Source organism: uncultured Aquimarina sp. (assembly GCF_947496855.1).
Classification (GTDB): domain Bacteria; phylum Bacteroidota; class Bacteroidia; order Flavobacteriales; family Flavobacteriaceae; genus Aquimarina.
In genome coordinates this window covers 346029-403699 of the sequence record NZ_CANMED010000007.1, presented here as the reverse complement: position 1 = coordinate 403699, position 57671 = coordinate 346029, and the positions used below count along the sequence as shown (strand labels likewise).

Sequence of the window (57671 nt, the reverse complement as noted above, 5' to 3'; positions counted from 1 at the left end):
ATATATGTTGAATATCTAAACCTGTTTTTTGTAGTTTCTGGATATGAGTTATAGTGGTTTGCACAGATTCATCTGTAGAATCATCTAATACTTGTATTTCTAATTTGTCTTTAGGATACTCTAATAGGGCAATATTATCCAGTAAACGCTCCATAACATAGAGTTCATTATAAACTGGTAACTGAATCGTAACGTAAGGAGTTTCTTCTTCTTTAGAAAGATCAAAAGTAGGAGAGTTATCGTTTATTTTGCGAGACTTAAGGTAGTTGAAAAGTAAATTCAACTGTGCCAAACTGTACAAGAAAATTATTAGTAAAGCTACTGTATAAATAACAATGATAGCAATATCCATTACGCAAAGCTATATTTAAAAATCCAACTTAAAATCTTAACGCCTGCAAAGATAGCACCTTTTATGGTTCCTGAAACTTTTGAGACACCTATTCTCTTTTTATAGCGAACAGGAACTTCTATATATGTAAAACGTTTTTTTATGGCCTTTAGTTGCATCTCTACAGTCCATCCATAAGTTTTGTCTTGCATTTCTAGCTCCATAAGCTTATCATATTTAATTGCTCTAAAAGGTCCAAGATCTGTGAATTTTGCACCAAAAAATAAATTCATTAAACTGGTAGCAAGCCAATTTCCAAAAATTTGAGGAACAGTCATAGAACCTGATTCTCTTAATTTTTTATCTCTTGCTCCAATGACCATATCTATATCTTGGTTTATAATGGGAGCAACAATCTTTGTCAATTCTTCGGGATAATCACTGTAATCACCATCTAGAAATACAATAATTTCTGGAATAGTTTTTTGCGAAGCAACATACTCTAATCCCTTGAGACAGGCATACCCATACCCCATTCTTTCTTCTCTTAATACAACAGCACCAGCTTGTTTTGCAACAGTTTCTGTATTGTCGGTAGAATTATTACTCACTACAATTATCTCAGAAACACTCTTAGGTATTTCTTTAATTACGTGACCTATAGAGCCTTCTTCATTGTAGGCAGGTATGATAACTTTGATCAAGGGATTCATTTACAGGGAAGCATTGGGATTGTCTTTTTTGAAACTGAAAATATCTGTCCATTCTCCGGTTTTTTGATCATCAACGTATTTCTCTGCTTTAAAAAGTTTGTTATTTTTATATAATAGACAGTACCCGTTTTTTTTATTATTTCGATATTGATACTTTCTAGTAATTCGATCTTTCTGATTACTAGCGGCAATATCGTAAATAATCCACCATTTCTCTGCTTTATCGTTTGTAAAATGCCCTTCTTTAATGAGTTTATTTTCTAAGGAATAAAAATACCAATATCCTTTTTTCTTATTATTTCTATAATGTCCTTGCTCCATTACATTTCCATTGGGATGATAGGTGTACCAATAATCTATCTTTTGATTATCCATCTTCCAACCTTCAGCTTTTATAGAACCATCACTGTAATATTCTTTTTGGTATTTTTTTTGGACCACTATTTGGTTACCAAAAAAAGAATATGCCACTAATAATATGAAAAATTTGTGTATCATCTATGTATTACTATACGCACTTAGACGATACCCTTATGAAATACCAACAAAAATTAATAAAAAAACACAACTTTAATGATCGTCTAATTGTAAATTGGTGTATCTATGTTCTTACTTTTTTAATAAAAAAATAATAATAAAGTGCTTTTTATCGATTTTTTTGTTAACTTTAACGATGTTATTGGAATTTAATTTTTATTTCTACATAAAGTTTAACGGGGCTAAATAAATTGATATTTATATGAATATTAGTAACACATCCCGAAAATTACCGAAATTCTTTCAATTTGACAAAGTGTTGTTTACCGTAATGTTTATTGCATTACCAGGAATAATATTAGATGGTATTGTAGAGTACAATGAAGGAGGGCTAAGTATTTATTTTAAAAGAGCAGTTATCACTTTTGCAATAGTTGCTATTAGTTTACTACTACAGAAAGGCGGTTTGATCAGAAAGTCTAGATTACTTACGCTGGCCGTATATACCATTGTCTTAGGAATGATGTCCTCTCTTTTTTATGGAGTATTAGATCCTAATTTCAAATTTGAATCATTCTTTTTAAAAGTAGAAGTAATCGTATCTCTATTATTTTTTGCTGTGGGAATGCTGGTACATTTTAGGCATATCATCTTTTTACTTACGATTAATTTTATTTTCATCACATTATGCACGTTTTATTACCCTAAATTTCCGATAGAGAAATTGGCATTTTACTTTGTGATTGTGAGTGGAGGCGGTCTAATGGCATATTTTTGTCAGCGTTTATTAGTACAGCTATCTAGAAAGGTCAAAGAGGCAAATAGATTGATAAGTATCAAAAATGAAGAGCTTAAAGAAATGAATCAATCAAAAGATGATCTCTTTAGAATTATTGGACATGATCTTAGAACGCCTTTCTATCAACTTAGATCTCTTATCGATATGGTAGATGAAGTAGATAATGTTGAGGAACGAGATCAGATAAGGAATATGATAAAAGAGGCTGCTGACAAAGGCAATAATTTGTTAGAAGATTTATTAGAATGGGGTAATATCTATAAAAAGCAATCACAGGTTTTGCTGGAAACCAAGAAGATTTCTGTTATTGTTGATAAGGTTTTTGCATTTTCTAATTTGAAAACGAAAAATAAAGAAATTAGTTTAATAAATGAATTACCAAAAGATCTTAAAGTTACTATAAATCCTGCAATGATGGAGACCGTTATGAGAAATTTAATAGCAAATGCCATAAAGTTTTCTCATCGTGGATCTGATATCATTGTAAAATCCGAAAAAATTGGAGGACAAGTAAGAATTGCAATAGAGGATAAAGGAATAGGAATACGTAACGAAAGTCTTTATGATCTTTTTACTACAGAAAAGAATAATTCTACAACAGGAACAGAAAATGAAAGAGGTACTGGTTTTGGTTTAAGTATCGCTAAGAAACTAGTGGAAAAGCAAAACGGAGTTTTGGAAATAGAAAGCGAGTATAATAAAGGAACGACAATTAACCTGTATTTTCCACACACGATGAGTGCGTAATTATTTTACAACCTCACCTTAATGTATAAAAAAACAGCCTATTTATAGGCTGTTTTTTTATATATTGAAGCTATTGAGTTTATTTGTTATTTACAAAATCCATTAGATCTACATCATTCCCTAATAAAATTTCATTAGAATTGATTCTTCCATCTAAACCATCGTTTTCTAGTTTTAATACACCTCTAGGGCATACAGCAGAACAAATTCCGCAACCTACACAACTGGATCTTACAATGTTTTCACCTTTTTGAGCATAAGCACGCACATCGATACCTTGTTCACAATATGTAGAACAATTACCACAAGAAATACATTGACCTCCATTAGTAGTAATTCTAAATTTAGAAAATAATTTTTGTTGTATTCCCATAATTCCTGCCATTGGGCAACCCATACGACACCATATACGGTTCCCAAGAATAGGATAGAATCCAGTTCCGATAACACCAGAGAAAATGGAACCAACACCAAAACCATAGAAAGTTCTTAGTGCACTATCAAATGCATATTCTTTAGTATTTAGACCAAAAGAAAAATATGAGGCATTAATTTTAATCTGATTAAGATCTACAAAAGCAATAAGCACAAGAAAACCAATAGTTAGTATAAATGCACCTATAGCTCCTTTAAAAGCACTATTGTTTAGTTGATCCCTTTTGAAGTAGGAAATCCCAGCAAAAACAATTGTTAAAAATGATCCAACACTAATTAGAAATGTGTTTTTGGTAAACCAGTATTTAGTAGCATCATATCCTAGATAAGTAGAAATAGTTGCTACTGTCATCACTACAGAAAAAACTAATACGCCATTAATCATCCAACGTTCGAATTTCCACGCTTTCAGACTCTTGTCAGACAACTGGCGGAAAGAATCTCCTGCAGTCTCAGCTAATCCTCCGCAACCACAAACCCAAGAGCAATACCATCTTTTTCCGTACTTATAAGTTAACCACGGAGAAATTACAAATACCATTAATACTGCAAGGATTAAAAAGAATAGTCCAATATTTTGCGCATTAATGAATTGATCTACCCGCCATTGTTCAAATGCATAATAGTTAAGAGGCCACATATTCTTTAGATCATTATAAGGCAAAGAAAAAGTGTCCGAATTTAAACGAGCCATTAATTCTGGTATTACAAAAGCAAAAGCAGTCTGAAAAAACATAACGCTCATAGTACGTAATTGCTCGTAGCGATTGTGTTTGTATTTCATCAAAAACTTTATCCCAAAACCAACGATGGCTACAGTATATAGTGTTCCATATACAAACCATTGGCTAGCAGGATTACCACTTAGTAAACGACTTAAAGGATCAAATAATCCAACTAATCCAGTATTGGTTCCGTCTACTCCTTGTCCTAATCCTAATAATTCAGCAAAAAAGTATAAAACGATATAAAAGCCTGTGAGAGCAACTCCTGCCATCCAGGCAAGCACTCCTCTTGATGACATAGATTTAAACCAGACTCCATCATTTTTTATTCCTTCTAATTTTTTGTCATAAGATCCTTTTGAAAAAATGATAATACCTATTATTAAGGCTGATAAAGACATTGTAAGCCATAACCCTTTGTTAGGTAAGTTTAAATTAAAGGCTGCTAATAATAAAACAAGGAGTCCTGACATTCCAATAAGGACACCAATTTTTTGAATTGTGTTGAGGCTTTTAGGAGGTTGTCCTGTTAATGCCATATTTCTTTCTACTGCCATGATTTATGCGTTTATTGTTTGTTGCTTTTGAAAAGCATTTAAAATATCTTTTTCGAAATGTTTAAAAAACTCTGGATCAAAATTGGCTTCTAATAGATGTTCTATAACATAATCCACATCTTTTTTCTCTGTTAGCCATTTATCAAATACTTCATGACGCATTCGTATACCAAACGTATTTATACCAAGAAATTCTCGGGTTTCTTTATGATAAGAAATGGTAACACACTTTGTGTCATCTTTATGTATCCAATGAAATTGTTCCTCATATTCTTTGGGTTTACCAAACACCCATCCATAGGTCTGATACTCAATATCCAAAAATTTCGCACTGTTAAACCAATGCCCAGGTTTATATTCTAGTTTATTTCCGCAAATCGTTTGTGCAACCGTTTCACCCATCATTCTACCGGTATACCAAACGGCTTCAATAGGTCTTCTATTTCCTATAGCTTCATGTTGCTCCGCACAATCGCCAATCGCATAAATATTAGGAATATTTGTTTCTAGAAAACGATTTACTTTAATACCTCTTCCTAGTTCTATTCCAGATTCTTTTAAGAAATCTACATTAGGTGATACTCCCGCCGTAAGACCAACAACATCACACTCAATAACCTCACCTGTTTCAGGAATTACTACTGCTTTTACTTTTCCATTTTCATCAGCTATAATTTCTTTGAGATTCATTCCTAAACGAAGGTCAATATGATGATTCTTGATATGTCTATTAATCATTGCTGATTCACCAGCTGGCAAAACCCCATTCCAGAAACTATCTTCTCTAACTAAAAAAGTAACAGGAATATCTCTAGAACGTAACATTTCTGCCAATTCTATACCTATTAATCCTCCTCCAACAATTACGGCTCTTTTACAAACCTTATTCGTAGGAGCGTATTTTTCAAGATTTTCAAGATCTTGTTTGTGATACATTCCCATTACACCATCCAGATCCTGGCCTGGCCATCCGAACTTGTTTGGTTTGGAGCCTGTGGCGATAATAAGTTTGTCATATTGTAGGTTTTCTCCACTATCGAAAATTAATTGACTTTTTTGGTGGTCTACTTTAGAAACAAATCCCTTTTTTAATTCAATTCGGTTTTTTTCCCAAAACCAATTTTCATAAGGTTGTGTGTGTTCAAATTTCATATGCCCCATATAGACATACATTAAAGCAGTACGAGAAAAGAAATAATCCGTCTCAGCAGAGACAACAGTGATTTTTTTATCGGACATTTTCCTGATATGCCTTGCAGCAGTAACACCAGAAATTCCATTGCCGATAATTACAATATGTTCCATAAAGATTTGTGTTAGTTGAATTCGATTTTTAGCTAAAAAAAATAAAGCTTCCATCTGTCAGTCGTTCATAAATATAAGAACTTAAAGAGTATTAATAATTTAGAATTAATCTAAAAAGCCGAGTTTATGTAAGTTTTTATAAGCAATTCGAACGTGACTTTCTGCTTTAAGATTGAATATGTATGTCTTTAAATAAATTAAAGAAAAAATGTAAGTAGCATATGAACCCTTCGACTCAATGCCAGTTGCCAAGGTAAACTTAAATGACATTAACTCATATAAAAAACAGCTTCATTGAATGAAGTTTATAAAAACATTAACTCATGAAAAAAATAATTTTCTTATTGACTTTTCTTACGGTCACTATTGGTTCTGCACAAAACACAGCCGATTTTTTCACCAAGTCAGATGCTTTTTTCAAAAAGCATGTAACTAAAGGAAAAGTTGATTATAAGGCCATCAAAAATGACCCAACTACATTAAATGAATTATTAGATATAGCTGCTGGTGCGAGTGTTTCTAAAAGTGATGCCGAAACGTTTCAAGCATTTTTTATCAATGGATACAATTTAGCTGTTATTAAAGGTATTGTAAGTAATTACCCGACAAAATCACCGCTAAATATTAAAGGTTTTTTTGATAAAATTAAATATACTTTAGGCGGTAAGACAACGACCTTGAATGATCTAGAAAATAAAATATTACGTAAAAACTTTCCAACTGAAGCTCGTTTTCATTTCGCGTTAGTGTGTGCTGGATTAGGATGTCCTCCGATAATTTCTGAAGCTTACACTCCTTCATTATTAGAAAAACAACTACAACGTCAGACAACGATTGCATTAAATAACCCTAATTTCATAAAAGTTAAAGGAAAAAAAGTGCAGCTTTCTAAGATATTCGAATGGTACAAAGGCGATTTTACCCAAAATGGTTCAGAAATAGACTATGTAAATCAGTTTAGAAAGGAAAAAATTCCGACGAATGCAAAAGTATCCTATTACCCATATAATTGGAGTTTAAACGTAGCAAAATAATAATAAACCTATAAATAAGGATAACAAGTAATCCAATAAACACTTAATCTAATAATAAACATATTTAAATCATGAGATCGACTAAGAATATAATAACCGCACTTTTTTTATTACTAACCGTAAGCTTTGGATTTGCGCAAGATGATGATGCAGAGGATAATGGTTCTGTAATACAAAATCTTACTCCTTCAAAATTGATTGGAAAAGGACAAGTAGATGTTAAATGGTTTAATAATCTTTATACACAAACTCGTATTGCAAACGCCAACGGAGATGTATCTTCTGCAGATAGAGAAAACTTCTTTACTTCGACATTAGATGTTTTCTATGGAATTTCAGAAAATAGAAGAATAACTGTAGGTGCGATTATTGAATTTAGATCAAATACAATAGGAGACCGTGGTGCTTTTGATGTCTTCAGTTTTGATGGAGAAAGTGGATCAGCAAGAAGTGGTATTACCAGTATCGCTCCAAGTGTAAAATTTGTCCCTTTTAAAAGTCTGAGTAATTTTTCTGTACAAAGTAGCTTGGTGATTCCAACAATAAAAAGTGAGTTTGATGATGGTGTTTTCTTTGATCAAGATGGGTTTGTTTTTCAAAACAGATTCTTTTATGACCTTGCTTTAGGGAATAGTAATAAGTGGCAGCTTTTCTTTGATCTAAATACTGAATATAATTTTGGTAAGGACCTTGAGTTTAATAGCGATGGCAGATCGGAAGGTAGTTTTGCCAATGACAGCTTCCGTCTTACTCCTGGAGTTTTCTTAAGTTATTTTCCGAGCTCTAAGTTTACAGCGCAAGTATTTGTTCAACATTTTCAACTTATTGATTTAAATAATGATTTTGAGCAAGATCTAACTGCAGTAGGAGCAGGAGCAAAATATCAGCTTACAAAATCGCTTAATATTGAAGCATTATGGAGTTATTTTGCAAGAGGAAATGATTCTGGTCTTGGAGAGTCATACAATATAGGTTTAAGGTATGTATTATAGAAAACAAACATTCTCTGGATTGAGGTTAACTATATATAACATTTTAACTAACCAGAGGAGATAATTTCCAAGGATTAGGACAAACATTTAGCTTAGGTTTAAGAGCGATATTTTAAGCACTATAAAATATAAATTGTATTTTCAGCGGTATAAAAAATAATCATGAAACGTTTTTTTATACTGCTGATTAGCTTATTTTGTTGTGGTTGTTCTGGTCAAGAATCTAAAATTAATGGAATTAGTTTTGTTGCCTCTCCAAAAGAAATTAATGAGACTAATATCGATCCTGTAGTTCGAGTTAATGCAAATTGGGCGGCGGTAATGCCTTTTGGTTTTGTTAAAAACCTAAAAGAACCCTCTGTTATTTTTAATACAGAAAGACAATGGTGGGGTGAAAAAGCAGATGGCGCAAAACGTACCATTGAATTGTTGAACCGAAAAGGAATTAAGGTAATGCTAAAACCTCAGATTTGGGTTTGGCGAGGAGAGTTTACTGGTAATATATCTATGGACTCGGAAGAAGATTGGAATACTTTTGAAAAATCGTATGAGGATTTTATTATGTTGTATGCTAAGTTAGCTCAGGAGATGGAAGTTCCGATTTTATGTATAGGAACAGAATTACACACTTTTGTTCAGAAAAGATCAGAATATTGGGATCAGTTAATACAAAATATAAGATCTGTATATAAAGGAAAATTAACCTATGCAGAGAATTGGGATCAGTTTGCAAAAGCTCCTTTTTGGGATCAATTAGATTACATAGGAGTCGATGCTTATTTTCCGGTTTCTAATAGTAAAACGCCAACTGTCGATGAGATGAAAAAAAGTTGGCAGAATCATAAAAATAAGGTAGTTGCATTACAAGGAACGGTTGGAAAACCAGTATTGTTTACAGAATATGGATATAGAAGTATTCATTATACAGGAAAAGAGCCTTGGGATTCTAATAGAACGAATGGTAATGTTAATCTAGAGGCTCAGAGTAATGCATTGTCAGCCTTACACGAAGAGTTTTGGAATGAACCTTGGTTTGCTGGAGGATTTCTTTGGAAATGGTATCATAATCATGATGAGGTAGGAGGTGAAGATAATAATAGATTTACTATACAAAATAAGCCGGCAGAAAAGTTAATACAATCATTATATAGAGATGACTAAAACTAATTATATAGTACTTATGTTATGTTGCACTTTATATGCGTGTAATAATGATGAAAATACTATAGAATTAGATAAATCTTTAGCTTCACTGGTAGTTACTAATGAAATAGAAATTGATAATGTAATAGCTTGTGCATCAGGATCTAAATCTAACCAAAATACAGTTATTGCCTACTTATACCCAAGACCAGGTGTCACAGATATACGATATTATGAGACTTCTGGAATTGATGTAGATAAGGATAACTACCAAAACTATTTTCGTGTAAACATAGAACCGTCGAATATTTTTAATGGATACCTTAAAAAATTTACACGAATTATTTCAGAGGAAAAATGGGTAATCATTACTTTTTTTGAAGAAAGCAAACTACACTTATCTAATCCAATTAGATTAAAGCATATGACTAAGCCTACCGAGTTTAGTAATGAAGTAAGTATTACTAAAGATATGGAAGCTATGCCATCCTTTAGTTGGAATGATGGTTTTTTTGATGATAACAAGATATACTTTCAAGTAGTTTCTGATGATAAAAATGAATTACTGTCAGGAACATATACTTTTCAAAAACAATTTCAGTATTATAAAACAGATAATGTAATTTTAAATATCACACAAGGAACTCCACCACAATTAAATCCAATCAATTCATACGACTTCACACTAATGGGAGTTAGCGAAGACAATTGGGTGAATCTATTTATTGAAAAGAACTTTACACCTTAGATGTATGAAAAGGCTTATTTTATTAACCACGCTATTTTTTTGTTTTATCAACTATGGACAAGAATTAAAAATTGTTGATCTCAAAGTACAAGGAAATAAAAAAACTAAGGCATCATTCATCAAAAAAATTGCAAAAGTAAAAGCAGGAGCAACTCTGGATTCAATTGCGATTGAAGAGGATATCAAAAGAATTAAAAGATTGCCATCAGTGGCTCATGCGTATTATCAGGTTTTCGAAGCACAAAAAGAAGGAGAGTATAATGTTTTTTATACAATAGAAGAAAATTTTACTATCATTCCTAGTGCGAATGTGTATACGACCAATGATGATGAGTTTGCCTTTAGAGTTGGTTTATATGAATTTAATCTCTTTGGTCAGAATATTACGTTCGGAGGCTTTTATCAGGATGATATATATAGTTCTTTTGGGGTTAACCTGCGAGCTCCATATTTATTCAGTAGTAAAATTGGATTAGCTTTTAATTATCAAAATCTCACCACTCAGGAACCTGTTTTTTTAGATACGGGTACTGCGGATTATAAATACAATAACACATCTTATGAATTATTGGGATTGTATGAGTTTAATTTTCAGCATCGAGTAGAGTTAGGAGTAAATTATTTTAATGAAGATTATAGCTATAAACGAGGAGCGACTGGTCCTGACGTACCGTTGGACTTTGATGTTAATAAATTATTGTACAAGTTAATCTACGAGTATACCAATCTTGATTATGAGTTTCAATATGTCTCTGGATTTAGGAGCGTAGCTAATTTTCAATATGTAATCAGTACCGAAAATGTTTTGCCTGATTTTTTAATTGGCTGGAATGATTTTTTATATTATCACAGAATAGGAAAAAAAGGTAATTGGGCATCTCGATTGCGTCTTGGATTAGCGACCAATGATGATTCACCCTTCGCACCTTTTGCAGTAGACAATAATCTGAATATTAGGGGAGTTGGAAACACGATCGATAGAGGGACAGGAGTAATCGTGCTAAACACAGAGTACAGACATACATTGTACGATAAAGATTGGTTTGTGTTACAGAGTAATGTTTTTGTGGATGGTGGTAGCTGGCGGAATCCAGGGGGTGATTTTGGTGATTTTGGCGATACACAGAACTTTAGAATATATCCAGGTGTAGGATTACGTTTTATGCATAAGCGTATTTTTAATGCAATATTCAGAATAGATTATGGGTATGGAATTACGGAAGACTCAACAAATGGATTTGTATTTGGGATTGGACAATATTTTTAAGTACTTATTGTGCATTTTGAAGGAAATGTTAAAAAAAAAGCGTCAATTCGAGTAATTTTCCAAAATAAGATGGAGGAAAATTGTATCGAGAATAGCTTTTTTTATCTAAAATCCTATTCTCGATACACTTCTTCTTTTAGTCGAAGCACTCGAATCGACGAATTTTGAATAAAAAAATCAAAATGAACAACGGGTTTTTAAGTATAAATAGAGATTATAAAAACAACCTTTATTTATACTGTTTATTAAATAATTATTCAATACCTCCTCCGGTAAGACAAAGATGAGTTGCTTGTGTACCTAAACAACATCCATTAGGTAATGAATACCCGCCGCACGATTGACATTCTCTCGGAGTGTAGATAGGACAACTAGCTTTGTTACTACCACCATTTACAGATCTTTGTTCTTATTTACTAAGAGTCTGAGCGTCTTTTAGATTTAAAATGCTTTTTAACATAATTAAAGTTTTAAGAATCATATTTCCTCCAAAAATTTACAGGCACTTAAGGTGTATGTCTATGAAATTTCTAACGTAAAAACGGGAATTTACTGCTTTTTTGTGTTAGTTATGATCTCTCTAAATATTCTTCTATTTGGTTCAAGAATTTGTTTAACGGATAGTTTCCTTTAGTTTTCCCATAAGACGGAGAGGTATCACTAGCAGTAATAATAACAGATTATTAAAAAAACTTTGAAATCTAAGGTAACAATTCCATACTTCCGTACACATTATTATAGTGGCTCTCCAGAGAGTCAAACACATATAAGAATAGTAATCATAAAAAATTAGAAGTATGGCATTAGAGAATCTAATAAGTATAAGCTTTACAGAAGAAGAATTAACACAACTAGACCAACACCTAGATGGCATCAAACAAATCTTAAACGGCAAGACCGTAAACCTCACCGCAGAGCAACGTACTCAATACGGGCGTATTGCTAACCAAAACAAACTGATAGTAGATAAATCCAAAAATTATATGGAACAACATCCAGATTGGGTACCTAAATTTTTAGATAAAGAAGAGTTTGATAAAGATTACCTGGCACGTACACAGGTAGAAAGCCGAGTACAAAAACTAGAAAATCTGGGGCAACAATTGATAGACACCAAAACGCTACTGGATCATGATAATTATTCTAATGCCTTAAGCTTTTATCGTATGATGCGTTACTTAGCCGGAGAAAATGAACCTGGGGCAAAAACAGTGTATAATGATATGAAAGTTTTGTTTCAAAGATCCACTACTATCAATAAAGATGTAGACACAGAATAGTAATTTTCTATGGGTGCATAGGAGTAAAGAAGATTTTCTAAGGCCTCTCGAATACTATAGAACCCTTATATTACACCTTCTAGCTATTTCATAGGTTCTTCGAAGCGTTACTGAGGTCTTCCGAAGAATTAAAAAGGTGCTTCGAACTATCATTTTTTGGATCAGAACCCCCGAAATTGGGGCAAACAGCCCTGAAAACAGGACCAATAGCCTTTATGATAGTCCTTACAAGCTTTGCCGATATCAAAATATTCGTTGATATACTTCTTCGAAGCAGTATTTTAATTCTTCGAATTATCTTTTTGAGGGCTAAAAGGGGATGCAGAATGGGAGTGAGCCCCACAAATAGAAGAAATGATAAAATAAGAATATTGGAGTTAAAAAAATAAGTGGTTTTACAGATTTCTGTAAATAATGTTAAGGGAGTTCACTTATTTTTGACCCCGATAAAAAAAATGAGTTATTTCCTTAGTAAGGGATGGAATTTTTAATTAAAAATAAACAGATGAAAAAAAGTATTGTAAACTTTTGTTTAATAGTCATTGGAATACTACTATTAAACAGTTGTGAAAATGAGGAATTAGCAGAAACTGTCTCAACATCGCAACAACTACCCACGAATACATCGATCGATGTAGATAAAAGTGAAATCCCGAATGTTGTAGGGTTTCTACAAAATAAAACCAAAAACGGACTAGAAATTAAACTTGCTGGCAAAAGTAATACCAGCTATACCGGAGAATTAGACTTAGAAAGTATAAAAGCTATTATACACGAGCAGGGTTCTGAGACGTATACGTTTAATATAAAAGATAAGAACAGGTATCAGTCATTTAGTAATCTACACGCTTCTATACGAGACGGAAAACTATATACTTATATCCTTACGTATGAATTTGATAAGAGTTTTTATGATCATTTTGATTTTGCCAAATACTCTGGTATCATCACATTATCTAATCTAGAAGGAGAAATACTTAATGTTACTACGCTCGAAGAAGGAGCTCAAGTTAACGAATTAGCTAAAACACATCATGATTGTTCTACAGTAACTTTTAGGCCAAGTAATTCTGATGATTGCCATAGACCATACGAAGCAATGTGTCCTGATGTAGCGTATGATTATACCCACTGCGAATCTATATTAGACAGTACAGGAGGTCTTCCTTGGAATAATTGTATGAGTTGTAATAATTCAAATAATGGTCCTGGTTCTAATTATAACAATAATAACGGATTAGGGGGTAGTGGTAATGGAGGCGATGGTAGTCTTGGTGACAACCAGCTCTCCAATTCAATTATCTATGACGGTCGTTTTATAGATAATCTTGCTAACGTATTAGGCAGACCTATTGGTCTTGCAGAATCTGCTTGGATTTTTTCCTCAGAGGAGAATTATGAACTAACTCAGGATATCCGTAGTTTGATAAGTAGTAATAAGGACTTTCTAACAGGAATAGTTGACCCAGCAGTTTTAGCACTGGGGAATTCAATATTAGATGCTAGTGTAGCTAATGATTTAACTAATGCGCAGACAGTTTCTATATTTAGGTTGTTAATAGAAAATGGTAACGCTGCATTATCTTTTACTTTTTTTACAGAATTAATAAAAGCTAAAACCTCAGAGAATGTTCTAGAAAGAGAGATTGCCAATGGTATAATTCAATCATTAGAAAACAATACCGTCTTTGATTTTTCTCCTTACATAAGTTCTAATGCTCAAACCATATCTACAGGGCCTACTGGGACTTGTCCAAGTCCTCCTTGTGATCCGACAGATGATTTTGAAGTCATTTTTTCTTATGGAGGCGAATTAATTCAAGGACTTAGCGATGCTTTTTATAGCAGTATACTTAGAAGTTATGAGTGGTGGGTAAGTAATGAGAGAGAAGGCAGATTTGTAAGACAGGTCCTTGAATACAAAGAAATTGACTTTCATCGTGATATTGATGATGAAACCTTAGGAGAAATGTTTATTGTACGATATGATGGAAATCAATTAGTAATTGAATGGGATGCAGGTTTAGGAGTTGATTTAGTAGGCTTAGGTTTCGATATTTTGGATGTTGCTACTATTATATCGCCATCTCGTGGTGGCGGTGCATTTTTAGCTGTTAATGGAGGGACAAGAATAACAGCTGCCGCTATGAAAACATATTTGGCTAAATTAAAAGAAATTGCGGAGACGACTTTAGCCGGAGGGAGGGGATATAAATCATTTAATAAGTTTAAGGCTATAGAAGGCAATGCATCTTCTGGTAACGCTTTGCATCATATCGTAGAACAAAATGGGTATAAAAGATTAAATCAACAAAAGTTTGGTAAAACAAATATTCATAATACGAAGAATATTATTGATATTCCTAATGGTGCAGGAGAACTTCATAGAAGAGTTACAGGGTATTATAATAGTATAACACCATTTACTAACGGAAAAACAGTAAGAGAATGGCTAAGTACACAAAGTTTTCAAGAGCAATATGATTTTGGGATAAGAATTTTAAGAGAATTAGGATGGGATGGGATAACAGGTATTATTGATTAAATTTAGTTAGATTTACCACTATGGATTTTAAAAATGTTAAAGAAGCAAAAGAAACAATTATTGAGTATATCGAGCTATATTCAAAAGCTTCAAGTGATAAAGATTATAAAATCGTCAACAAGTATGCTAAGAAAATCTTGTTAACAAAAGATTTTATAGAAAAAAACTATGGTCTTGAAACATTAAAAGATTTATTGGATTCCGATAATGATAAAATTTTAGTTTGGATTGCGAAGTTTTTATTACCTATATACGAAGATAGGTCCGTAACAGTTTTAGAAAAAATAGTTACTTCTAATATCCCTGATTCTTCTTTTAGCGCGGAGATGATTCTAAAGGAATGGAGAAAAAACCAATAATTTTTTATAATAAATATATAGATCGTAATTTCAGTACGGTCTATATATTCTTCAAAAACAAAATTAGTTATCAAAAATTGATATATGAATTACGAATTATCAGAAGAGACCAAGCAAATTTTTTTACTACAAATACACGAGATAATACATAAAACTGTTTCTTCTGTTTTAAAAAATTTTAAAGATTCTGATGTAGGTGACTTAGTGTATTCCAGTATATCAAAAGAAGAAAAAGAGTTTCTGGATAAAATTAAAAACTCTTCATTAGCTTGCTCTATTATTGAGAAACTTTTAAATGACGGATTAGATTCTGCTTTTTTTGATCTTACTAATGTTATTGATGGCTTGAGCGTTCCAAATCCTGAGTTCGGAAAATGGAATGAAGTCTTACTAATAGATAGGCCAAAAGACTATTTAGAAGACCCCAATTTTATGAAGGAATCTTTTCATGAGACTTATGATATATGGGAAAAAATGAATAGTTTGAATAAGTAATTAGTTATGAAATCCAACAAAGAAATACTGGATAAGTTTGGCAAAACTCTTATTGATGATGTTTTTGAATTCAATTACAGATTATTACAAAAAAACATCAATAAAAACCTAGAATCAGGACAATTAAAAGATAAGACTAATTCAATAGTAAAAAATTCTATTGAAAGTTTACTGTTTGATTTTCTGAAAATCTTTGAAGAACATGAAGAATTTAAACTAATTTATGAAGAGGATGATAAACAGGTTAATCTAGCAGAGATTAGTGAAATGCTTAAAGCAGAGCCAATAATAGAAAATGGATGGATTGCTCGTTTTAGTCAGTTTGCTGAGGATGGTGAAATTGAATAACAAATTCTAGAATAAAGCCACACTTATATTGAAAAAAGGTGTGGCTTTTATTAATAATTTAAAAATGAAAAAAATAGTACTTATAACTTTATTAATGCAAACACTTTGCGTATCAGCACAATACAGAAGTCCAAAAAGAATGGTGTTTCAGCATAATTCGACTACTAGTGAATCCACAATTAATAAGGTAAGTGATTCATTAAAAAAATTTAGAAAAAAGGACACTACTATGGTTTTTTCAAAGGAACAGGAAGATCTTTTTAGAGAACTGTTATCAATTACGAAAACCGCATTAAGGAAGCCTAACTCATATAAAACATTTATCGAGATAAAGAATGACACCATATGGAAATATAAGACTGTAAAAGGAAAACAAATAGGGGACTATCATGTTAAATTCAAAAAAGATAGTACGAAACATATGGTTGGTAAAGACAGAAAAACGTTCTATATAACTCGAAACCTTAAATTTTCAAACGCAAAACACACTATAACTGAATATCCAAATGACACAAAATTAATAAAAGGGATTAGTTGTTATAAAATGATAATAGAAATAGAAGCTCTAGATAATAAAGAAGATTTTTCTCCTTTTGGGAAAACAATTCATGAATTATATGTAACAAAAGAATTAGATCTTCCTATGCATACGTTTTTTAATTATGATAGAATGATGCTAGATGTATTTCCCTTAGAAATTTCAATTAAACATGAAAATTTCACTGGTAATAAAGATTCAAATATTATTACTTTATCAGAAATAGTATTTTAAAAAACCATTTTAATTCAATATTTAATGAGTGATTTTTATAAAACTATTGTCCCATTGAATGTAAAAAGCCATCAATCAAAGGAGTTAGCCAACAAGTTAATCTCCTATTTACAACAACATAAGATCATAGAAAAAGAGGTGTCTGGTACTATATTTGGTAGATCTGGATACAAAGTTGGGATGAATTATAGAGATATAGTACAAGACAATAGTAATTGTGATATAAAGTCTATTGATGGGCTCGAAGTCATAGTGGGCAGAAGAACAGTTTTTGATAATGGAGGTAATGGCCTTGAACAGGTGAATTGCCCAAAATGTAATTTTAATACGATTGCAACCAACTGGACTGATGCTCTTCAGGATTGGTTTAATGGAGGTGACGGAACAATCCAATGTGAAAATTGCAAGGAACACACCTCAATTATTGAATATGATTTTCAACCCAAATGGGGATTTGGCGAACTTGGTTTTATTTTTTATAACTGGCCTAAATTCAAAGACGTCTTTATAAAACAGATAGAAGAAGTGCTCGATAAAGAAGTTTTGGTTATTCGGGGTTTGATATAGTGATCAAAGATAGCACTAAGTACATACAACCAAGCTCACGCTATCTTGAGCTTGGTTGGTGTATAAGAGAACTGCCATAAACAAAATAAAAACCAAATTTTTTAAAAAGTTTTGAAACATAATGAAAAACATAAAGCAATTAAAGTATAGTGTCTTATTCGTAATGCTATTACACACCACAACGACAATAGCCAAGGTACAATGGATTCATGACTTTGAGCTGGGTCGTGCGATTGCCATAGAGCAAAAAAAGTGGATGGTAGTTGATTTTTGGGCCAGTTGGTGTGGTCCCTGCAAAAGAATGGATGACAAGCTTTGGCAAACAACAGCCATTAATTCTGTAAAAGATAATTTCGTATTTGTAAAAGTAGATTTTGATAGAAAAAGAGAGCTCGCTAAATACTTTTCGGTAAAATCGCTTCCTACGGTTTTAATAATGGATCCTAATAAAGCGGTCATCGATAGAAAAACAGGATACAGACATACAGATGAGTATATAAACTGGTTTAAAAAAATCCCTAATGCTGATCTAAAAAACGTATACACTGCGATGATTCCCATGATTCGAAATCGAAAAAGTAGTGTGGCGCATCTTAAGCTCGGGGTGGCTTATCAAAACCTTGCTATGAGTCTGTCCAATGCTTCGATTAGAAGTGTATTCATAAAACAAAGTAATCAACAATTCAAGGTGATTCTGAAAAAAAGCAAAAATGAGGATCTTTTACACAAGGTTCAATTATATAAGTTACTCAATAAAGCTATCGCTGGCAAAAGTAAAAGCGTTCTTAAAAAACTAAATCAGAAAACTCCTATAGATTACACAACAGAACTAGTAGAGTTAGTGCATTTTATCAAATGCTATTGCTACCTTAAAGAAGGTAACGATAAAGCTTTATCTATCGAAAAAAAGCAGCTTAAAAATCTTGATATGTTGGCACTATTAGAACAGTAACCTTAATAAGAATGTTATAACCCGATAGCCTATGTTTTGTTTTAAAATCTATCATTACATATTCATTGACTTATACAAAAGTTTATTTTACTATTGAGTATGCTTAGAGCTTTGGTATAACTATTAAAATGAAGAATTAGCTTAATTTTTTGAGTATCTGTAATTTTCCTTAATTTTGTAAGTGAATTTAAAAAAACATAATATTTAAATTTTAAAGTTATATGTTAGGATTAGAAGAGAAAAGCCCGCTGGAGATGTTACAACAGTTTGCTGTTTATTTTGATGCTAATTTAGAAGAGAGTCTCGGGGCGGCCACTCTTATTTTGAATAATAAACATGGAGAAGGTAGTATATCCTTATATGAGCTTTTTCCTGGTCTTACTGCCTGGGTTTATAATATTACATTTAATTCTGAACTAGTTATCGATTTAAAGTTTTCGTCAGATAGACCTTATTATTTTGGGTATCATGTTTCGGGATTTCAGATGCAGAAATTCGCTCACGAGACAGAGTATCATAAAATAAGACAAGGGCAAAATTTCATACTTATTAGCGAACCTGGTACTAGTTCTGAATTTAAGATGAGTAGTGGTGTCAAATTTGAAAGCTGTTATTTAATTCTAACACCGTCATTATTGAAGGGCTCTAGCCACAACACGAGGAAGAGACTGGAACAAAACCTAAAAGAAATATTTTCACAAATTTCAGGTGAACGGCCATATCGCTATTTTGGGGATATTGATGCACATACCGGTACATTTGCAGAAATTATTGTAAAGAATACAAGAATTGATTTAGTAGGCCGACTTTTAACAGAGGGCGCCATAACAAATTTACTTGCTGCACAAATTGAAGCACACGATTTAGATCATCAAACTGATAATTTTCAGCCCAAGCTCACAAAATCAGAATTATCAAAAATTACAGAACTAGGTGATTACATAAGAGATAATATCGACGATAAATTGACAATTTCAGTTCTTAGTAAATATTTAGGTTTTTCTCCAAGAAAACTCCAAGCCGGCGTTCGATTTTTATATAGTTATTCTGTTAATGAATATGTAGGCAATGTTAGAATGGAAGTTGCAAAAGAACTTATCTATAAAACGAACAAGAGTGTTTCTGAAATATGCTATATGGTTGGTTATTCTAGTAGAAGTCATTTTTCAAATTTGTTTTATAAAAGGTTCGGAATTCTTCCTAGTAAATATAAAGATTCGTTCTACAAGAATACTTTAATGTATGAAGTAAGTTATCGATCGATAGCAAGTGAGAAATTAAATGAATCGGATGTACAACAAATACTAGATGCTTCAAGAATAAACAATAAAAAAAATAATATTACAGGAAGTCTGATTTATTATAAAAATGTGTTTTTTCAATTAATTGAAGGACCTAAAAAGGAAGTTTTACCGTTATACGATAAAATAAAAGAAGATGAAAGACATACGGATGTGATCACTATGTGGAGTGGATCGAAACCTTATCGCACTTTCAAAAAATGGGATATGTCAATATTATCAGATGATGGCATGCTAAGCATACAACATCAAGATAGAGTCAAAAAATTAAATTTGGAGCATCTTCTAGGAGAGATTGACGAAAACGCAATAGTGTCTCGGAATCTCTGGAGAAAAGTGAGAACAATTATTAATGTTTCAGGAAAAGTAAGTAAGAGCGAGTTGTAAAATAGGAATCACTTTTTTCTAGAAATCTACCTATCGAATACTTTTTAAGAATCACAGAAGAGAGAACATCCATTAATACCTTGTTTATGTTTAGGAATATTTATAAAATGCTTCATGTACTACTTTCGTGATACACGAAACCAAAAAAGTAAGCGATAGTAAATAACGGATTTGTTAAAAACAATGATTTTTTAGTCAACTATGTTTTACTTTACAAATATCAATGTGCCTTCCAATATAAATTCATCCGCAATTGCATTTTCTTTCATACGTTTAAAAATACTAGGTGAATTATGGTTAACTCCATATTTGGTTCTGTCGATAGTATAATTGAATTTAAGAATGACTCTGGATTCAGTTTGTTCTATTTTTACAGGAATATCTTCTGTATTGGTTTTTTCTTTTATAGTTAATTTTCCTCTTAAAATTGCTTTACCATCTTCAATGTTTGTGATATTATCTAGAAAGAAAGTAGCTTCTGGGTATTTTTTTACTTCAAAAAAGTCTTCATTTTTTAGATGATTTTTGAGGTCACTGTTTTCGTGATCTAAACTTTTCATATCGATTATAATATTTAAAGTCGCAATTGCCTTATCGATTATAAAGAGAGTACCTTTTTTAGGTGCTACAGTTCCTTTTAATGAATAAGAACTAAATGCGGCTTTGCCTGTCCAAAAGAGTGTCGATTTTTGTGAGTCTAATTTGAAATTCTGAGCATATGTTTTTTGAACTCCTAGTTGTAGACAAAGTATAATTAGAATTATTTGCAATGATTTCATTTCGGGTATTTTTTAGTTTAAAAGTTTATCAGTGGTTTCTATTTTTTCATATCCACAGATAGTTTCTCCATCTTCTGTAACACCAATAAAGTACCACATAGCCCATCCTCCAATAAGCGAACTATCGGTACGCCAATTTTGTGACCAAGTATATGGTTCAGATTGTTTTACAACTTCTTTTTTAGTCCCGAAGTTTTTATTTAATTCTTTTAGTGGATATGATTTTCTATGGTTCCAGATATCATTATAAAAAAGATAAGCTCCGTACTCAATAATTTTGATCTCACTTTCTTTGCACAGAATTGCAGTATTGTGTTTCCAATAATATCGTTTATCAATTTTAATAGGATCAATGGTTTTGGGAAAGTTTTTTACTTCAATTGCTCTGCGTACGCTTTTTAATTTTTCGGGTAATTGATCGTTTATAGGAGTTCCATATTGTATTTGTGCAGTCAATGAGTTTAAGGAGAATGCTATTAATAGTAAAATTACTGTTCTCACGGCTTATTATTTAGTTTTTTTCTGCAATCCAAACTGCTAAAAAACCTCTGTCTATAGCATGAGTAGAACCGTATAATTTTCCGTTCTTGTAATAAAAGCTTGTGTTATAACTTCCGCTATTATCACCAGAGATTAGAGCAACATAAATAACGTCTAATTGTGTATTGACTTTTCCTTTTTTTATTTGAACTCCTTCTCGATAAAATGTTCCTTGTATCGAATTGACATCTATCTTATCTATGCGCATCATAGCAAAATTGTTATCTGTTTTATCTTGGGGGCTCATATCCAATTTCCATTCACCAATTAATAGCTGCAAATCTTTATTGTTTTCTTGAGAAAAGCTTGAAAAAGAAGTAATAAAAAGAATAAGTAGAATTACTTTTTTTAAGATTGTAAAGTGTTTCATTTTTTCTGATTTTAGAATTTATTTGAAACAAATATTGACAAAATGCAGAAAAGAATCGTTGCAATTTGCTAAATGAGACAAATTTCAGATAAAATCAAGGACTCAATTTTTTAATTGAAACCCTTATGACCCTGATTTTAGAGCGCTAGGAGGGTATCCTGTAATTTTTTTTACAGTTCTATTAAAAGAAGCTTTAGAATTAAAACCGGCATCATATGCCAATGCGACAAGCGTAAGATTATCATTTTTAGGATTACTGAGCAATTTTTTTACTTCTTCAAAACGAAGTTCGTTTATATAATCAGTAAATTTTTTCTGATAGATAGTGTTTAAGCATTTAGTAACCAAATAGGGTTTTACAGAAAGTTGTTTCGATAACGAAGCTAAAGTAAGCTCAGGGTTTTTGAAGAGCTGTTCTTCTTTCATTTTAATTTCTAAAGCCTTACTAATGTTTAACAATTGCTTTTTTTCCTTATCAGAGATTATTGCTATTTCTTTAAAAGCAGATTCTTTTCTTCGAGCAAAACCTTCTAAACCTAGCCAATAGGTAATAATTGCCATTCCGATAAATACAGGATGTCCATAGAAAAAATTACTAGCAAAATTGAAAAAGAAAAAATCGATCAATATTCCTAGAATATATATAATAGAGAATATCTTCATTACTAATACAACTCGTTTAATCCATTCAATTTTTTCTGTAAGAATTTTATACCCTTCTACCTGAATGGTATTGCTAAGTATTTTTTCGGCTTTGATGCTATAAAAAATAATTAATGCTCCAGAAATGATAAACATTGTAGGGTAATGCATCCATACGACATATCCCCAATATCCTAACCAAGAGAGACTCTCTCTAGTGCCATCCCAATAAAAATTTTGTGCTTTTATGAAAAAACTCCAAGAAAATTCTAGTAATACAGGTAAGAAATGGATCCAATCTTTCGGTACTAACCTGAATTTTGGATTGACATAACTTTTTATAAAAAAATAGATGAGCGTTCCGTAGATCCAATTGTATTCTAATAATATATGATACCAGAAGTCGTATCTCCCGAGTCCAAAAATGTTTAAAGTTTCTACAATAAGACGATAGGAGAAAAAGAATAGTATGGTAGCTAGAAATCGATTAGCGATGTAGTGTAACCCTTTTTTTTGCCATAAAATGATTCCGAAAATGATTCCTTGTATGGCACCAATACATAGTAATATTATTAAAAGTATTTCTAACGTTTCCACTGCATTAAAGATATAGAAGAAGATTTAAGAAACAACTTTTTCTTTATAATATCGATACAAATCTTCTGATGAAGCCCCCAGCCATCTTCTCATATGGATGTTTAGAAAATGATATTGTAATCGCCAAACACCAACTTCTCTATACCGTCTGGCAGAGGTAACAACATATTTAGGGATGATGATAAATTTGTTTATTGCAAAAAGTCGGTCAACTAAATCATTGTCTTCGTATACCACATATGCTTCATCATAACCATCTATTTCTTTGAATAATGAAGCAGTAATAAATTGACTTTGGTCACCGCCACGACATCTTTTACTTTCGAACTGTGTTAGCCATCCGAGAAAACGAAGCCACCAATGATTGGAATCAAATTTCATTCGGAAACATCCTGCTTCATTTTCTTTATGAATTTCTTCTAGAATATACCGGTCATAGTTCTTTGGAGGAAAAGAATCAGCATGTAAGAAATAAAGTATGTCTCCAGAAGCTTTTGCAGCTCCAGCATTCATTTGCTTAGCACGCCCTTTTTCTGAAGAAACTACTTTAATCGTAGTGCTTTGTGTGTTCGAAAAGTTTTGTACTGTTTTTATGGATTCATCCACGCTTCCACCATCTACAATGATAATTTCTTCGATAGCCTCTTCCGTATTTGCGGCTTTTATCAAATGGGAAAGCAGCTTACAAATTGTAGCTGCTTCATTTAGAATAGGGATGATAATTGATATTTTCAAAGGTTTGGGTATTATGCGAATATAAAATTACTCATTTAAACTCCAATCGTATTTTTTATATCCTTTCTTTTTCTGTTTATCAATTTTAACTTCTGAATATTTATTAATAAAAGCCTTAGCGTCTTCTCCATCTACTTTAAAATCTTTTTTAAACCAACTGAAGATTTTAGACACCTCTACTACTTCTTCAGTTATCGTATTTCTTTTAGAGTCATTTATAAAATTCCTGGTTAGAGTTTCTAACGCATCATTTACATTTCTGGCAGTAAATGCTCTATTCCATACAATTGGACAAGAGAATGAAGCGCAGTTAATAGCAAAATGAATTCTAGGGTCTCCAAGTTTTCTAAGAATTTTGTGCTCTAACTCATTTAAACTATGCAAAACACCATTGATTTTGAAAAACTTTCTATCCCAAGGGTCTTTGATATCTTTGATACTTTTTAAGGGATAATTATCTATGATTAATTTTATAGTATATGCATTGTAAGCATTGATCCAGTATGCTAGTGTTTCTTCTTTATTCCAAGTTTCAGTAGGTGGATTATCAGAAAGGTAAGTGAAATATTCATATAGTTGAGAACTGTCTCTCATGAATCCTTTGTAATCTACTTTTCCGTCTTCAGAAACATTGATTAACAAAATTTGATCCCAGACAGCGTGATCAAGTTTTTGTTGCGCTTTTGTCTGAAAAGAGATAAATGTTAATACTACTAATATAATTATTTTTGGGGTCTTCATTTTTTTACAATCTTTAAAATATATCCAAATGTATCTGTTTTTTACAAATGGCTAAGTGCGTTCAACTTTTAATTTTTTTGTTTTCAGATAACGAACACTTTATTAAATATTCGTTAAACACTGGTTGTTAGTCCAAAGTTTGTACCACTCCTTACAAATATAGTTCTAGCTACTATTTTTGACTTTGCAGATTAGTTTCTGATTCCGTATCATTGTAATCGAACTATTTTAATATGATTAGTACATTTTTGACACTTCCTTGTGGTGCGATATTAGATAATAGATTAGTTAAATCTGCTATGACAGAGCGGATTAGTAATAATAAGTTTGAACCAACTAAAGGGCATGAACGATTATATAGAGATTGGTCCAAAACAGGAGCAGGTTTATTAATCACTGGTAATGTTGTGCTGGATCGAAAACATCTTGAATCGGCAGGTAATGTATGTTTTGATGATAAAAAGATGTTACCAAAACTAAAGTCCTGGGCTGAAGCTGGTAAAAAACATGGAAATCATATATGGGTTCAGATTTCTCATTCCGGAAGACAAACGAATAGATTTGGAACGAATAGACCCTTAGCACCTTCGGAAGTGCAATTAAGGAAATTAGGGCTTTTCGGCAAACCTAAAGCAATGACGGAACAGGATATTCTAGATGTGATCCAACGTTTTGTTACAGCTGCTAAGCTTGCTAAAGAAGCTGGTTTTACTGGAGTTCAAATTCATTCTGCTCATGGGTATCTATTAAGCCAGTTTTTATCACCCAATACGAATATGAGACTAGATCATTGGGGAGGTAGTATTGAAAATCGTAGCCGCTTATTACTTATGATTATTAGAGATGTTAGAAAAGCTGTTGGTAAAGATTTTCCGATATCGGTTAAGTTAAATTCTACGGATTTTCAGAGAGGAGGTTTTACCGAAAATGAATCACTGGAAGTTGTGAAAATGTTAGATAGGGAAAAGATTGATTTGCTTGAAATATCAGGGGGGACTTATGAAAAACTAGCATTTTTTATAATGAATAAAGAGGATTCTGAGCTTAAAAAAAGTACAAAACAGAGAGAGGCTTATTTTATCGATTTTGCAAAGAAAATAAGAACAGTCAGTAAAATTCCTTTAATGATTACCGGTGGTTTTAGGTCTTATGATTTCTGTAAAGAGGTATTGACAAATGGAGAGGTTGATTTGATAGGTATGGCTCGTCCTTTTATTACAAATAGAGAGGAAATATCTAAATTTCTAGCAGGGGAATTACCACATCTTAAAAATTTGGTATTCCGCACTGGATTAAAACAGTTCGAGGATGCAGCTGAAGGCGGTTTTTATGCTAGGCAAATTATCCGATTTTCTAAAGGAAAAGAACTAAAAACTAATATGAACCCACTTTGGTGTTCTATATTTTTGATATTGTATGAATTCAAAAAAGCAATGGCTAAGAAACTATTTTAAAAAAATATAGCTGCAAAGAGATTAATTACTTTGCAGCTATATTTTTTATTCATAGGTTTAGCAACATCCACCACCATCATAGTGATACGTAGATTCACTTATGAAAATATCATCTCTTCCTAAATCAGTAAGAGCACCAGCAGTTTTATCACAAATTGCAATAGGCTGATTTTTTAGTAATATGTGTCCTTTTTTATCGTCAAAATAATCTTCATCACCATAATAAATGGCAGCCTTACCTGTAAAAATACAAGGTCCGTCTTCTGGCATAGGATCTTTGATTGCGGCCACCTCAATAGATTCTATATAAATTAATTCATCAGTTTCATAGTTTTTAGGGTCCAAAATACGATACGGTTTACGCGCTCTAATTTCTATGGTTCCAAAACCAACATCGGTTAATGCTTTTACATATTCTGCAATTGGTAAACTACCACTTAGGCATAAAGCTCTTAACCGTTCATCATTTCTGAGTGTGTCGTTCATAGGTTGTTCGCAAGTAGGATCACTCATCACTAATCTCCCATGTGGTTTTAATACCCGATACATTTCTTCTATCGCTTTTTTTAGATCTTCTGCTTTAAAAATATTGAACAAACAATTTTGAGCGGCTACATCAATGCTATTATCTTCTACAGGAAGATTGAGTGCATCACCAAATCTTAGGTCGACAAACTCACTTTTGAACCATTCATTTTGTTCTTCTGCTTCTTTAAAGTTTTTATGAGAAGCATCTAACATTTCCTGAACTACATCAATACCAATCACCCCACCTTTTTGACGAGAGAAATATGAAAATTGTAATAATTCCATTCCGCCACCGACACCAACATAAAGTGTTTTTGGATTATTGGTTAAATCACGAGCATTTACCGTACTTCCACAACCATAATTCATTTCTTGCATGATCTTTGGGATTTTTAATCCAGGTAGTTCCCAAATAGGATTTGTGGTACAACATAAACCTACATCTGGAGTTAATGCTGCTTCTTTGTATACATCATGCGTGGTTTCTAAATAGCTCATATTTTTATTTTCTTTATTTTGAAGGAATACTTACTTAATTTATTAATATCTAGAGAGACTTTATCAATTCTTTGAATAAAAGGATCATTTCTGGTTCTGCTTTTCCGGCCATGGCGATAATCTCGTCAATATTTACAGGTTGTAGATTGTCCGGATCACATTCGTCAGTAAGAACAGATACTGCGGCAACTCTAAGATCCAAATGATTTGCTACAATAATTTCAGGAACCGTACTCATCCCTACAGCATCAGCTCCAATAATTTTTAGATAACGATATTCTGCACGAGTTTCAAGCTGAGGTCCTACTACGGAAACATACACACCTTTATGTAAGTTGATGTTATTTTCCTTAGCTATTGATTCTAATTTTGCATTAATTTTAGGGTCATAAGGCGCACTCATATCTGTAAAACGAGTTCCTAATTGTTCTACTCCTTTAAATGCTAGAGGAGACCCTCCCTGAAGATTAATATGATCATCAATAAGCATTAATTCGCCTTTTTTAAAGTCTAAATTAATCGCTCCGGATGCATTAGAAACTAAAAGTGTTTTGATTCCTAATTGATGCATAATTCTAACAGGATATGTCACATCTTGCAGAGAGTAACCTTCGTAGAGATGAAAACGTCCTTGCATTACCACTACTTTTTTACCTTCTAACTTTCCGTAGATTAATTTTCCTTTGTGGAATTCTACTGTGGCTGTAGGAAAATTGGGAATGTGATTATAACTTACTTCTTTTATGATTTCTATTTCATCTAGTAACTGTCCTAATCCTGTTCCTAAGATGATACCTATTTCTGGATTATCAAACCCTTTTTCTTGTAAGTATTCTGTTGTTTCTTTAATGTATTTAGTCATTTTGATAGCTTAATAAATGTTGAAAAACTGAAATGTCCTTGATATCTTCATAATAATCTATATCATTACGTTCTTCTAATAGTTTAATAGTTGTTTGTTGTAGATCGTTTAATGTATTTTGAAGTACTGTATTTGTTCCCCAGGATTTGTTCTGAAAAACTTTCGAATTCAGCGTTTTCATACCTAGTAAATAATACCCTCCATCTTCCGCAGGACCTATTACATAATCATTTGTTTTCAGCGCATTGAATGCGTTCTGTATATCGGATTGACTTAGGTCGTACATATCACTCCCTATTATAATAATATTGGTATACCCTGCTTTAAAACCACTTTTGAAAGCATTATACATACGATCACCAAGGTCTTCTCCTTCTTGCTGTTTTTTATCATAAACAGTGGAATTCCAGATGTCGTTCTCTCCAATTCTTGTGGAATAGTATACTTCTTTTGCCACTGTAAGATTTTTGGTAATAGATACCGTATGAGCTAACAATAGCTCGTAAACTTCCAGAGCAGCGTGATCTCCTATGGTTGCTGCTAAGCGAGTTTTACATTTACCCAATTCAGGATTTCGGGTGAAAATCATTAAAAGGTTCTTTTTTTTCACTTTTTGTATATTTTTTTTCCTTTGTGTAACCATTTTCCCCATTGCTTGGAAAATGCGTGTATTTTATCTGTTTCATTCTCATCAGAATCAACTACTTTATGATCTTTATTTTTCCATTCAAAAATTCCTCCATACAGGTTGTATATGTTATTATAGCCGGCTTCTTTTAGTATTTCTGAAACGTCTTCGGATCGTATGCCTAAGCTGCAGTATACTATTATCTTAGATTTCTTATCTATGTTTTGTTTGTATACAGTATCGATATCAAAATGGTCGTATCCCACATGGATTGCACCTTTTAGGTGACTAGTATTGTACTCATTTACTTCTCTTGCATCCAGTAAGATAACTTCACTTTCGATTGTACTTAATTCTGTAACTGAGATATAAGGTATACTTTCATTATTATACTGATCCAGTAATTCATCAAGTGAATCCTGACTTGTAGCCAAAAAAGGCAATAAAATTAATAATAGTACTACGATTATTTTTCTCATATAAAACAACATGTCTAGTTAATATAGCGATCTAATCTATCTAATGTAATTGATTGTTAAAGTACAGATCTATTTGTAGAGATCAGTTTTTAAGCCTGTATTCAGGTCAATTCTATAAACTTTCCTGTAGATAAAAAGATAGTTCTTAGAATCTAAGTAGTGTAAAAACTGGAATTCGAAAAAATAGGAGAACCTTTATTATAAAAGGATTGGAGACGATAGGTGTCTTTTATTGAATCAGTATATATTGATATTTCTATTGGAGAATGTGTAAGACGAAATATAGTTGATCTAAGAGTTCCAGAAAAAGTAAAACTAAGTTTAGAAATGATTTTTAGATCGTTGATGGTATCGATATCATACAAGACTTCAAGTTGTGCAACTTCAATTCTTGCAGTTGTAACTAAAAGAGATATGCTTTTAGTTAAATGTTTTGATTGCCAGGGAAGTTGCAAAAATGTATTAAAATTAAACTGAGATTTATGTAATCCCATTAGGTAAAAACCACCATCAGCTGATGGTCCCAGTACAAACTTATTTTTTTCTAGTTGTACAGCACTTTTTAATAGATGATGTTTCTTTAAATGAGGAGTGTCATTTCCGATAGTAATTACATTTTCATATCCAAGATCGTAGATGGATTGAATTGCGTTTACGAAACGTTCCCCAAAGGTCTTTCCACTTTGTTTTCTTTCTGTAAACACAAAAAAAGGAAGCCCAGAGCTTTCAACGACAGAAAGTGTTTTTTTAGTGAGTTCTGTGAATAGTTTTTCACCACCAATAATGGGTTTATGCAGAAGCTCTTCCTTAGAGGAGTTTGCAAAAACTAATATGGCGGTTTTAATATTCATCTGTTAATCATATTATGCTACAGTTCCTTGACAACTACTTCCTGCACCGGCTGTGCAGCCATAACAATGTTGAGAAATAATAATATTTCTGTTCTGTAGTAATTCTTCATTGTACTCACTAATGTGCTTTACTTTACTAGCGACTTTAAGATCTAACATTTGATTAAAATCACAATCATATAACCACCCATCCCAGCTTATAGAAATAGTATTAGTGCACATTACACTGGATACAGCAGATGGATTATATGCCTCTACCAATGCATACATATAATCTTCATAATTTTCTGACGCAATCAAATAATCTAAAAATCTACTGACTGGTAAATTAGTAATTGCAAACAAATTATGAAAGTGAATTCCAAAATCTTCTAATAAAGCTTTTTTGAAATCTTTTTCCATAGACGCTTGATCACTTGGTAAAAAAGCACCAGAAGGGTTATAAACTAAATCTAATCTTAGATCACTATCAGGCATGCCATATCCACGTTCATTAAGTTCCTGAAGCGCTTTAATAGATTTATCAAAGACACCATCTCCACGCTGTTTATCTGTTTTACCTCTAGTCCAATGTGGCATCGAGGAAACTACGTGTACATTGTGTTTTTTGAAAAAATCTGGTAAATCATAGTACTTTTTATTTGCTCTAATAATAGTCAGATTACTTCGTACAATAAAATCTTTGATTCCGGCTTTGCTAGCTTCTTCTACAAACCATCTAAAATTAGGGTTCATTTCTGGAGCACCACCGGTAAGATCTAATGTATGAGCTTCAGTTTTTTTAATGACTTCCAGACACTGTTTCATGGTCTCTTTAGTCATAATTTCTTTTCGGTCAGGACCTGCGTCTACATGACAATGTTCGCAAACCTGATTACACATATAGCCTACATTAATCTGAAGTATTTCTAGTTTATTAGGGCGCAACGGATTATGACCAGTTTCAGCAATTTTATCAGCAAATTTTGGTAGCTCGCCATTTGCGAAAATTCCGTTATTAAGAATCTCTAATTGTCTATGAGAATCAGCGAGTTCGTTATTTCTATTTTTCAGTGACTTAGTAGCCATACATTATTTTTAGCAATGATATTTTCTTTTTATATTATACGTGTAAATAAGAATCTTTTTACATAGAAAGTTTTTCATATTTATTCATCATTTGTACACCGTGTACTAATGTGGCTCCACTTTCTATTGCAGCACCAGTATGCACTGCTTCCATCATTTCTTCTTTCGTAATTCCTTTCTGAAGGCCATCTTTGGTATAAGCATCAATACAATAAGGACATTTAACTACATGAGAGACTGCTAATGCAATTAAAGACTTTTCACGGGCAGTAAGTGCACCTTCTTCAAAAACTTTTCCATAGTAATCAAAGAATTTAGTTCCTAGTTCTTCGCTCCACTCTGTTATTTTTCCAAATTTTCTAAGATCCGCGGGATCATAATATGTTTTAGACATGCTGTGTCATTTTTTAGTTACAGACATTTATTGTTGGTCGTATGGTAACAACCAAAACTTACAATAAATTTATATTTATTTTATAAGGACTAAAGTCTGCATAATGCTGTTAAAATAAAAGCTAATGTTAAATAATTAAGTCTTTTTATGACAAATTATTGATTGTAAAAACGTCAAAACGTTTGAAGCTTATACTAGTAGAAGTGTTGTTTTAATTTTGATATTGCTTTTTTTTAATTATAAATGTTAAGATAAAAGGCTTCTTTTTGATTTGAAAATTGATAGATGATATTTAGTAGTAATTATAAAATTCTTTGATGTAATATATTTAATTAATCTTTACTAGTTTTTTTTTATTCAATATTAAACACTTTAATATTTTAACAAATAAAAAGCATAAACAGCTGAATTACAGTGTTTTTTTTGAGTATTCAAGAATTCTTTTTAAGCTTTTATGACTAGATGTAAATACAATGTTAAGATTAATTTATTATAGCGAATTAGGATGTAATGTCGTAGTTTTATCAATATTCATAGTAAAAAATCTAAAATATTTATTTACTCTTTAAACAATAATTGAGTTAATATTTTTAAAGTAAATAGGAAAGATGGATTTGTTTAATCATTTATCATAAATAACCAAAAAATAAAATCAGTGAAAATTTATAAGAAATATAATTTTAGTAATATTAATGTAATTGTAGTAATAAGTTTTTTATTATTAGCTCCTAAATTTAGTTTTTCTCAGGATAAAGGAAGTCAGGAATCTTTAGATATTATTGAAAGAAAAGTAGATTCACTACTTTCTTTGATGACAGTTAAAGAAAAAATAGGACAGCTTGTATTATATAACGGGAGTTGGGATGTAACGGGACCACCTTCTGATGTTGGGAATAAAGAAAAATACGAAAAACTAAAAAATGGAGAAGTTGGAGCCATGCTTAATGCTACATCCGTTGCAGGAACTAAAGAATTGCAGAAAACTGTTATTGAAAACTCACGATTAAAAATCCCATTGCTTTTTGGATATGATGTCATACACGGTTTTAAAACCATATTTCCTATTCCACTAGGAGAAAGCGCAAGTTGGGATTTAGAAGCAATTACAAAGTCATCATCCATAGCAGCAAAAGAAGCAACGGCTTCTGGGATTAATTGGGCATTTGGACCTATGATGGATATTTCTAGAGACGCTCGTTGGGGTAGGGTTATGGAAGGGGCTGGAGAGGACCCTTTTTTAGCTTCAAAAATTGCTGTTGCGAGAATTGAAGGTTTTCAAGGAGATGATTTATCTAAAAATAACACGTTAGCTGCTTGCGCTAAGCATTTTGCTGCATATGGTTTTGCAGAAGGAGGAAGAGATTATAACACAGTAAGTATTGGTGAATATGAGTTGCATAATATAGTATTACCTCCTTTTAAAGCTGCAGTAAATGCCGGTGTGGCCTCCATGATGAGTTCATTTAATGAAATAGATGGTATACCTGCGACTGGACATAAAGGATTGCAGAGAGATATTCTTAAGAATACTTGGGATTGGGACGGCTTTATAGTTTCTGATTGGGCATCTATTTCCGAGATGATATTTCATGGGTATGCAAAAGATAAAACACACGCAGCGGAACTGGCGATACATGCCGGTAATGATATGGATATGGAAGGAAGAGCCTATGAAACAGGTTTAGAAGAGTTGGTGAAAGAGGGGAAAGTAGATGAAAAACTAATTGATGACGCTGCTAAGCGAATACTTAGAGTTAAATTTAAGTTGGGATTATTTGATGATCCATACAAATATTGTGATGAAGAACGAGAGAAAAAAGATATATACACCGAGGATCATATAGAAATTTCTAGGGATGTAGCTAGAAAATCTATCGTTTTGCTAAAAAATGAGAATGACATATTGCCTCTTAAAAAAGATATCAATAGCATTGCAGTTATAGGTCCATTAGCAGATGATAAAGATACTCCAATTGGTAGTTGGAGAGGTATGGCAACACCTAATTCCGCAGTTTCACTTTTAGAAGGAATTAAAACAACAGTAGATAAAAGTGTTAAAATATCATATGCAAAAGGAGTAGCCCTTGGAGTGGGTGAAAGAAGTTTTGTTCGTGATTTAAAAGTTAACAGAGATAGTTTTGAGGGCATTGAAGAAGCAGTAAAGGTGGCTAAAGAGGCTGAAGTTGTGGTTTTAGCAATTGGAGAAGAAGCTTTTCAGTCTGGAGAAGCTAGGAGTCAGGTAAGTATAGAGTTAACAAAGCCTCAACAAAAATTATTCAATGAGATTTATGCTGTAAATAAAAACATTGTAGTTGTACTTATGAATGGTCGTCCTATGGCAATTTCGGATATTGCGAAAAAGGCACCTTCGATATTAGAAACGTGGCATTTGGGTTCAGCATCAGGAAATGCAATTGCTGATGTTTTGTTTGGAGATTATAATCCTTCTGGAAAATTACCGGTTTCTTTTCCTAGAAGTGTTGGACAATTGCCATTATATTATAATGTAAAGAATACAGGAAGACCAGTTAATGCTGATGGAATGGTATTCTGGTCGCATTATACAGATGAAAAGAATGACGCATTATTCCCTTTTGGACATGGACTAAGTTACACTGATTTTAAGTATAAAGATTTTAAAATAAATGCTCCGTCTTTTGCTTCCGGAGGAAATCTATCTGTTTCTGTAACTATTACAAATACAGGTAAGAGAAAAGGAAAAGAAGTCGTGCAATTATATATTAAGGATTTAATTGGAAGCTTAACACGTCCGGTAAAAGAACTAAAAGGATTTGAGTTAGTTGAACTAGAGGCTAAAGAAAGTAAGACAATAACTTTTAATATTAACGAAGAGACAATCCAGTTTTATACAGCCAATAAAAAATGGGAAGCTGAATCTGGAGATTTCAAGGCTTTTGTAGGAGGTACTTCAGATACGGATCTTGAAGTCAATTTTTCTTTTAAAAAATAAAATGATGCAAAAATTATATATAATATTATTGGTTCTAATTGTTGTAAGTTGTAATTCAGAATCAAATAAAGATGATGGAAAACCAATGTCAGAAAAACCAACTGTAAGCACAGAATTTGATAAAGAAGTGGCAGCCGTACTTTCTAAAATGACTCTAGAAGAAAAGGTTGGTCAGATGACACAGATTACGCTTGATGTTATCACAAAAGGCGATAATCAATATAGCTCATCACAACCTTACGAATTAGACTCTGCATTGGTTTATAAAGCTATTCATACGTATAAGGTTGGCTCAATATTGAATACTCCAGGAATACCTTTGTCTAGACAGGATTGGTATAAAACTATTAAAACCTTTCAAGATGAAGCAGCAAAAACGCCAAGACAGATTCCGATTATTTATGGAATTGATGCTATCCATGGAGTAAACTATACAATTGGAGCTACCTTATTTCCACAACAAATAGGATTAGCTGCAACTTTTAATAAAGATTTGGTAAAAGAAGTAGCAAAAATTTCTGCCTATGAAACCAGAGCTTCTTCAATTCCCTGGAATTTTTCTCCTGTTTTAGGTTTAGGAAGAAATCCATTATGGCCAAGATTATGGGAAACATTTGGAGAAGATGTGTATTTAGGGAAAACAATGGGTGTTGCCATGGTAGAAGGATATCAGGGGACATTGGGAGATCCGAATACAGTTGCTTCATGTATGAAACACTATTTGGGCTATAGTGTTCCTCTTTCTGGTAAAGATCGTACACCTGCATGGATCCCGGAGAGAGAATTAAGACAGTACTTTTTACCAGCATTTAAAGAAGCCGTAGATGCAGGGTCTGTAACGTTAATGATTAATTCTGGAGAGATTAATGGGGTCCCTGTGCACGCCAGTAAGTTTTTGCTAACAGATATATTAAGAGACGAATTAGGTTTTGGTGGCATAGCAGTTACAGATTGGGCAGATATAAATTACCTCCATACAAGACATAAAGTAGCTGAAACTATCAAAGATGCAATTAAAATGTCTGTTAATGCAGGAATAGATATGAGTATGGTTCCGCATGATTTTGAATTCACAGAATTATTGGTAGAACTGGTAAAAGAAGGAAGTGTTTCTGAAGAAAGAATCAATAGTGCAGTTTCTAGAATTTTAAAAGTTAAAATGCAATTAGGGTTATTTGAAAACCCGGTTACAGATCCAAAGAACTATCCTGATTTTGGATCGGATAAATTTGCAGCAGTGAGTAAAAAAGCAGCAGTAGAATCTTTTACATTATTAAAAAACAAAGATAATATCTTACCACTTGCAGATGGTGTTAAAGTATTAGTCACAGGCCCCACGGCTAGCTCTATGAGACCTCTTAATGGTGGTTGGTCCTACAATTGGCAAGGGAGTGAAGCAGATACCTATGCAGCTGATAAGAATACAATTGTGGAGGCTTTTGCTAAAAAAGGAAATTCAATTTTTGTGCAAGGAGTTTCTTTTGAAGGTGAAAATAATATTAATGCAGCGGTGAAAGCTGCAAAACAAAGCGATGTAATCGTATTATGCTTAGGCGAAAACTCATACACAGAAACACCTGGAAACACAAATTCAATTCTATTGCCAAAGGATCAGATCGATTTGGCAAAAGCACTGTCTAAAACTGGAAAAACAATAATACTTGTTTTATTGGAAGGAAGGCCTGTTATTTTTAACGAAATAGAACCGTTGGTAGATGCTGTTTTTATGGGGTATTTGCCGGGTAATTATGGAGCAGATGCTCTATCGGACTTACTATTTGGAATAGAAAACCCATCAGGGAGATTACCAATTAATTACCCGAAACACCCACATGCTTTTGTGAATTATAATCATAAGCATTCTGATAATATTGCTGTTCCAAATTATTATGAGTCAGACTACGACCAGCAATATGAATTTGGTGATGGGTTATCCTATACTAGCTTTGAGTATAGTGATTTATCGATAAGCACAACTGAAATGAATCAAGATGGTTCGATTGAGGTTTCTGTAACTGTTACTAATACTGGAAGTAGAAAAGGAAAAGAAGCGGTGTTACTTTTTGTAAGTGATCTGTATGCTAGTATTACACCAGAAGTTCGTGCACTGAAAGGATATGATAAGATAACATTGGACAAAGGAGGATCTAAAAAGGTTTCATTTACGATCACAAAAGATGAATTATCCTTTGTTAATGAAAATTTAGAAACAGTAGCAGAACCTGGTGATTTCGAAATTAGTATTGGAGATTTGAAGAAAAAAATTAAGCTTAAATAAACTAGCTAGACTTAGTGTCTGTCTTTTGTCAATTAGCATTGATGACTTATTAATGTTTTATAAGCAAGTAGTTTGTAAAATGTGTTAAGATTTTAATGGTATATTTGATAAGCTTACTTATGTAAAAACTCATCGAATGTATCGTTTTTTTATTATACTTTGTTGTTTATCCTTTTCGGTTTATTCCCAATCTATAAAGAATAAGACACTTCCTAAAATTACCCACTATGATACTAAAAATATGGGGTTTAATGCTCAGTCTTGGGATATTCAGCAGGATGAGAATGGTCTGATTTATATAGCAAATGGGCATCAGGTTTTGATATTTGATGGGACTGATTGGTCTTCTGTAGCTACTAATTCCGAAATGGTCAATAGAAGTTTACTTGTTAAGAATAAGGATACAATTTATTTTGGTGCGGATGGGCATCATGGTATGTTAATAAAAAATGGTTACGATAACTATAATTTGCAGCCATTAAGGAATAGTAAAAAAGATGTGGTAGCCGATATTGAAGAATATTGGAGGACTCATTTTATTAATAATGAGATTATTTTTCAAACCTTCAGGAATTTATATGTTAATCAAGATAATATCATTACTAAAATACCAGCTCCTTATCGCTTCAAATGGAGTTACAAGGTAGATGATCAAATATATGTAAACGATCTTAAGTATGGAGTTTTTAGATTACAAGAAACGAACCTAATCCCAGTAATTAGCGATTCTAGTTTAAATGAGAATATTATTGGGGTTACGAAAGTTGATGAAGATCTAATTGTTATTACAGATACCAAAGGGTTGTATAAACTTATTGGAGATAGTTTGATTCCTCTTAACTTTTCAGTATCTGATAATATAGAGAAAGCTCAGATCTTTTCTTTTCTAAAACTTAGTGATAATAGAATAGCACTTGGAACGGTCTCTAATGGCCTATACATCATAGATCTTAAAACAGGAGAAACAAATAATATAAATAAGCGAAATGGGTTACAAAATAACACCATACTTTCTATATATCAAGATGACGAGGATAATCTTTGGCTAGCGTTAGACTATGGAGTAGATTACGTAAAATTGAACTCTCCTCTTACTTATTATTATGATTATTATGGAGACCTAGGATCAACTTATGCTGTTGTTAAAGAACAAAATCTAACTTATTTAGGAACGAATCAGGGACTATATGTTACGGATAATGTCTCAGGAAATTCTAATGACGATTTAGAATTATTACTTAACGGACAGGTATGGAATATAGAAAGAGTTGGAAACGAAATTTATGTTGGACACGATAAAGGTGCTTATGCTTTAAATGGAAGAGTTTTAACAAGAATGGGAGAAGATTTGGGTGCTTGGAATTTTCGTAAGTATGAAGTTCCAGGACTTGATAATGTAATTGTTTCCGGAAATTATAATGGAATTTCCTTATATCAAAGAAAAGATAACGAATGGGAAGGGTATAAATTAAAAGGTTTTGAAAAATCAGGGAGATATTTGGAAGTTGATGAAGAAAACAATCTTTGGGTGGCTCTTGGAACTGATGGTGTGTTCAAGTATCGTTTGGATTACGATAGTAAAGAATTAAAAAACCTTGCGTTTTATCCAGTAAGTGATTTTGACGGAAAAAGAATATCGCTTTCAAAAGTTGAAAATAAGATTGTTATAACATCAAATTTCCATTCGTATACATACTCTAGTGATAAAAACACTTTTACAAAGTCTGAAATTGGTTTAACTAAAGGATATGCTCCCAGAATACTTAAAAGAGATGATGAAACCTGGTATGTGGATAATGATAAAGTCGTTGTACAGTACCAAGATGGTCTTACAGCATTGCCTGAGTTAAAGGACCAGTTGATACCTGATGTTCTTAATGTTTTTTCATTGAGTGGAGAGAATAAAATTATTCCTGTTTTTAATGGTTATGCCATGTATTCTAAAGGTAAAAAAACGATAGCTAGAAATATTGAAAGTGATGTGTTAATCAGAAATTTCGTTTCGGTGAATAGTGGGAAATCATATGTCTTTGATTCCGAAATACCATTTTCGGATAACGACCTTAAGATTAATTATGCACTACCTATATATGGTCAGGAAATAGTATATCAAACCCGTTTAAATGACAATGAATGGAGTGAAAAAACTATGGCAACCGAGCAAACTTTGTTTAATCTAAAAGAAGGTGAATATACGTTTAAAATAAGAGCTAAATACAATGGTGATTTTAGAGAAAGCACTTTTGATTTCAGCATAAAACCTCCTATTTATAGAACACATTGGGCGTATGTTTTGTATCTGCTACTATTGTTATTGTTGATTATTTCGGTAATCGGAATTAATCGATATAAAATGAAGAAGCAAGAACGAATTTTGTTAGAACAGAAAGCAGAAAAACTTCAAAAACAAGAGGAAGAGCATAGAGCTCAAAAATTAGAACAGGAACATAAAATTATTGAGCTTAATAATTCTAAATTACATGATGAAATAAAGGCCAAAAGTAGAGAGCTTACTCAGATCGCTTATGTTAATTTAAATAAAAATAAGATTCTTAAGAAAATAAAGGATAAAATTGTCAAAGTACAAGATGCTTCTGCTCAGAAACTACCTACTAATAGCTATAACGAATTGGTAAGATTGGTTGATTATTATATTACAGATAAAGAAAGTAAGTTGTTTGAAATTAATTTTGATAAGTCACATCAAGAATTTTATGAAAAACTTTCTAAAAACTACCCTAACCTTACTTCTAAGGATTTAAGGTTATGTGCATACCTTAAAATGAATCTTTCTTCAAAAGAAATAGCTCCACTATTAGGAATAAGTTCACAAAGTGTTGATGTTAGCAGGCATAGATTAAGAAAAAAGCTTAATTTAGGCTCCAAAGATAATTTGACTAATATTCTTATAAGTCTAAAATAAGAAATTTCTAATAGTAAGGTCATGAGGAAAAAGGTTACCCTAAAACAGCTTGCAAAAGAATTGAACCTGTCCATTTCTACAGTTTCTAAATCATTAAAGAATGATTCGGAAATAAGTCAGAAAACCATTAATAGAGTTCATGAATTAGCTAATTTTTATAATTATAAGCCTAATGCATTAGCAGTAAGTTTAAAAAGTAATAAAACAAATACCATAGGGGTTTTACTGCCAGAAATTTTAAATCATTTTTATGCAAAAGTGTTATACGGTATTGAGCAAGAAGCTTCTAAAAACGGATATAAAATCGTTACCTGTATAACCAACGAATCTTATAAAAAAGAAGTAGAATATGTAGAAATGCTTAATTATAGTAGTGTAGATGGATTTATTCTTGCGTTGAGTAAAGAAACACAAATGCTTAATAAGCTAGACCATTTTAAAGACCTAAAAAGAGACAATGTGCCTTTGGTAATGTTTGATAGGGTAAGCGAAGAAATAGATTGTGATAAAGTAATTGTTGACGATAAACATGCGTCAAAAACGGCTATCCAGCATTTGATAAAAACTGGATGTAAAAAAATAGCAGTGATTTCTACTATTTTTGATCTTAGTGTAGGTAAATTAAGGTTAGAAGGAGCTCGAGAAGAGGTTGCATCAAATGATGGAGTAACCTTAATAGAACTGCCTATAAAAAATATTGAAACTGAAGAAAAAGAGATAGAGTTTTTTATTAAAAATAACAAAATAGATGCAGTACTTGGTTTGGATGAGACTGCGGCAGCCGTTGCAATAAATATGTCAAATAAGTTGGGATACAAAATACCAAAAGAGATTTCTGTAATTGGTTTTACAGATGGAATATTGTCCAAGCATTCATACCCCAAATTAACTATTGTTTCTCAACATGCAGAAGAGTTGGGCACCAAAGCAGCAAAAATGTTGCTTGACCGAATATCCAATACATCAGAGAATAATTATCAAACAAATACTGAGATTGTGAAAACTTCTTTAATACTTAGAGATTCCACCAATTAATTTATTCAATTACAAAGGTTTTCATTTTAAGGCCGACTCCAGTAATAGTTAATTTTTTCCAGCCTGATGGTAAAACTGGATTTTTTTGAATAATGCCGTCATCGGTAATGTGCAATCCTGCAAATCCAAAAATGACCGTTTGTAACATACCACCAGCTCCTGTTGCGAAATATGGATTATTACTTGTTGCGGCTTCAGCAAGTGCTCCAAAAGGAGGTCTTTTATTAGGCTCATAACTTCTTTTGAAAAGTCTGAAAGCATTTTCAGCATCTCCTAATCTGGCATAAATAACTGCAAATACACTTTGTGCCATAGCAGGACCTTCTTCAGCTAGTTTAGGTTCGTAGTAGGATAAATCTTTAAGGATTGTTTTTTGATCAGAAACGATATCAAGAGGGTAAGCTAATAGGTTTACGTCTGCTTGTTTTATTTGATCGCCATCGTATTTACTATGCTCTTTGGTAGTGCCATCCTCAAACTTGTGGATAATTATTTTATTAGATACTTCTTTCCAAATTTTATCTGGTGTAAGCCCAATTTCAGTAGCAGCAAGAGAAGCATATCTTAAACAGGTGATGGCGGATCCATTGGTGAAAGCATTATCATCTATATTAGAAGCAAATTCATTGGCTCCTACTACGTTTTTAATAGAATAAGATCCATCAGAGTTTCTTGTGGTTCGACTTATCCAGTAATCTGCTACTTCTTTTAATAAAGGATAACCACGTTCCTGAAGCCATTTTTTATCCTTAGTCACTCTATAATAATTCCAGAAAGCGATACCTACATCTGCAGTGATGTGATGTTCAAAAGTTCCCGTTAGAGCCCAAGGAGGAGTCGCTTCTTCTCCTGTATCATCACTTTCCCAAGGAAACATAGCTCCTTTATACCCAAAATTAACAGCTTTTCTTTTTGCTATTTCTAGTCTATCTGATCTGTAGTTAACCAGAGAACGAGCAATATCCTGATTCAATACTAATAATGGAGGATACATCCATAGCTCAGTATCCCAGAAAATATGTCCGTTATAACCCTGTGAGCTTAAGCCCATTGGCGCAATACTAAGATTAGAATCGCCTCTTGAAAATGCATAAAGATGATATAGTGCCAATCTTACATCCAATTGGGATTGCAGATCCCCATCTATAATAATGTCCCCTTTCCAAAGATTTTCCCATAAACCTTTATGTTGATTGAGTAAGTCATTTTGGGGAGTTAGTAAGTTGAAAATAACAAAACGCTCACTTTCGTTTTGGGGATCAAAAAAATCCTGAGTAGAACATTGGGCAGCAGTCCATGCAAATTTATAATGTTCTCCTTTTTTTACTTTTTTTTCAAAAGATAAATGATTGTTATACTCAGAAATTTTATGGTGCGTTAGTTTGGGACGTTGATTTTCTTTTCCAGAATTAATATCATGCCATATAAAAGTAGCAGACGTACCAACGGTGTGTTTACCTAATCTACTTTTTGCAACTGTTTGAAGAATGGGCATTGTCGTTTCTGCATCTTTCAATATTCTAAAAGTGCTCAATGGAGTAAGGTATTCTTTTGGAGTTTGAATTTTTCCAACTACTTTAAGGTCAATATCCTTAGAAGCCTTTATTTCGAAATCAAAATATCCTGAATAAGGTACATTTCGAAGCGCATATACGGTATATGAGATTTCTGCAATAGAATTATAGTTGAATGTTGTTGTAAAACTGGCTTCTTTCATATTCAATGTCTGCTTCCAGTTACTAATATTTTCATTTCTTAGCTTAGTATTGTTTATATACAGATCAAGATTTCCAAAGTTCATTCCCAAAAGTATTCTGCTAACACCAAGAGGAGATTCTTTGTCATAAACATTGTTTAGAATGATTTTATCAGTTTCTAAAATATTAGAAGATGGAAGAATGCCAATTCTTCCATTAGCGGTTACAATACCGGTGTAATTTTGACTTTCAGTAGTAGATAAGACCCATCCGCTTTCTTGTGAAAGCGCAGAGGTAATAACAAAAAGGTTTAATAAAATAAGGAAACGAAAATTTTTGGTAATCTTAAATGACATAAGAAGATGATTTTGTGAAGTATAAGAATGAATACACAAAACAATTTACTAAACAAATTTTGAAAACTGTAATAAAATAAGTTGATATAATAATACAACCGTTTGTATTGTGATTTTTTCTGAAAAACCAAAACATCTCTTATAATTAATCAATACTTTTCTTGCGCAGAACGTCTTAAGTACTTTCTCTTTCAGTTAGTTGAGTTTCTAATTGGACTATTGTTTTCTTATGGTCCATTTCATCAGGCTCATTAAGTTGATTGATAAGAAGTTCCGCTGCTTTTTGACCCATTTCAAAACTTGGTTGGGATATACAGGTTAACGTTGGGACAAATATTTCCCCTAGGCCTAAATCTCCAAAGCCTATTACGGAAACTTCTTCAGGTATTTTTTTACCTGTTTTTAGTAGAGTTTTCATAGTTAATAAACCGTAATTATCAGTACAGGCAAAAACTGCATCAGGAGGAGTAGATAAACTTTTGAAAAAATCAAGGATTTCTTTATCTTCAAATTCTCGATGAAGAGAATTACAGTGCAAAATTAGTTCTTGGTGAACAGGAATGTGGTATTCGGTTAATGCTGCAATAAAACCTTTATATCGATCTTGGAACACCTTTTTTTCTTTTATCCCTCCGATGAAAGCAATTTTTTTCTTTCCTTTTTTTATTAGGAATTCTACGGCTGCAAAAGAAGCTTTTTTGTCATCTATCATTACATGATCAGCTCCTGAAACTTGTTCTCTTATATTATCAAATAATACTATTGGCATTCCTTTACTAATCAAATCATTTAGGTGAGCTACATTTTCAGTTTCATGTGTGGGAGATAATATAATACCATCTACTAAACCTTTTTCAAAAGAAATTAAGTTTTCTTTTTCAAATTCATATGAATTTCTGGAGGAACTAATAAGTATTTTATAATTATGATTTCTAGCATATTGATCAATCCCTCTGCATACTTCAATAAAAAAAGGCTCATCATATCTAGGTATCAGAACTCCAATAATATTCGTTTTCCCTGAACTAAGGCTTTTAGCAATTTGATTAGGCATATATCCCATCGTCTTTGCAGTATTGAATACTTTTTCCCGAGTGCTTGGTTTTACTCTTGGGTTTTCATCTAAAGCACGAGATACAGTTGCAATAGAAATGTTAAGCTTTCTTGCAATATCTTCAAGTTTTACTCTTCTTTTTTTAAAACCCATCAAAATTAGTATTAAAAAATTATCAATAAATCTCTTATTTTGGTAAAAAAACGATAATACAAACGTTTGTATTTTTTTTAGTAGAAGATTTACTTTTCTAGGATGCTATTTGTTGTGTAATTTGTGATAACATTAATTAGCATGAGCAATACAGTATTATGATTTACTAAATAATAAGTTTATAAAACCTTCCCCAAAATAAGATATTCAAATTTCAGTATTTGAATGACCTACGCTAATTTATGATAAATAACGTTAGTACCTATGTTTTTTTAAGAAATTGAAAAATGGTTTGATAAGAAGTTTAAGGGTTATTTTTTTGTGATTGTATAGAAAAATTTCAATGATGTGTCTATATAAAATCTATACTTAATCGTTTACGTTCTTCATTTATAGCTTCTTTTTACATTACATCGGTGCTAATTAATAATCTGATAATCAGATTATTGTATTGTAAAATCGGCTATTAATACTATATTGTATAGTTAATGTAAAGATTTAGATATTTGAAGTTCTATATGAATATTATTGTAGTTTTGATAAAAAAAGAACTCAACATGTATTAATATTAATGCATTTTAACCTTTTTTTTATTGATTCGATTATATGTAGTGTTTTTTGAGAAAAACCTAATTAGAATCGATTTAATTGTATCTAAATCCATTGATAAGTAAAAATAATTATTATTTAAAAAATTAAAATTTATTAAGTGGAGCTTACTTGGTTTAAAAAAGGAACAATCTATCAAATATACCCTAGGAGTTTTAATGATAGTAATGACGATGGAATTGGAGATTTGAGAGGGATTATTGAAAAATTGGATTATATACATAGTTTACATATTGATATTATATGGTTGAGTCCAATTTTTAGTTCCCCAAATGATGATAACGGGTATGATATCAGCGATTATTGTTCTATTATGCCAGAGTTTGGCACTATGAATGATTTTGAAGAATTATTAAAAGAAACTCATAAAAGAGGGATGAGGCTGATTTTGGATCTGGTTGCTAATCATTGTTCTGATGAACATAAATGGTTTGAAGAAGCTAAAAAATCTAAAGATAATCCATATAGGGATTATTTTCATTGGGAGAGGCCTTTAATTGATGGAGGCCCTCCAAATAATTGGAAATCCTTTTTTGGAGGAAGCGCTTGGGAATTGGATGAAGTTTCAGGAGAATATTATCTGCATCTTTTTACTAAAAAACAACCTGATCTAAATTGGGAAAATCCTAAAGTAAGAGAAGAAATATATGATGCAATGCGTTTTTGGTTAGATAAAGGAGTTGATGGATTTAGGATGGATGTTATTCCTTTGATATCCAAACCTAATGGGTATCCGGATGCACCCGAAGTAGGTTTTAGGAAAATTATTGAAGATGTCTATGCCAATGGTCCTAATGTTCATCGGTATCTTAATGAAATGAATGAAGAAGTTATCAGTAAATATGATGCTTTCTCTTTGGCAGAAGGGGTTGGAATTAATGAAGAGATTGCTGGGCTTTATGTAAATCATGATCGAAAGGAATTAGATATGTTATATCATTTTGATATTCTAGAGTGTACAATAGTGAATGGAAAATTTGAAGAAGTTTCTCCATTCGATCTGGTCCAGATGAAACGTATATTTAAAAAATGGCGAGATGCCATACATGAAACTGGTTGGATTGCTAATGCTATGGGAAACCACGATTTTGCAAGAATGGTATCTAGATTTGGAGATGATAAGAGATATCATAAAGAATCTGCTAAGATGTTAATGACTATGCTGTCCACCCAAAATGGTACCTTGAACATATATCAAGGTGATGAGATTGGAATGACGAATATATCCTTGCTTAATATTGATGAGGTGAGAGATATTCAGTCTTTAAATTTTTTTAAAGAAAATAAAGTAACCCATAAGTATAGTGAGGAACTCGCTCTGGAGATGATTAATAAGGAAGGTCGAGATAACGCAAGAACTCCGGTTCAATGGAGTGATGAAATAAATGGGGGTTTTTCTGGGGAGGAACCCTGGCTAAAAGCTAATCCAAATTATAAAGATATTAATGTAGAGAATCAGGATAAAGATTCCGATTCTATATTGAATTTTTATAGAAGTCTATTAAAAATAAGGAAAAAACACGATGTATTTGTACACGGTGATTTCGAAGAGATAGAATTTAACAACCCCAAGCTTTATATATACAAAAAGAAATTTGGTGAAGATCAAATTATGGTAATGCTTAATTTCAATAGTTCTGAGGAGTCATTTGATGCTGAAATTGGTATAAATGAAGTTGAGATTCTTTCAAATAACTATCAAAACCTAATTATTGAAAATAATAAGATCGTCTTGAAGTCATATCAAGGGGTGATACTGAATTTAAAATAAAATTGAATTATAACAAAGATGAATCAAGTAGAAAGTGAAATTAGTTTTTGTTTGTTAGCGAAGGAGTTTTTCTGATAGGAACTCCTTTATAAAAGGTAACATAGGGGCATCTTAAAATTGTAACTTTTGTTTTCAAATATTTATTTGTAGTTACTAATATGTCGATTGTTCTAGTAAGACTGAGACGTCCCTGTTACTTTTTTTTTGAGAAAAAAATAATTTTTTAACGGTAAAAGTATTAATAATTAACAACTAAATATTTAAATTTAATCAAACTCTAAATTATGAAAAGTATGATACTCAAAAAACTCATGTTTCTTTTTGTATTTATCTCGGGGAATATGATGTTTGCACAAATCACAGTTACAGGGGTGACTTCTGATGCAAACGGTCCCATACCTGGGGTAAATGTGCTAGTAAGAGGTACAACAAATGGGGCAATTTCTGATTTCGATGGAAACTATTCGCTAAACAATGTAGCAGAAGATGCTACTTTAATTTTTAGTTATGTCGGATTCCAAACTAAAGCAATAGAAGTTAAAGGTAAAACAGTAATTAGTGTTACCCTAACAGAAGATGCTGCTCAATTGGAAACAGTAGTAGTAATTGGATATGGAACACAATCTATTAAAGACGCAACAGGAGCTGTTGCAGTGGTTAGTTCTAAAGATTTTAATCAAGGAGCTATTGTTTCTCCAGAACAATTAATTCAGGGTAAAACAGCAGGGGTACAGATTACACAAGCGAGTGGAGAGCCAGGAGCAGGAGTATCACTTAGAATTAGAGGAACAACATCAGTTCGATCTAATAACAATCCATTATTTGTAATAGATGGTGTGCCGTTAGCAGGAGATGATACTTCAGCAGTTGGTAGTGATTTAGGTTTTGGAACGAGTTCAGCTAGAAATCCATTAAATTTCATTAACCCCAATGATATAGAAAGCATGAGTATTCTTAAAGATGCTTCTGCTACTGCAATATACGGATCTAGAGGTGCGAATGGAGTAGTTATTATTACGACTAAAGCAGGTAGAGGAGCGCCTAAAGGAGTTTTTGAGTTTTCTTCAACTTTAAGTGTTGCAAAGGCAAGAAAGAATTTTGATTTATTAAATAGGGAGGAATTTTTACGTGTAAGTGAAGATATCGGAAATACTCCTTCTGACTTGGATTTTGGTGCTAGTACTGATTGGCAGGATGAGATAACCAGACAAGCTGAATCTACAATAAATAGTTTGTCATATTCCCATAATTATACTGGAGGAAATGTAAGAGCTTCTTTTGGGTATGGAAATCAGGTTGGAATAATTAAGAAAAGTTCTTTAGAAAGAATTACAGGAAGAATTAATGCAACTCATCGTTTTTTTAATGATAAATTGAAATTAAATCTACAAGGTACATTATCAAGAGTAAATGATGAAGCTCCACCAATTAGTAATAATGCAGGTTTTCAAGGAGATTTATTAGGAGCAGCTTATAGTGCAAACCCAACCTGGCCTGCAAGCACAGCATTTAATGCAGGGGGGACTTTGATCAATCCTCTTAATTTGCTGGCTACTACACAAAACGAAACTAGTACGAATAGATATTTACTAAATTTTTCTGCTGATTATGAAATTATTAAAGGATTAAATGCTAAGGTTAGTGTTGGATATGATGATTCTGAATCTACTGCAATAGGAGTAATATCACGAAATGTTAGGAATATAACCAATGGAGCAACATCAGGAAATGGTAGAGCAACTGTTAGTGACGTTGATGTACAAAATAGATTGTTAGAGGCTACTTTAAATTACACAACAGAAATTGGTAATTCTAACTTGGAATTATTAGGAGGTTTTTCTTATCAGGATTTTGCCAGAAGTGGCAGAAATGTGCAAGGATTTGGTTTTAGTAGTTCTAATCTAGATGAAATAGGTGAGCAATTAGAAGATGCTGCAGATATAATTGAAAACTCTATAGTAGGATCTTTTCAGCAGTATGGTGTAGCACCAAATGGATCTTTTGTTAATAGATTATTTCCTGATGTAGTTTCTGCAGAGGTATTAAATAATGTTCCTAATGTAGCTCCAACATCAGTTTTTGGAGATACTTTTGATTTTACAGATGAGTTACAATCATTCTTTGTTAGAGGAACTTATACAATAGCAGATAAATATATCCTAACAGCTACTGTTCGTGCAGATGGATCTTCACGTTTTGGACCAAATAATAAATATGGATATTTTCCTTCTGCCGCATTTGCCTGGAAATTGGATCAAGAAGATTTTATAGGAGAATCATTTTCTACACTAAAATTAAGAGTAGGATACGGTATTACAGGAAACCAGGACGGGCTAGGTTTCGGTAACTTTACAATTAGAGAAAGATTTTCTTCTCCAACAATTGCAAATCCAGCAATTTCACCAAGTGGTGATATTACTCCTCCAGGATTAAATAGAGTTTCTTTTCAGGAAGATGATCTAAGGTGGGAAGAAACAACACAAACAAATATAGGGATTGATTTTGGGTTTTTTGGTGATCGATTAACAGGTACTGTTGATGTATATCATAAAAATACAGAAGACTTACTTTTAAACGCTCAAACAGCTCAGCCAAGTCCTCAAGCATTTAGCTTTAGAAACATAGATGCCAATGTAATTAACCAAGGAGTTGAGTTTTCTATTAATTATGCCATTATAGAACAAGAAGATCTTAGTTGGGATTTTGGTTTTAATATTGCTTATAATAAGAATGAAGTTCAGGATTTTAATGGACAAATACCCACAGGGCGATTGAATGGACAAGGACTTACAGGTACTGATGTTCAACTTTTAGCTTCTGATCAACCATTATTTTCTTTTTTCTTAAGGGAGTTTGGTGGATTTGATGCTAATGGACAATCAATTTTTCCAAATGGAGTAGATAATAGAAGTTTTGTTGGAAAAAGTGCTTTACCAGATTATAATGTTGGTATTTCTACTTCTTTTAGCTATAAAAACTTTGACGCTTCCGTCTTTTTTGCTGGTCAGCTTGGGCATTATATATATAATGCTACACAAAATGCACTGTTTACTGCAGGTTCCATAGGGGCTGGACGTAATGTTACTGTGGATGTTATCACAAATGGTGAAGACAGATCTAATGCTCCAGAGCCTTCTACTCAATTCTTAGAAAAAGGAGATTTCTTGCGTTTACAAAATGCTAGTATCGGATATAATTGGCCATTATCAGGAGATGGACTTTTTAAAAGTCTTCGTTTATTTGTAAGTGGTCAGAATTTATTTGTTATTACAGATTATAGTGGATTAGATCCGGAAGTTAGTGTCGATGCATCTGTAAATGGAATTCCTACTGCAGGAATTGATTACACATCATTTCCAAGACCTAGAGTATATAATTTTGGTTTTAATGTAACATTTTAAAAAATAGATTATGAAAGTGAAAGAAAGAAAATTAGGAATCAGATTATTAGGTTTTTTATTAGTTATGCTAATGATTTCCTGTACTGATTTAGAAATTGAACCTACGGATTCAATAATTCCCAATCAGACAGGGGAGTTTGTGGGTGTAGCTGATGTAGAAGGGTCTTTAAATCAAGTAATAGGAGCCTTAAGTGGACAAATTGGAAATCAGGCAGATTTATACGCTTTAAATGAAGTAACTTCAGATGAGTTATTGGTGCCGACAAGAGGAACCGATTGGTCTGATAATGGACAATGGAGAGTATTACATGAACATAATTGGGGAACCCTAAATGCATTTGTATTAAATACTTGGAATAATCTTAATGCTAATGTCTTTAATACTACGGCAATTATAGATCCATTAAGTAACTCTTCACCAGAAGAAGAAGCGCAAGCTAGATTCTTAAGAGCATTTAATATGTTTTGGGTAATGGATATGTTTGGACAAGTTCCTTTTAGAGGCCCAAGTGATGGTTCTGATGTCGATCCTAGCGTTTTTACAAGATCAGAAGCTTTAGATTTTGTAATTAATGATCTAACAGAAGCAATACCTAATTTACCCGTTAATCAGGATATTGACGCCTCAAGATTGGCTTCTAGAGCAGCGGGTAATTATTTATTAGCAAAAGTTCTTTTAAATGCGCATATTTATAATGGTACTGGAGTTGTAAGTACAGAGGATATGACTAGAGTTGTAAATGCTGTAGATGCAATTATAGCCGATGGCTTTGCATTGCAAGCTGGTTATTTTGATATTTTTAAGCCAGATGCGGATACAGAGACTATTATGTTCGTGAGAACAGGTGTTGGTAATAGAATGTGGAATGGATTACACTACAATCAGAACGCACCGGATCAAGCAGGTGGAGGTTGGAACGGTTGGTCTACATTGGCTGAGTTTTATGACCTTTTCGAAGGAGACCCTAATACCAATGTTCCTGGAAGTGGACAAGAAGAGCGAAGAGGATTTGTACCAACAGATGGTTCTAATCTAGGTATTGGTTTTGGATTCTTAGTAGGTCAACAATATGATTCGAATGGAGTTGCTCTTAAAGACAGGCCAGGTAACCCGCTTGTATTTACTAGAGAATTTGCTGGAATTGTAGGGAATGATGAAAATAATGGTATTCGTACTATAAAATATCACCCAGAGAACGGAGCATTTACAGAGCACGAGATTGTATTTAGATATGCAGATGCTCATTTAATGAAAGCGGAAGCAATTTTTAGAGGAGGTACCTCTGGAGAGGATCCTTTAGCTATGATTAATGAACTGAGAACAATTAGAAATGCTACTCCTTTTACAGCATTGACAGAACAAGATATCCTAGATGAAAGAGGAAGAGAATTGTATAAAGAATTCTGGAGACGTAATGATCAAATTCGTTTTGGAAAATTTGATGAAGCTTGGGGTCTTAAGAGTAATACAGAATCTTTTAGAGCTCTGTTTCCAATACCGGCAACGGCTATTATTTCTAATCCTAATTTGATACAAAATCCTGGTTACTAACATATTAAATTGCTAAGATTTGTTAGAACAGAGCCCTTCAATACTTGAAGGGCTCTGTTAATTAATATATTAAAACTTATAATTGACAAAATTCTTTACAAATATTCGTTTAAGTGTACTATTCACAATTATCTTAATCTCCTGTAAAAACAATAAAGAGAATCACTTTTTTGAACTCTTATCAGAAAAAGAGACAGGAATTTCTTTTAACAATAAACTAGAAGATACCCCAGAACTCAATATACTGACATATCTCTATTATTATAATGGAGCAGGAGTTGGTGTAGGAGATTTTAATAATGATGGCTGGGAAGATTTATATTTTGTAGCTAATCAAAATCAAAATAGGTTATACATTAATCAAAAAGATTTTCAATTCAAAGAAGTTACTTCTGATCTTTTAAAAGATAAAGAAGGCTGGTCCACAGGTGTCACTATAGTCGATATCAATAATGATGGATTGTCTGATATATATTTATGTAAAGTTGGAAATTATAGAGACATAAAAGGGAAAAATAAGCTGTTTGTGAATCAAGGGTTAGATGCCGATGGAAATCCCATTTTTAAAGAAGAAGCGTCTAATTATAATCTTGATATATCAAGCTTTTCTACTCAGGCTAGTTTTTTTGATTACGATCTGGATGGAGATCTGGATATGTATCTTTTAAATCATTCTGTACACCCTAATCGTACCTATGGAAGAGGGGCTAAACGAAAACAAATAGATTCTTTGTCTGGAGATCGATTATATCGAAATGACAACAATAAATATATAGATGTTACTAAAGAAACAGGTGTTTTTCAGGGGCCAATAGGGTATGGATTAGGTATTACAACTAGTGATGTTAATAATGATGGATATCCAGATATTTATATTGGGAATGATTTTTTTGAAAATGATTATTTATATATTAATCAAAAAGATGGGACTTTTAAAGAAGTAATTTCTTCAGATTTAAAAAAAATACAGCATACATCTCATTTTTCGATGGGTACTGATATTGCAGATATAAACAATGATGGGTTTTCGGATATTTTATCATTGGATATGTTGCCAGAAGATTTAACAACCTATAAATCTTCCGGAACTGAATATGGGTTCACTATCTATAATCAATATCTTAAAAATGGATATCAACCTCAGTATATGCAAAATGCATTACAATTAAATAGAGGTAATGAGAATTTTAGTGAGATAGCGTTTTTTTCTGGGATAGCAGCAACAGAATGGAGTTGGTCACCTTTAATAGCAGATTATGATAATGACGGTTTTAAAGATGTTTTTATTTCTAACGGAATAAAAGGAGCAACTAACGATATGGATTTTATTAGCTTTATTGCTAATGATAATATCCAAAAACGTATTAATGAAGGAATGACTAAAGAAGATTTGGCTTTGATTAAGGAATTGCCAGATAAAAAAACTGCGAATTATTTCTATCGTAATAAAGGAGATTTAACTTTTGAGGATGTTTCTGATACCTGGTCAGAGAATCCACCATCTTATAGTAATGGTGCAGTTTATACGGATTTAGATAATGATGGAGATTTAGACATTGTAACTAATAATATTAACGAGAAAGCTTTTTTATATAAAAATCAAGTAGATACTTTAGAGCATAATAATTATATCAAAATAAAACTAAAAGGAATAGCTCAAAATTTGGATGCTATAGGAGCTAAAGCAACCATTTTTACCGAATATGGATTGCAGACTTCAGAAGTATATTCAACCAGAGGATATTTATCATCTGTTTCGTCAATATTACATTTCGGACTTGGTAATAGTTCAAGAATAGATTCCATCCGTATTCAATGGCCAGAAGGAGATCAATCGATATATAAAAATCTAAAAGTAAATACTAAAATTACCTTAACTAAGGAAGGTGTAGCTGTTTCGTCAATTAATCCTGAAAAAGCTCCACACATTTTAAAGAATGATTCGTTGCACATAAATTATAAACATCAGGATTATGAAACTAAAGATTTTAGTGTAGAACCTTTAGCACCATATGCAGTTTCTAATGAAGGACCTCATATATCTGTAAAGGATGTAAATAAAGATGGATTAGAAGATGTTTTTGTTCCTGGAGGAAGATTTAGAGCAGGAAGGCTGTTTTTGCAGGAAGTCTCTGGAAAATTTAATAAAATAGAACAGCCGGATCTGGATTTAGAAAAAAAATATGAAGATATTGATCAATGTTTTTTTGATGCTGACTCAGATGGTGATTTAGATCTTATTACAATTTATGGGGGTAATGAAAAATATTCAGGGTATGAGACGAGTCCAACGCTTTTAATTAATGAGAACGGAAAGTTTAAAATAAGTCTAAATGCTTTTCCTAGTATTAAAATGAACGCTTCTGTTGTGATATCTTCGGATATTGATCAAGATGGCTATGAAGATGTTTTTATAGGGAGTAATAGTGTTCCAGGATCATATGGAGAATCACCAAAAAATTATCTTTTTGTTAATAATGGAGATGGTAGTTTTAAGGAGATGACCTCGGAAATAGCTCCAGATTTATATACTATTGGACAAGTATATGATGGTAAATTTATAGATGTTAATAGTGATGGGTATCAGGATTTAATTGTGGCTGGGCATTATATGCCAATTACTATTCTTATGAATGATGGAGAAGGAAGTTTTAACAAAACATCAGTACCTTCTTTAGAAAATACAAATGGTTGGTGGAATTGTATTGTGGTTCAGGATATGGACAAAGATGGAGACATAGATATTATTGCAGGTAATTGGGGACTTAATAGCCGCTTGATAGCTTCGAAAAATGAGCCAATACAGTTGTATCTCAATGATTTTGATGATAATGGTAAAATAGATCCAATTGTGACCTATTTTTATCAAGGAAGAGAAACACCAATCGCAACCAAAGATGAATTAACCAAGCAAATACCACAACTCAATAAGAAATTCTTATCATACAAAGCCTTTTCTGAGGCCAATTTCAAAGATTATTTCTCAGAAGAAAAAATTAGTCAATCAGATAAAAAACAGGTTTTTACGCTTAAAACTACGTATTTCGAGAATAAAGGGAATCTTAATTTTACACCGCACGATTTACCCTGGCAGGCACAAATATCTTCTGTTCATGATATATTGGTTCACGATATAAATGATGATCAATATCCTGATATAATTCTTGGTGGTAATACGTATGAGATCAATACGCAATTAAGTAGATTAGATGCATCGTATGGGGTTGTGTTACTAAATGATAAAAAAGGAAGCTTTGAAAGCTTTGAAAACTCTGGTTTAAGTGTCAATGGGGCTGTAAGATCTATTAAAATGATCAAAATAAAGGATTCAACATATTTTCTATTTGGAATTAATAATGGCAGTATTCAGATGATTAAAAAAATAAAAAAGGAACATGAATAAATTTTTATATAGTATTCTGATATCCCTAATGCTTTTTTCCTGTACAAAAGAGGAAAAACAAAAGCAACTAGTAGAGAAAGAGGATACATTATTTACTAAACTGACTCCAGAAAAGACAAATATTGATTTCATTAACCAAGTTGATAACGAAAAGGACTTCAATATTTTCACCTATAGAAATTTTTATAATGGTGGAGGAGTAGCTATTGGCGACATAAACAATGATGGTTTGCCGGATGTATATTTGACTGCTAATAGAAAAGAAAATAAACTATATCTTAACAAAGGGGATTTTACGTTTGAAGATATTTCAGAATCTTCCAATACAAAAGGTAAAAATTCTTGGTCTACCGGAGTTGTGATGGTAGATATCAATGCAGACGGATTATTGGATATTTACGTTTGCAATGCAGGTAATGTAGAAGGAGATGATCAAAAGAATGAACTCTTTATAAACAATGGCCCTTCGGCAAGTTCAGGAATCATAACTTTTACAGAAAAAGCAGCAGATTATAATCTGGCAGATAGCGGTTTTACAACCCACGCTGCGTTTTTTGATTATGATAAAGATGGAGATCTGGATGTGTATATTCTTAATAATAGTTTTATACCAGTTAGTAGCTTAGGATACGTAAACAAGCGTAATCTTAGAGCAGAAGATTGGAATATTCCTGAGATTTTAAAAGGAGGAGGAGATAAGTTACTTAGAAATGATGATGGTGTGTTTACAGATGTAAGCGAAATTGCTGGAATTTTCGGAAGCCTTATTGGTTTTGGATTAGGAGTCACTATTGGAGATGTTAATAAAGATTTGCTTCCAGATATTTATGTGTCAAATGATTTTTACGAAAGAGATTACCTATATATAAACCAAGGTGATGGAACATTTAAGGAAGAAATTAAGGATTGGGTCAAACATCTTAGTATTTCTTCAATGGGAGCAGATATGGCAGATATTAATAATGATGGATATCCTGAAATTTTTGTAACCGATATGTTACCAGAAAATGATCAACGATTAAAAGAAACCAGTTCTTTCGAAAGCTATGATGTATATCAATTAAAAAAGAATAGAGATTTTTATAATCAGTACATGCAGAATTCACTTCAGCTTAATAATGGAAATAATACCTTTTCAGAAATTGCTTTTTATAGTGGTGTAGCAAAAACAGATTGGAGTTGGGGAGCATTGTTGTTTGATATGGATAATGATGGTTATCGCGACATCTATGTTAGTAATGGAATTTATCACGATCTGACTGATATGGATTTCATGAATTTTTTCGCCAATGATATCATTCAGAAGATGACATTAACCGGTAAAAAAGAAGAAATAGATTCTATTATTAATAAAATGCCTTCTACTCCAATATCTAATTATGCTTTTAAAAATAATGGAGACCTTACTTTTTCTGACCTAACAGATAATTGGGGGTTTGGTGAGCCAACTTTTTCTAATGGATCTGCTTATGGAGATCTAGATAATGATGGAGATTTAGATCTGGTGGTTAATAATTTTAATATGCCAGTCGCTATTTATCAAAATAATAGCGAAGAAAAAGGAAATAATTATTTAAAAATTAAAATAGAAGGAGCTGATAAAAACACCTTTGGGATTGGTAGTGTCATAGAATTATATACTAATGACGAGATTATAAGGCAAGAATTAATACCAACAAGGGGCTTCCAATCTTCTATAGAATATATAATGACTATTGGGTTGGGCAAAACAAAGAAGGTAGATTCATTACAGGTGATTTATCCTAATGGAAAGACAGAAACTATTAAAGATATTGCCCTTAATACAGTAGTTCAATTAGCTCAGAAAAATGCAACGAAAAATTATATACATCCAGAAAAGAAACAAGATATTTTTTTTGAGGAAATTAGCAACACTTTAGAATCTCATAAAGAAGATCCTTATGTTGATTTTGATTACGAAGGATTGATTTACAAAATGCAATCCAGAGAAGGTCCAGCGATTGCAATTGCAGATGTTAATGGAGATGGTAATGATGATGTCTTTGTTGGAGGAGCATATGATCAACCTAGTAAATTGTACTATCAGAACGGAAGAGGACGATTAACGTTATCAAAATTTGAAACTGAAAAGTTTTTTGAAGATACCGTAGCTATTTTTGAAGATATTGATGGAGATAAGGATTTAGATTTGGTAGTAGGGTCTGGGGGAAATTTTAAAGGAGCAAGAACAGGTGTTAGAAGTTATATTAATGATGGGAGAGGATATTTTTCACGAGGAGAAATTATTTTACCTACAATTACTAACATCTCTACATTAGCACCATATGATTACGATCAGGATGGCGACATTGATTTATTTGTTGGGAGTCATAGTATCATAGGAAAATATGGGGTTTCTCCGCAAAGTTATTTTCTAGAGAATGATGGCAAAGGAAATTTTAAAGATGTAACTGCAAATAAAGCTGCAGATGCTCAATCTATTGGAATGATCACTAGTGCTACTTGGCAGGATATGGATGGCGATAGTAAAAAGGATTTAATTCTCGTAGGAGAATGGATGTCTCCAAAAGTGTTCATAAACAACGGCAATACGTTAGATTTAATTAAAACAAATTTAGATGAGGTTTCTGGTTGGTTTAATACAGTAGAAGCAACTGATTTAGATAAAGATGGAGATATAGATTTAGTTTTAGGAAATAGAGGACTAAATTCTATTTATCAATGTGGTAAAGAAACTCCTTCCAAGATGTATATCAACGATTTTGATAATAACGGAACAGTAGAACAAATTGTGACGCAAACTATTGATGGAAAAGACGTTCCTATACATTTAAAAAGTGAAATAACAGCACAAATCAATGTGCTAAAGAAGCAAAACTTAAAGTTTTCTGAGTATGCAACCAAGTCTATTGATGAATTATTTTCGAAAGATGTATTAGCAAATACAACTATTAAAACCGTAAATAATTTCGCCAATTTAGTAGCTTATAATAATGGTGACAATACTTTTCAAATAAGAGAACTTCCAAAAGAAACACAAT

45 protein-coding genes (2 of these 45 cut by a window edge) are annotated in these 57671 nt (G+C 32.3%); 25 read left to right on the top strand and 20 right to left on the bottom strand.

The window, feature by feature from the left end:
• The 3 genes in view from Q0921_RS21205 to Q0921_RS21195 are tightly spaced (each overlapping or abutting the next) and all read right to left on the bottom strand, a layout consistent with a single transcriptional unit that may run on beyond the window.
• On the bottom strand, positions 1-352 hold the 5' end (the start) of the coding sequence (locus Q0921_RS21205; RefSeq protein ID WP_299260488.1) for a cellulose synthase family protein. 1121 nt of this gene lie to the left of the window's left edge; 352 of the gene's 1473 nt are visible here — the first part of the coding sequence; the start codon lies at positions 350-352; its stop codon lies off the left edge, out of view.
• Positions 352-1044, bottom strand: coding sequence for a glycosyltransferase family 2 protein (locus tag Q0921_RS21200; RefSeq protein ID WP_299260486.1), 693 nt, complete (start codon positions 1042-1044; stop codon positions 352-354). The genes Q0921_RS21205 and Q0921_RS21200 overlap by 1 nt, the downstream gene beginning before the upstream one ends.
• Positions 1045-1542, bottom strand: a complete 498-nt coding sequence (locus tag Q0921_RS21195) for a hypothetical protein (RefSeq protein WP_299260484.1) — start codon at positions 1540-1542, stop codon at positions 1045-1047.
• Between the two features lie 241 nt (positions 1543-1783).
• On the opposite strand from Q0921_RS21195, the gene Q0921_RS21190 reads away from it, so the two are divergent.
• Complete coding sequence (locus Q0921_RS21190; RefSeq protein WP_299260482.1) at positions 1784-3067, top strand: HAMP domain-containing sensor histidine kinase; 1284 nt, start codon at positions 1784-1786, stop codon at positions 3065-3067.
• Between the two features lie 79 nt (positions 3068-3146).
• Here Q0921_RS21190 and Q0921_RS21185 read toward each other — a convergent pair whose 3' ends face one another.
• On the bottom strand, positions 3147-4784 hold the full coding sequence (locus Q0921_RS21185; protein WP_299260480.1) for a 4Fe-4S dicluster domain-containing protein: 1638 nt from the start codon (positions 4782-4784) through the stop codon (positions 3147-3149).
• Positions 4785-4787: 3 nt separating this feature from the next.
• The gene (locus Q0921_RS21180) at positions 4788-6089 is read right to left on the bottom strand and encodes an FAD/NAD(P)-binding oxidoreductase (RefSeq protein ID WP_299260478.1); all 1302 of its coding nucleotides are present in this window, start codon (positions 6087-6089) and stop codon (positions 4788-4790) included.
• Positions 6090-6412: 323 nt separating this feature from the next.
• Between Q0921_RS21180 and Q0921_RS21175 the strand changes: the two genes are divergently transcribed.
• From Q0921_RS21175 to Q0921_RS21110, 14 genes are all read left to right on the top strand, one after another.
• Complete coding sequence (locus tag Q0921_RS21175) at positions 6413-7123, top strand: DUF547 domain-containing protein (protein WP_299260476.1); 711 nt, start codon at positions 6413-6415, stop codon at positions 7121-7123.
• Between the two features lie 71 nt (positions 7124-7194).
• Positions 7195-8115: a hypothetical protein gene (locus Q0921_RS21170; RefSeq protein ID WP_299260474.1), complete on the top strand. Its 921-nt coding sequence runs from the start codon at positions 7195-7197 to the stop codon at positions 8113-8115.
• Between the two features lie 162 nt (positions 8116-8277).
• A complete protein-coding gene (locus Q0921_RS21165) occupies positions 8278-9276 on the top strand; it encodes a glycoside hydrolase (protein WP_299260472.1) in 999 nt (332 codons plus the stop codon).
• Positions 9269-10006 carry a hypothetical protein gene (locus Q0921_RS21160; RefSeq protein WP_299260470.1) on the top strand — a complete coding sequence of 246 codons (738 nt, stop codon included), beginning with the start codon at positions 9269-9271 and terminating at the stop codon, positions 10004-10006. The genes Q0921_RS21165 and Q0921_RS21160 overlap by 8 nt, the downstream gene beginning before the upstream one ends.
• A 4-nt stretch (positions 10007-10010) precedes the next feature.
• Complete coding sequence (locus Q0921_RS21155) at positions 10011-11273, top strand: POTRA domain-containing protein (RefSeq protein ID WP_299260468.1); 1263 nt, start codon at positions 10011-10013, stop codon at positions 11271-11273.
• A 797-nt stretch (positions 11274-12070) separates the two neighbouring features.
• Positions 12071-12553: a hypothetical protein gene (locus Q0921_RS21150; protein ID WP_299260466.1), complete on the top strand. Its 483-nt coding sequence runs from the start codon at positions 12071-12073 to the stop codon at positions 12551-12553.
• A 505-nt stretch (positions 12554-13058) separates the two neighbouring features.
• Positions 13059-15098, top strand: coding sequence for a hypothetical protein (locus tag Q0921_RS21145; protein WP_299260464.1), 2040 nt, complete (start codon positions 13059-13061; stop codon positions 15096-15098).
• A 20-nt stretch (positions 15099-15118) separates the two neighbouring features.
• Positions 15119-15457, top strand: coding sequence for a hypothetical protein (locus tag Q0921_RS21140; RefSeq protein ID WP_299260462.1), 339 nt, complete (start codon positions 15119-15121; stop codon positions 15455-15457).
• Between the two features lie 84 nt (positions 15458-15541).
• The gene (locus tag Q0921_RS21135; RefSeq protein WP_299260460.1) at positions 15542-15952 is read left to right on the top strand and encodes a hypothetical protein; all 411 of its coding nucleotides are present in this window, start codon (positions 15542-15544) and stop codon (positions 15950-15952) included.
• A gap of 6 nt (positions 15953-15958) precedes the next feature.
• Entirely contained in the window at positions 15959-16300 is a 342-nt protein-coding gene (locus tag Q0921_RS21130) for a hypothetical protein (protein WP_299260458.1), read from the top strand.
• A gap of 64 nt (positions 16301-16364) precedes the next feature.
• Positions 16365-17072: a hypothetical protein gene (locus tag Q0921_RS21125; RefSeq protein ID WP_299260456.1), complete on the top strand. Its 708-nt coding sequence runs from the start codon at positions 16365-16367 to the stop codon at positions 17070-17072.
• Between the two features lie 24 nt (positions 17073-17096).
• Positions 17097-17639: a hypothetical protein gene (locus tag Q0921_RS21120; protein ID WP_299260454.1), complete on the top strand. Its 543-nt coding sequence runs from the start codon at positions 17097-17099 to the stop codon at positions 17637-17639.
• A gap of 121 nt (positions 17640-17760) precedes the next feature.
• Positions 17761-18591: a thioredoxin domain-containing protein gene (locus Q0921_RS21115; protein WP_299260452.1), complete on the top strand. Its 831-nt coding sequence runs from the start codon at positions 17761-17763 to the stop codon at positions 18589-18591.
• A gap of 221 nt (positions 18592-18812) precedes the next feature.
• Positions 18813-20279 carry a BLUF domain-containing protein gene (locus tag Q0921_RS21110; protein WP_299260450.1) on the top strand — a complete coding sequence of 489 codons (1467 nt, stop codon included), beginning with the start codon at positions 18813-18815 and terminating at the stop codon, positions 20277-20279.
• A 206-nt stretch (positions 20280-20485) separates the two neighbouring features.
• On the opposite strand, the gene Q0921_RS21105 is transcribed toward Q0921_RS21110, so the two are convergent.
• From Q0921_RS21105 to Q0921_RS21080, 6 genes are all read right to left on the bottom strand, one after another.
• The gene (locus Q0921_RS21105) at positions 20486-21058 is read right to left on the bottom strand and encodes a YceI family protein (protein WP_299260448.1); all 573 of its coding nucleotides are present in this window, start codon (positions 21056-21058) and stop codon (positions 20486-20488) included.
• Between the two features lie 12 nt (positions 21059-21070).
• Complete coding sequence (locus Q0921_RS21100) at positions 21071-21559, bottom strand: hypothetical protein (RefSeq protein WP_299260446.1); 489 nt, start codon at positions 21557-21559, stop codon at positions 21071-21073.
• Positions 21560-21569: 10 nt separating this feature from the next.
• Positions 21570-21968, bottom strand: a complete 399-nt coding sequence (locus tag Q0921_RS21095) for a hypothetical protein (protein ID WP_299260444.1) — start codon at positions 21966-21968, stop codon at positions 21570-21572.
• A gap of 123 nt (positions 21969-22091) precedes the next feature.
• Positions 22092-23207, bottom strand: coding sequence for an AraC family transcriptional regulator (locus Q0921_RS21090; RefSeq protein WP_299260442.1), 1116 nt, complete (start codon positions 23205-23207; stop codon positions 22092-22094).
• A 24-nt stretch (positions 23208-23231) separates the two neighbouring features.
• On the bottom strand, positions 23232-23942 hold the full coding sequence (locus tag Q0921_RS21085; protein WP_299260440.1) for a TIGR04283 family arsenosugar biosynthesis glycosyltransferase: 711 nt from the start codon (positions 23940-23942) through the stop codon (positions 23232-23234).
• Positions 23943-23969: 27 nt separating this feature from the next.
• Positions 23970-24683: a DUF547 domain-containing protein gene (locus Q0921_RS21080; RefSeq protein ID WP_299260438.1), complete on the bottom strand. Its 714-nt coding sequence runs from the start codon at positions 24681-24683 to the stop codon at positions 23970-23972.
• A gap of 233 nt (positions 24684-24916) precedes the next feature.
• Here Q0921_RS21080 and Q0921_RS21075 point away from each other — a divergent pair, with 233 nt between their 5' ends.
• A complete protein-coding gene (locus Q0921_RS21075) occupies positions 24917-26137 on the top strand; it encodes an NADH:flavin oxidoreductase/NADH oxidase family protein (RefSeq protein ID WP_299260436.1) in 1221 nt (406 codons plus the stop codon).
• Between the two features lie 57 nt (positions 26138-26194).
• On the opposite strand, the gene arsM is transcribed toward Q0921_RS21075, so the two are convergent.
• From arsM to Q0921_RS21040, 7 genes are all read right to left on the bottom strand, one after another.
• A complete protein-coding gene (gene arsM / locus Q0921_RS21070; RefSeq protein WP_299260434.1) occupies positions 26195-27163 on the bottom strand; it encodes an arsenosugar biosynthesis arsenite methyltransferase ArsM in 969 nt (322 codons plus the stop codon).
• Between the two features lie 49 nt (positions 27164-27212).
• A complete protein-coding gene (locus Q0921_RS21065; RefSeq protein ID WP_299260432.1) occupies positions 27213-28025 on the bottom strand; it encodes a purine-nucleoside phosphorylase in 813 nt (270 codons plus the stop codon).
• Complete coding sequence (locus tag Q0921_RS21060) at positions 28018-28668, bottom strand: TIGR04282 family arsenosugar biosynthesis glycosyltransferase (RefSeq protein WP_299260430.1); 651 nt, start codon at positions 28666-28668, stop codon at positions 28018-28020. The genes Q0921_RS21065 and Q0921_RS21060 overlap by 8 nt, the downstream gene beginning before the upstream one ends.
• Positions 28632-29132: a rhodanese-like domain-containing protein gene (locus tag Q0921_RS21055; protein WP_299260429.1), complete on the bottom strand. Its 501-nt coding sequence runs from the start codon at positions 29130-29132 to the stop codon at positions 28632-28634. Before Q0921_RS21055 ends, Q0921_RS21060 begins: the two co-directional genes overlap by 37 nt.
• Before the next feature lie 152 nt (positions 29133-29284).
• Positions 29285-29983 carry a DUF2064 domain-containing protein gene (locus Q0921_RS21050; RefSeq protein WP_299260427.1) on the bottom strand — a complete coding sequence of 233 codons (699 nt, stop codon included), beginning with the start codon at positions 29981-29983 and terminating at the stop codon, positions 29285-29287.
• A 12-nt stretch (positions 29984-29995) separates the two neighbouring features.
• Positions 29996-31051, bottom strand: a complete 1056-nt coding sequence (gene arsS / locus Q0921_RS21045; RefSeq protein WP_299260425.1) for an arsenosugar biosynthesis radical SAM (seleno)protein ArsS — start codon at positions 31049-31051, stop codon at positions 29996-29998.
• A 58-nt stretch (positions 31052-31109) separates the two neighbouring features.
• On the bottom strand, positions 31110-31445 hold the full coding sequence (locus Q0921_RS21040) for an arsenosugar biosynthesis-associated peroxidase-like protein (RefSeq protein WP_299260423.1): 336 nt from the start codon (positions 31443-31445) through the stop codon (positions 31110-31112).
• 655 nt (positions 31446-32100) lie between these two features.
• Here Q0921_RS21040 and bglX point away from each other — a divergent pair.
• The 4 genes from bglX to Q0921_RS21020 all read left to right on the top strand — a co-directional run bounded on the left by bglX (position 32101) and on the right by Q0921_RS21020 (position 40652).
• Positions 32101-34416 carry a beta-glucosidase BglX gene (gene bglX / locus Q0921_RS21035; protein WP_299260421.1) on the top strand — a complete coding sequence of 772 codons (2316 nt, stop codon included), beginning with the start codon at positions 32101-32103 and terminating at the stop codon, positions 34414-34416.
• 4 nt (positions 34417-34420) lie between these two features.
• Positions 34421-36694, top strand: coding sequence for a glycoside hydrolase family 3 N-terminal domain-containing protein (locus Q0921_RS21030; RefSeq protein WP_299260419.1), 2274 nt, complete (start codon positions 34421-34423; stop codon positions 36692-36694).
• A 136-nt stretch (positions 36695-36830) separates the two neighbouring features.
• Positions 36831-39617, top strand: a complete 2787-nt coding sequence (locus Q0921_RS21025) for a two-component regulator propeller domain-containing protein (protein ID WP_299260417.1) — start codon at positions 36831-36833, stop codon at positions 39615-39617.
• Positions 39618-39638: 21 nt separating this feature from the next.
• Positions 39639-40652, top strand: a complete 1014-nt coding sequence (locus Q0921_RS21020; RefSeq protein WP_299260415.1) for a LacI family DNA-binding transcriptional regulator — start codon at positions 39639-39641, stop codon at positions 40650-40652.
• Between the two features lies 1 nt (position 40653).
• Here Q0921_RS21020 and Q0921_RS21015 read toward each other — a convergent pair whose 3' ends face one another.
• Positions 40654-42705: a glycoside hydrolase family 65 protein gene (locus Q0921_RS21015; RefSeq protein WP_299260413.1), complete on the bottom strand. Its 2052-nt coding sequence runs from the start codon at positions 42703-42705 to the stop codon at positions 40654-40656.
• 175 nt (positions 42706-42880) lie between these two features.
• Positions 42881-43912 (bottom strand): LacI family DNA-binding transcriptional regulator, encoded by a 1032-nt coding sequence (locus Q0921_RS21010; protein WP_299260411.1) that lies wholly within the window; start codon positions 43910-43912, stop codon positions 42881-42883.
• Positions 43913-44621: 709 nt separating this feature from the next.
• Between Q0921_RS21010 and Q0921_RS21005 the strand changes: the two genes are divergently transcribed.
• The 5 genes from Q0921_RS21005 to Q0921_RS20985 form a co-directional block, all read left to right on the top strand.
• On the top strand, positions 44622-46292 hold the full coding sequence (locus Q0921_RS21005) for an alpha-glucosidase (RefSeq protein WP_299260409.1): 1671 nt from the start codon (positions 44622-44624) through the stop codon (positions 46290-46292).
• Positions 46293-46576: 284 nt separating this feature from the next.
• Positions 46577-49693 (top strand): SusC/RagA family TonB-linked outer membrane protein, encoded by a 3117-nt coding sequence (locus Q0921_RS21000; protein ID WP_299260407.1) that lies wholly within the window; start codon positions 46577-46579, stop codon positions 49691-49693.
• 10 nt (positions 49694-49703) lie between these two features.
• Positions 49704-51245 carry a RagB/SusD family nutrient uptake outer membrane protein gene (locus Q0921_RS20995; protein ID WP_299260405.1) on the top strand — a complete coding sequence of 514 codons (1542 nt, stop codon included), beginning with the start codon at positions 49704-49706 and terminating at the stop codon, positions 51243-51245.
• An 82-nt stretch (positions 51246-51327) separates the two neighbouring features.
• A complete protein-coding gene (locus Q0921_RS20990) occupies positions 51328-54648 on the top strand; it encodes a VCBS repeat-containing protein (protein WP_299260403.1) in 3321 nt (1106 codons plus the stop codon).
• Positions 54641-57671 carry the 5' portion of a VCBS repeat-containing protein gene (locus tag Q0921_RS20985; RefSeq protein WP_299260401.1) on the top strand. The gene runs 290 nt beyond the window's last position, so the window shows 3031 of its 3321 coding nt (coding positions 1-3031); the start codon lies at positions 54641-54643; its stop codon lies beyond the right edge, outside the window. Before Q0921_RS20990 ends, Q0921_RS20985 begins: the two co-directional genes overlap by 8 nt.

Coding starts and splice junctions, on each gene's coding strand:
- Q0921_RS21030 (WP_299260419.1), top strand. CDS start 34,421: ATGCAAAAATTATATATAATATTATTGGTTCTAATTGTTGTAAGTTGT.
- Q0921_RS21015 (WP_299260413.1), bottom strand. CDS start 42,705: ATGTCATTTAAGATTACCAAAAATTTTCGTTTCCTTATTTTATTAAAC.
- Q0921_RS21145 (WP_299260464.1), top strand. CDS start 13,059: ATGAAAAAAAGTATTGTAAACTTTTGTTTAATAGTCATTGGAATACTA.
- Q0921_RS20995 (WP_299260405.1), top strand. CDS start 49,704: ATGAAAGTGAAAGAAAGAAAATTAGGAATCAGATTATTAGGTTTTTTA.
- Q0921_RS21140 (WP_299260462.1), top strand. CDS start 15,119: ATGGATTTTAAAAATGTTAAAGAAGCAAAAGAAACAATTATTGAGTAT.
- Q0921_RS21060 (WP_299260430.1), bottom strand. CDS start 28,668: ATGGTTACACAAAGGAAAAAAAATATACAAAAAGTGAAAAAAAAGAAC.
- Q0921_RS21025 (WP_299260417.1), top strand. CDS start 36,831: ATGTATCGTTTTTTTATTATACTTTGTTGTTTATCCTTTTCGGTTTAT.
- Q0921_RS21160 (WP_299260470.1), top strand. CDS start 9,269: ATGACTAAAACTAATTATATAGTACTTATGTTATGTTGCACTTTATAT.
- arsM (WP_299260434.1), bottom strand. CDS start 27,163: ATGAGCTATTTAGAAACCACGCATGATGTATACAAAGAAGCAGCATTA.
- Q0921_RS21135 (WP_299260460.1), top strand. CDS start 15,542: ATGAATTACGAATTATCAGAAGAGACCAAGCAAATTTTTTTACTACAA.
- Q0921_RS21055 (WP_299260429.1), bottom strand. CDS start 29,132: ATGAGAAAAATAATCGTAGTACTATTATTAATTTTATTGCCTTTTTTG.
- Q0921_RS21200 (WP_299260486.1), bottom strand. CDS start 1,044: ATGAATCCCTTGATCAAAGTTATCATACCTGCCTACAATGAAGAAGGC.
- Q0921_RS21075 (WP_299260436.1), top strand. CDS start 24,917: ATGATTAGTACATTTTTGACACTTCCTTGTGGTGCGATATTAGATAAT.
- Q0921_RS21180 (WP_299260478.1), bottom strand. CDS start 6,089: ATGGAACATATTGTAATTATCGGCAATGGAATTTCTGGTGTTACTGCT.
- Q0921_RS21065 (WP_299260432.1), bottom strand. CDS start 28,025: ATGACTAAATACATTAAAGAAACAACAGAATACTTACAAGAAAAAGGG.
- Q0921_RS21165 (WP_299260472.1), top strand. CDS start 8,278: ATGAAACGTTTTTTTATACTGCTGATTAGCTTATTTTGTTGTGGTTGT.
- Q0921_RS21095 (WP_299260444.1), bottom strand. CDS start 21,968: ATGAAACACTTTACAATCTTAAAAAAAGTAATTCTACTTATTCTTTTT.
- Q0921_RS21010 (WP_299260411.1), bottom strand. CDS start 43,912: ATGGGTTTTAAAAAAAGAAGAGTAAAACTTGAAGATATTGCAAGAAAG.
- Q0921_RS21185 (WP_299260480.1), bottom strand. CDS start 4,784: ATGGCAGTAGAAAGAAATATGGCATTAACAGGACAACCTCCTAAAAGC.
- Q0921_RS21155 (WP_299260468.1), top strand. CDS start 10,011: ATGAAAAGGCTTATTTTATTAACCACGCTATTTTTTTGTTTTATCAAC.
- Q0921_RS21110 (WP_299260450.1), top strand. CDS start 18,813: ATGTTAGGATTAGAAGAGAAAAGCCCGCTGGAGATGTTACAACAGTTT.
- Q0921_RS21000 (WP_299260407.1), top strand. CDS start 46,577: ATGAAAAGTATGATACTCAAAAAACTCATGTTTCTTTTTGTATTTATC.
- Q0921_RS21170 (WP_299260474.1), top strand. CDS start 7,195: ATGAGATCGACTAAGAATATAATAACCGCACTTTTTTTATTACTAACC.
- Q0921_RS21195 (WP_299260484.1), bottom strand. CDS start 1,542: ATGATACACAAATTTTTCATATTATTAGTGGCATATTCTTTTTTTGGT.
- Q0921_RS21115 (WP_299260452.1), top strand. CDS start 17,761: ATGAAAAACATAAAGCAATTAAAGTATAGTGTCTTATTCGTAATGCTA.
- arsS (WP_299260425.1), bottom strand. CDS start 31,051: ATGGCTACTAAGTCACTGAAAAATAGAAATAACGAACTCGCTGATTCT.
- Q0921_RS21050 (WP_299260427.1), bottom strand. CDS start 29,983: ATGAATATTAAAACCGCCATATTAGTTTTTGCAAACTCCTCTAAGGAA.
- Q0921_RS21130 (WP_299260458.1), top strand. CDS start 15,959: ATGAAATCCAACAAAGAAATACTGGATAAGTTTGGCAAAACTCTTATT.
- Q0921_RS21150 (WP_299260466.1), top strand. CDS start 12,071: ATGGCATTAGAGAATCTAATAAGTATAAGCTTTACAGAAGAAGAATTA.
- Q0921_RS21040 (WP_299260423.1), bottom strand. CDS start 31,445: ATGTCTAAAACATATTATGATCCCGCGGATCTTAGAAAATTTGGAAAA.
- Q0921_RS21120 (WP_299260454.1), top strand. CDS start 17,097: ATGAGTGATTTTTATAAAACTATTGTCCCATTGAATGTAAAAAGCCAT.
- Q0921_RS21175 (WP_299260476.1), top strand. CDS start 6,413: ATGAAAAAAATAATTTTCTTATTGACTTTTCTTACGGTCACTATTGGT.
- Q0921_RS21125 (WP_299260456.1), top strand. CDS start 16,365: ATGAAAAAAATAGTACTTATAACTTTATTAATGCAAACACTTTGCGTA.
- Q0921_RS21105 (WP_299260448.1), bottom strand. CDS start 21,058: ATGAAATCATTGCAAATAATTCTAATTATACTTTGTCTACAACTAGGA.
- Q0921_RS21190 (WP_299260482.1), top strand. CDS start 1,784: ATGAATATTAGTAACACATCCCGAAAATTACCGAAATTCTTTCAATTT.
- Q0921_RS21020 (WP_299260415.1), top strand. CDS start 39,639: ATGAGGAAAAAGGTTACCCTAAAACAGCTTGCAAAAGAATTGAACCTG.
- Q0921_RS21080 (WP_299260438.1), bottom strand. CDS start 24,683: ATGAAGACCCCAAAAATAATTATATTAGTAGTATTAACATTTATCTCT.